51 protein-coding genes (2 of these 51 cut by a window edge) are annotated in these 57671 nt (G+C 61.5%); 27 read left to right on the top strand and 24 right to left on the bottom strand.

The window, feature by feature from the left end; all coding sequences use genetic code 11:
* Positions 1-352, top strand: partial view of an NADP-dependent isocitrate dehydrogenase gene (locus H163_RS0110770; protein ID WP_019964591.1) — the 3' end only. 1880 nt of this gene lie to the left of the window's left edge; the window shows 352 of its 2232 coding nt (coding positions 1881-2232); its start codon lies beyond the left edge, outside the window; it ends in the stop codon at positions 350-352.
* 247 nt (positions 353-599) lie between these two features.
* Here H163_RS0110770 and H163_RS0110765 read toward each other — a convergent pair whose 3' ends face one another.
* The 4 genes from H163_RS0110765 to cutA all read right to left on the bottom strand — a co-directional run bounded on the left by H163_RS0110765 (position 600) and on the right by cutA (position 2492).
* On the bottom strand, positions 600-1472 hold the full coding sequence (locus tag H163_RS0110765; RefSeq protein ID WP_019964590.1) for a bifunctional helix-turn-helix transcriptional regulator/GNAT family N-acetyltransferase: 873 nt from the start codon (positions 1470-1472) through the stop codon (positions 600-602).
* 125 nt (positions 1473-1597) lie between these two features.
* On the bottom strand, positions 1598-1867 hold the full coding sequence (locus H163_RS0110760; protein WP_019964589.1) for a Txe/YoeB family addiction module toxin: 270 nt from the start codon (positions 1865-1867) through the stop codon (positions 1598-1600).
* On the bottom strand, positions 1864-2115 hold the full coding sequence (locus H163_RS0110755) for a type II toxin-antitoxin system Phd/YefM family antitoxin (RefSeq protein ID WP_019964588.1): 252 nt from the start codon (positions 2113-2115) through the stop codon (positions 1864-1866). The genes H163_RS0110760 and H163_RS0110755 overlap by 4 nt, the downstream gene beginning before the upstream one ends.
* A 59-nt stretch (positions 2116-2174) precedes the next feature.
* A complete protein-coding gene (gene cutA, locus H163_RS0110750) occupies positions 2175-2492 on the bottom strand; it encodes a divalent-cation tolerance protein CutA (RefSeq protein WP_019964587.1) in 318 nt (105 codons plus the stop codon).
* Between the two features lie 133 nt (positions 2493-2625).
* Between cutA and H163_RS0110745 the strand changes: the two genes are divergently transcribed.
* The 3 genes from H163_RS0110745 (at position 2626) to H163_RS23680 (ending at position 7023) form a co-directional block, all read left to right on the top strand.
* Positions 2626-3840 carry an NADP-dependent isocitrate dehydrogenase gene (locus H163_RS0110745; RefSeq protein ID WP_019964586.1) on the top strand — a complete coding sequence of 405 codons (1215 nt, stop codon included), beginning with the start codon at positions 2626-2628 and terminating at the stop codon, positions 3838-3840.
* 203 nt (positions 3841-4043) lie between these two features.
* Entirely contained in the window at positions 4044-4544 is a 501-nt protein-coding gene (locus H163_RS0110740) for a hypothetical protein (RefSeq protein ID WP_019964585.1), read from the top strand.
* A gap of 385 nt (positions 4545-4929) precedes the next feature.
* Complete coding sequence (locus H163_RS23680) at positions 4930-7023, top strand: sensor domain-containing protein (protein WP_019964584.1); 2094 nt, start codon at positions 4930-4932, stop codon at positions 7021-7023.
* A gap of 49 nt (positions 7024-7072) precedes the next feature.
* Here the strand turns inward: H163_RS23680 and H163_RS0110730 are convergent, their stop codons facing one another.
* The 3 genes from H163_RS0110730 to recA form a co-directional block, all read right to left on the bottom strand.
* On the bottom strand, positions 7073-8299 hold the full coding sequence (locus H163_RS0110730; RefSeq protein WP_147290432.1) for a GGDEF domain-containing protein: 1227 nt from the start codon (positions 8297-8299) through the stop codon (positions 7073-7075).
* Between the two features lie 266 nt (positions 8300-8565).
* Positions 8566-11223, bottom strand: a complete 2658-nt coding sequence (gene alaS, locus H163_RS0110725; RefSeq protein WP_019964582.1) for an alanine--tRNA ligase — start codon at positions 11221-11223, stop codon at positions 8566-8568.
* Between the two features lie 264 nt (positions 11224-11487).
* Entirely contained in the window at positions 11488-12564 is a 1077-nt protein-coding gene (gene recA / locus H163_RS0110720; RefSeq protein ID WP_026355714.1) for a recombinase RecA, read from the bottom strand.
* A gap of 312 nt (positions 12565-12876) precedes the next feature.
* On the opposite strand from recA, the gene H163_RS0110715 reads away from it, so the two are divergent.
* The 6 genes from H163_RS0110715 (at position 12877) to H163_RS0110690 (ending at position 19501) form a co-directional block, all read left to right on the top strand.
* Positions 12877-13815, top strand: coding sequence for a PfkB family carbohydrate kinase (locus tag H163_RS0110715; RefSeq protein WP_051105366.1), 939 nt, complete (start codon positions 12877-12879; stop codon positions 13813-13815).
* A 138-nt stretch (positions 13816-13953) separates the two neighbouring features.
* Positions 13954-14898, top strand: coding sequence for a pseudouridine-5'-phosphate glycosidase (locus tag H163_RS0110710; protein ID WP_081626005.1), 945 nt, complete (start codon positions 13954-13956; stop codon positions 14896-14898).
* Positions 14899-15072: 174 nt separating this feature from the next.
* On the top strand, positions 15073-16245 hold the full coding sequence (locus H163_RS0110705) for a hypothetical protein (RefSeq protein ID WP_019964578.1): 1173 nt from the start codon (positions 15073-15075) through the stop codon (positions 16243-16245).
* Positions 16246-16321: 76 nt separating this feature from the next.
* Positions 16322-17260 (top strand): DUF6384 family protein, encoded by a 939-nt coding sequence (locus H163_RS0110700; protein ID WP_019964577.1) that lies wholly within the window; start codon positions 16322-16324, stop codon positions 17258-17260.
* A 22-nt stretch (positions 17261-17282) separates the two neighbouring features.
* Positions 17283-18716 carry a coiled-coil domain-containing protein gene (locus H163_RS0110695; protein ID WP_019964576.1) on the top strand — a complete coding sequence of 478 codons (1434 nt, stop codon included), beginning with the start codon at positions 17283-17285 and terminating at the stop codon, positions 18714-18716.
* Between the two features lie 254 nt (positions 18717-18970).
* Positions 18971-19501 (top strand): hypothetical protein, encoded by a 531-nt coding sequence (locus tag H163_RS0110690; protein ID WP_208975375.1) that lies wholly within the window; start codon positions 18971-18973, stop codon positions 19499-19501.
* A 152-nt stretch (positions 19502-19653) separates the two neighbouring features.
* On the opposite strand, the gene cckA is transcribed toward H163_RS0110690, so the two are convergent.
* From cckA to flgB, 7 genes are all read right to left on the bottom strand, one after another.
* Positions 19654-22203 (bottom strand): cell cycle histidine kinase CckA, encoded by a 2550-nt coding sequence (gene cckA / locus H163_RS0110685; protein WP_026355712.1) that lies wholly within the window; start codon positions 22201-22203, stop codon positions 19654-19656.
* Between the two features lie 85 nt (positions 22204-22288).
* Positions 22289-23368 (bottom strand): flagellar biosynthesis protein FlhB, encoded by a 1080-nt coding sequence (gene flhB, locus H163_RS0110680; RefSeq protein ID WP_026355711.1) that lies wholly within the window; start codon positions 23366-23368, stop codon positions 22289-22291.
* 100 nt (positions 23369-23468) lie between these two features.
* Positions 23469-24242 carry a flagellar biosynthetic protein FliR gene (gene fliR, locus H163_RS0110675; RefSeq protein ID WP_019964572.1) on the bottom strand — a complete coding sequence of 258 codons (774 nt, stop codon included), beginning with the start codon at positions 24240-24242 and terminating at the stop codon, positions 23469-23471.
* Between the two features lie 13 nt (positions 24243-24255).
* Positions 24256-24528 (bottom strand): flagellar biosynthesis protein FliQ, encoded by a 273-nt coding sequence (gene fliQ / locus H163_RS0110670; protein WP_019964571.1) that lies wholly within the window; start codon positions 24526-24528, stop codon positions 24256-24258.
* A 36-nt stretch (positions 24529-24564) separates the two neighbouring features.
* Positions 24565-24891 carry a flagellar hook-basal body complex protein FliE gene (gene fliE / locus H163_RS0110665; protein ID WP_019964570.1) on the bottom strand — a complete coding sequence of 109 codons (327 nt, stop codon included), beginning with the start codon at positions 24889-24891 and terminating at the stop codon, positions 24565-24567.
* A 46-nt stretch (positions 24892-24937) separates the two neighbouring features.
* A complete protein-coding gene (gene flgC, locus H163_RS0110660) occupies positions 24938-25348 on the bottom strand; it encodes a flagellar basal body rod protein FlgC (RefSeq protein ID WP_019964569.1) in 411 nt (136 codons plus the stop codon).
* Between the two features lie 33 nt (positions 25349-25381).
* Positions 25382-25786 (bottom strand): flagellar basal body rod protein FlgB, encoded by a 405-nt coding sequence (gene flgB / locus H163_RS0110655; RefSeq protein WP_019964568.1) that lies wholly within the window; start codon positions 25784-25786, stop codon positions 25382-25384.
* Between the two features lie 635 nt (positions 25787-26421).
* Between flgB and H163_RS0110645 the strand changes: the two genes are divergently transcribed.
* A complete protein-coding gene (locus tag H163_RS0110645) occupies positions 26422-28623 on the top strand; it encodes a flagellar biosynthetic protein FliO (protein WP_026355710.1) in 2202 nt (733 codons plus the stop codon).
* The gene (gene fliP / locus H163_RS0110640) at positions 28620-29396 is read left to right on the top strand and encodes a flagellar type III secretion system pore protein FliP (RefSeq protein ID WP_019964566.1); all 777 of its coding nucleotides are present in this window, start codon (positions 28620-28622) and stop codon (positions 29394-29396) included. The genes H163_RS0110645 and fliP overlap by 4 nt, the downstream gene beginning before the upstream one ends.
* A 176-nt stretch (positions 29397-29572) precedes the next feature.
* Here the strand turns inward: fliP and H163_RS0110635 are convergent, their stop codons facing one another.
* The 5 genes from H163_RS0110635 to H163_RS0110615 all read right to left on the bottom strand — a co-directional run bounded on the left by H163_RS0110635 (position 29573) and on the right by H163_RS0110615 (position 36943).
* Positions 29573-33577 carry a tetratricopeptide repeat protein gene (locus tag H163_RS0110635; protein ID WP_051105370.1) on the bottom strand — a complete coding sequence of 1335 codons (4005 nt, stop codon included), beginning with the start codon at positions 33575-33577 and terminating at the stop codon, positions 29573-29575.
* 224 nt (positions 33578-33801) lie between these two features.
* Positions 33802-34527, bottom strand: a complete 726-nt coding sequence (locus tag H163_RS0110630) for a MotE family protein (protein ID WP_019964564.1) — start codon at positions 34525-34527, stop codon at positions 33802-33804.
* Positions 34524-35213 carry a DUF6468 domain-containing protein gene (locus tag H163_RS24790; protein ID WP_019964563.1) on the bottom strand — a complete coding sequence of 230 codons (690 nt, stop codon included), beginning with the start codon at positions 35211-35213 and terminating at the stop codon, positions 34524-34526. The genes H163_RS0110630 and H163_RS24790 overlap by 4 nt, the downstream gene beginning before the upstream one ends.
* The gene (fliM, locus tag H163_RS0110620) at positions 35210-36436 is read right to left on the bottom strand and encodes a flagellar motor switch protein FliM (RefSeq protein ID WP_019964562.1); all 1227 of its coding nucleotides are present in this window, start codon (positions 36434-36436) and stop codon (positions 35210-35212) included. The genes H163_RS24790 and fliM overlap by 4 nt, the downstream gene beginning before the upstream one ends.
* Before the next feature lie 9 nt (positions 36437-36445).
* Positions 36446-36943: a flagellar basal body-associated FliL family protein gene (locus H163_RS0110615; protein WP_019964561.1), complete on the bottom strand. Its 498-nt coding sequence runs from the start codon at positions 36941-36943 to the stop codon at positions 36446-36448.
* A 277-nt stretch (positions 36944-37220) separates the two neighbouring features.
* On the opposite strand from H163_RS0110615, the gene flgF reads away from it, so the two are divergent.
* The 4 genes from flgF to flgH are packed head-to-tail and all read left to right on the top strand — an operon-like array spanning position 37221 to position 40552.
* Positions 37221-37961 carry a flagellar basal-body rod protein FlgF gene (gene flgF, locus H163_RS0110610; protein ID WP_019964560.1) on the top strand — a complete coding sequence of 247 codons (741 nt, stop codon included), beginning with the start codon at positions 37221-37223 and terminating at the stop codon, positions 37959-37961.
* Positions 37962-37981: 20 nt separating this feature from the next.
* Positions 37982-38761 (top strand): flagellar basal-body rod protein FlgG, encoded by a 780-nt coding sequence (flgG, locus tag H163_RS0110605; protein ID WP_019964559.1) that lies wholly within the window; start codon positions 37982-37984, stop codon positions 38759-38761.
* Positions 38762-38774: 13 nt separating this feature from the next.
* Complete coding sequence (gene flgA / locus H163_RS0110600; RefSeq protein ID WP_040678588.1) at positions 38775-39809, top strand: flagellar basal body P-ring formation chaperone FlgA; 1035 nt, start codon at positions 38775-38777, stop codon at positions 39807-39809.
* Positions 39806-40552: a flagellar basal body L-ring protein FlgH gene (gene flgH / locus H163_RS0110595; protein ID WP_019964557.1), complete on the top strand. Its 747-nt coding sequence runs from the start codon at positions 39806-39808 to the stop codon at positions 40550-40552. The genes flgA and flgH overlap by 4 nt, the downstream gene beginning before the upstream one ends.
* A 316-nt stretch (positions 40553-40868) precedes the next feature.
* On the opposite strand, the gene dksA is transcribed toward flgH, so the two are convergent.
* Both dksA and H163_RS0110585 read right to left on the bottom strand, forming a co-directional pair.
* The gene (gene dksA, locus H163_RS0110590) at positions 40869-41285 is read right to left on the bottom strand and encodes an RNA polymerase-binding protein DksA (protein WP_026355707.1); all 417 of its coding nucleotides are present in this window, start codon (positions 41283-41285) and stop codon (positions 40869-40871) included.
* 160 nt (positions 41286-41445) lie between these two features.
* Positions 41446-41862: a flagellar assembly protein FliX gene (locus tag H163_RS0110585; RefSeq protein ID WP_019964555.1), complete on the bottom strand. Its 417-nt coding sequence runs from the start codon at positions 41860-41862 to the stop codon at positions 41446-41448.
* A 338-nt stretch (positions 41863-42200) separates the two neighbouring features.
* On the opposite strand from H163_RS0110585, the gene H163_RS0110580 reads away from it, so the two are divergent.
* The 10 genes from H163_RS0110580 to flaF all read left to right on the top strand — a co-directional run bounded on the left by H163_RS0110580 (position 42201) and on the right by flaF (position 52287).
* Positions 42201-43280 carry a flagellar basal body P-ring protein FlgI gene (locus H163_RS0110580; protein WP_019964554.1) on the top strand — a complete coding sequence of 360 codons (1080 nt, stop codon included), beginning with the start codon at positions 42201-42203 and terminating at the stop codon, positions 43278-43280.
* A gap of 3 nt (positions 43281-43283) precedes the next feature.
* Entirely contained in the window at positions 43284-43592 is a 309-nt protein-coding gene (locus H163_RS0110575) for a rod-binding protein (RefSeq protein ID WP_019964553.1), read from the top strand.
* The gene (locus H163_RS0110570) at positions 43589-44080 is read left to right on the top strand and encodes a hypothetical protein (RefSeq protein ID WP_208975373.1); all 492 of its coding nucleotides are present in this window, start codon (positions 43589-43591) and stop codon (positions 44078-44080) included. The genes H163_RS0110575 and H163_RS0110570 overlap by 4 nt, the downstream gene beginning before the upstream one ends.
* Positions 44081-44210: 130 nt before the next feature.
* The gene (locus H163_RS22650; RefSeq protein ID WP_147290433.1) at positions 44211-44603 is read left to right on the top strand and encodes a hypothetical protein; all 393 of its coding nucleotides are present in this window, start codon (positions 44211-44213) and stop codon (positions 44601-44603) included.
* 426 nt (positions 44604-45029) lie between these two features.
* On the top strand, positions 45030-46193 hold the full coding sequence (locus tag H163_RS0110560; RefSeq protein WP_019964550.1) for a flagellin: 1164 nt from the start codon (positions 45030-45032) through the stop codon (positions 46191-46193).
* A gap of 227 nt (positions 46194-46420) precedes the next feature.
* Positions 46421-47932, top strand: a complete 1512-nt coding sequence (locus H163_RS0110555) for a flagellin N-terminal helical domain-containing protein (protein ID WP_019964549.1) — start codon at positions 46421-46423, stop codon at positions 47930-47932.
* A gap of 243 nt (positions 47933-48175) precedes the next feature.
* Positions 48176-49687: a flagellin N-terminal helical domain-containing protein gene (locus H163_RS0110550; RefSeq protein WP_019964548.1), complete on the top strand. Its 1512-nt coding sequence runs from the start codon at positions 48176-48178 to the stop codon at positions 49685-49687.
* A gap of 265 nt (positions 49688-49952) precedes the next feature.
* Positions 49953-51452 carry a flagellin N-terminal helical domain-containing protein gene (locus tag H163_RS0110545; protein WP_019964547.1) on the top strand — a complete coding sequence of 500 codons (1500 nt, stop codon included), beginning with the start codon at positions 49953-49955 and terminating at the stop codon, positions 51450-51452.
* 84 nt (positions 51453-51536) lie between these two features.
* The gene (gene flbT / locus H163_RS0110540) at positions 51537-51980 is read left to right on the top strand and encodes a flagellar biosynthesis repressor FlbT (RefSeq protein ID WP_019964546.1); all 444 of its coding nucleotides are present in this window, start codon (positions 51537-51539) and stop codon (positions 51978-51980) included.
* Positions 51913-52287 (top strand): flagellar biosynthesis regulator FlaF, encoded by a 375-nt coding sequence (gene flaF, locus H163_RS22645; RefSeq protein ID WP_040678587.1) that lies wholly within the window; start codon positions 51913-51915, stop codon positions 52285-52287. Before flbT ends, flaF begins: the two co-directional genes overlap by 68 nt.
* Positions 52288-52472: 185 nt before the next feature.
* Here the strand turns inward: flaF and H163_RS0110530 are convergent, their stop codons facing one another.
* The 3 genes from H163_RS0110530 to H163_RS0110520 form a co-directional block, all read right to left on the bottom strand.
* Positions 52473-54011, bottom strand: a complete 1539-nt coding sequence (locus H163_RS0110530) for a hypothetical protein (protein ID WP_019964544.1) — start codon at positions 54009-54011, stop codon at positions 52473-52475.
* 10 nt (positions 54012-54021) lie between these two features.
* Positions 54022-55875 carry a flagellar hook-associated protein FlgK gene (flgK, locus tag H163_RS0110525; protein ID WP_019964543.1) on the bottom strand — a complete coding sequence of 618 codons (1854 nt, stop codon included), beginning with the start codon at positions 55873-55875 and terminating at the stop codon, positions 54022-54024.
* A 73-nt stretch (positions 55876-55948) separates the two neighbouring features.
* The gene (locus H163_RS0110520) at positions 55949-57334 is read right to left on the bottom strand and encodes a flagellar hook protein FlgE (protein WP_019964542.1); all 1386 of its coding nucleotides are present in this window, start codon (positions 57332-57334) and stop codon (positions 55949-55951) included.
* A gap of 272 nt (positions 57335-57606) precedes the next feature.
* Here H163_RS0110520 and H163_RS0110515 point away from each other — a divergent pair, with 272 nt between their 5' ends.
* Positions 57607-57671 carry the 5' end (the start) of an AAA family ATPase gene (locus tag H163_RS0110515; protein WP_019964541.1) on the top strand. Its footprint extends 781 nt past the window's final position, so only the first 65 of its 846 coding nucleotides appear in the window; it begins with the start codon at positions 57607-57609; the stop codon falls past the right edge of the window.

Below are 57671 nucleotides of genomic sequence, written 5' to 3'. Positions count from 1 at the left end.
CAACGCCAAGGCGCAGGTTCTGGCCGACGCACTGGACAAGGCCATCGAGAAGCTGCTGGACAACGACAAGTCCCCGCAGCGCAAGGTCGGCCAGCTCGACAACCGCGGCAGCCACTTCTACATCGCCCTCTACTGGGCGCAGGGCCTTGCCGCACAGGACAAGGACGCGGAGCTGAAGGCGTATTTCGCCCCGGTCGCCGAAGCCCTGACGGCCAATGAAGCGAAGATCGTGGCGGAACTCAACGGTGTGCAGGGCAAGGCTGCCGACGTCGGCGGCTACTACCACGCCCCGGCCGACAAGGTTGCCGCCGTCATGCGCCCGAGCGCCACGCTGAACGCCATCATCGGCTGAGGCTGGTCAGCGCTTTGAATGCAGAAGGGGCGGTCCACCGGGCCGCCCCTTTTTTTCGTTATGGCGAGATCCCACCAGACTGTCATCCCGGTTTGCCGCGCAGCGGCAAGACCGGGATCCAGTAGCCCCGGCTAAGCAGCAAGTACCGGGATTACTGGATCCTCGCCTGCGCGAGGATGACAACGGAGAGGGCGGTTGCAGGATCAAGCGGACGCGGGCGCCGCCGCCGCCGCCCACCTTCATCCGCTCAAAGCCGCTTTTCGAAGAAGAAGTCCGGATAGGGATCGTCATTGAAGCGGTCGATTTCGGTCCAGCCTTCCTTGCGGTAGAAGTTGACTGCTTCGGGCAAAGCCTTGTTCGTATCAAGGCGCAGCAGGCTGATGCCGAGTTCCCTTGCAGCCGCTTCGGTCTTTGCCATCAGTTTGCGGGCAAGGCCGAGGCCACGGGCAGCGGGGGATACCCAGAGGCGCTTGATTTCCGCATAGCCCTTGTCCGTGCCCTTGAGCCCGGCGCAGCCCAAAGGCATACCGTCCGAGAGCGTGACGAAGAACGCACCCTTCAGCCGCATCATGCTTTGCGCATCCGGATCGGCAGACAGCGAAACCTGAAAGCCGCCCTCAAACCGCCGGTCCAGCTCGGCGTAATACTGCTCAAGGCAGTAGCGTGCGGTTTCAGAGCGCGGGTCCACTTCCTCGAAGCTCCAGCGCTCGCGCCCCAGCGCCGAGGCAATCAGATCCATCGCCTCCAGCAGCGCCTGAGGGTGAGCATGGCTCTGCAGCAGCCGTTCGGCGCGCTCATCGGACAGGTTCTCATAGATCTCGAACTCCGCCTGCCCGGCGGCAGTCAGGTGAGCGCGGCGCTTGCGGGCATCATCCGGGTCCGGCAAAACCTCGATCATGCCCTCCTCCTCCAGGGAGCGGAGAAGACGGCTCATCAGCCCGGAGTCGAGCCCGAGATAGGTCCGCACGGCCGCAACATCCGTGCGGCCATGCCCGATGGCGTTGAGAACACGGGCCGCACCCAGCGGGCGGCCACGGCCAAGAAACGACGTATCCAGCGCGCCCACCTCGGAAGTGACGGCACGGCTGAAACGGCGGAAACGGGAGATATCGTTCAACATGATTTACCTGACTTAGGTCAGATAAAAAGATATGTCAAAAGGATTTGGCTCAAGACGTACCCGGCCTGGAGCCCGGCCCGGCGATATCTGCAGCGGTCAACTGAGCCTGCACCACACGGTGGGACCTAATAGTGATAGCGCAGCTGCGCGATTTCGAGGCTCTGCGCCCCGGCTTTGCCCGACACACGGTAGACGAAGCGATGATCATCGGCGATCCGGCGGGACCACCATCCCGTCAGGTCGCCCTTCAGTGGCTCAGGCTTGCCTATTCCGCCAAAGGGCTGCCGTCTGGCTTCCTTGATCAGTGAATTGACGCGCTCAAGCCCCTTTTCCCGGCCCGGCTGCTGCCACCAGAGATAATCCTCCCAGGCGTGATCCGAGAAGACGAGCTTCACAGATCGACCTCACGCTCCTCGCCTTCACCTGCCGTCAGCTGCGCAATCGAGGCCTGCAGCCGCCGTGCATTTTCCAGACTCTTCTGCAGATGCAGCGTCTCCTGAATGGAGTTGAACTCTTCCAGAGACATGATCACGACGGCTTCCCGCTTCTTGCGGGTGACGATCACCTCGACCCGGTCATGGATCACCCGGTCCATCACGTCCTTCAGGGACGAACGTGCATCGGTGTAGGTCATGACATCCATGGAAAGGCTCCTTGTTCACGCACTACATATGCACAGAATCCTGTACAATTCAATGAGTGTCACTCCCGAACCGCCACCTGCCCCCGCACCCACTCCATATACGCCGCGCTGCCCTTCACAACCTCGAAGGCATAGACCGCAGGCAGGTCGTAAGTGTGGAGGCGCTGGATGAGGGCTTCGAGGGCGGGATAGGCCTCCGCTGCCGTTTTCATCGTCAGGCGCACCTCTCCGCCCTCATTGACCTCGCCGTCCCACATATAGAGGCTGGTGATCTCCTCTATGTGCACACAGGCTGCCAGCCCCGCCTCTACCGCGGCACGGGCGATCGTCCGCGCTTCCTCTTTCGTCTCCGTTGTCGTGCAAACAGCAAGAAGCATGGCTATGGTTCCTTCAGATATGTGCCTGCAAGTGGCAGGATCAGCAGAAAATCGCTGCTTGCCTGACCGGCATCAAAATCGTATACACGCGAACACAATCCAGTTTCCGCAACCCAGACGAGGCCCAGAACCCATGGCAAAGATCAAGGTAGCGAACCCGGTCGTCGATATCGATGGCGACGAGATGACCCGCATCATCTGGCAGTTCATCAAGGACAAGCTCATCTTCCCCTATCTGGATATCGATCTCGACTATTACGACCTGTCGATCCAGAAGCGCGATGAAACCGGTGACCAGATCACCATTGATGCGGCCAATGCCATCAAGAAGCACGGCGTTGGCGTCAAATGCGCGACGATCACCCCCGATGAAGCCCGCGTTGAGGAATTCAGCCTGAAGAAGATGTGGAAGTCGCCGAACGGCACCATCCGCAACATTCTGGGCGGCGTCATCTTCCGCGAGCCGATCATCATCCGCAATGTGCCGCGCCTGGTGCCGGGCTGGACCCAGCCGATCATCGTCGGCCGCCATGCCTTCGGCGACCAGTACCGCGCCACCGACTTCCGCTTCCCCGGCAAGGGCAAGCTGACAATCACCTTCAAGGGCGAGGACGGCAGCGTCATCGAGCACGAGGTCTATGACGCCCCCTCCGCCGGTGTCGCCATGGCCATGTACAATCTCGATGAAAGCATCATCGATTTTGCCCGCGCCTCCTTCAACTACGCCCTGCAGCGCGGCGTGCCCTGCTATCTCTCCACCAAGAACACGATCCTGAAGGCCTATGACGGCCGCTTCAAGGACCTGTTCCAGGAGGTCTTCGACAAGGAGTTCAAGGACGCCTATGCCGAAAAGAAGATCTGGTACGAGCACCGCCTGATCGATGACATGGTAGCTTCGGCGCTGAAGTGGTCGGGCGGCTATGTCTGGGCCTGCAAAAACTATGACGGCGACGTGCAGTCGGACATCGTGGCGCAGGGCTTCGGCTCGCTGGGCCTGATGACCTCCGTGCTGATGACGCCGGATGGCAAGACGGTGGAAGCGGAAGCCGCCCACGGCACCGTTACCCGCCACTTCCGCCAGCACCAGCGCGGCGAGCAGACCTCCACCAACCCGATTGCCTCGATCTTCGCCTGGACACGCGGCCTTGCCCACCGGGCAAAACTGGATGGCAATGCGGAGCTGGCAAACTTCGCCCAGACGCTGGAAAAGGTCTGCATCGAGACGGTGGAAGCCGGCTTCATGACCAAGGACCTCGCCCTGCTCGTTGGCCCGGACCAGAACTGGCTGACCACCACCGGCTTCCTCGACAAGATCGAGAGCAACCTGCAGAAGGCCATGGCGGCCTGAGCCTTTCCGGTTGCAGGACAGGATGATGAACGGCCCGGAGCGTGATCCGGGCCGTTTGCGTTTCTGCCGCAACCACTCAGGTACAAACGCAGCAGGAGGTGGCGCAGGAAGACTGGAAATTTCCATGCCGATCGTGCACGGATAGTCACGGCCCTGCCAGAGTGGCAGGGTCATGCACTCCGTTTGCAGAGAGTTTTTTTTCGATGCGATCCTTTCAGAGCCCCGGCGCGAAGCTGCGGCACGTTCTGGCAGCCACCCTGTTTCAGGCTGTCCTGCCCCTCTCCCTCGCTTCCAGCGCCCTTCTCCCAACCCTGATGACCGCCCCCGCCATGGCGGAAAAGGCCTATGAGCCCGGCCGTGGCAGCGATGAGCGCACGGCCATTCTCGATTCTGCCCGCCCGATCATGGAAGTGCGCGTTGGCGCACCGGTCGAGTTCTCCGTCCGCCACATGCGCGTTGCCGATGGCTGGGCTTTCGCCATCCTCGACCCTCAGCGCCCCGGCGGGAAGGAGATCGACCTCAGCAAGACATTGATTGCCGACGAGATGGAATACCGCGACGGCCCCGGGCTTTTCGTCCTGCAGCGGGAGATCGACGGCTATTGGTACGTGGTAGATTTCGCCATCGGGCCGACGGATGTCTATTGGCTGGGACAGCCGCTCTACGACCAGCTGCCGAAGGGCGTCCTGCCCGTCATCAACTGAGGGGCGGCGCAAAACGCCGGAACCTCTTCCGGCCGGAGCACATGAGGCTCCGGCTGGAAGAGTAATATCCGGTGCGGACCGGCCCTGACAAAAAAATATTCCAGCTCCATGTAATTTCTATCAATTGCGGCTCTGGCCAGTCTTAATACGCGGCCTCCCAAAAGAGCCATAGTTCACCGGATACAGACCGGCTGACACCGGCCCCAAATAAGCCGGCAAACGGAAACATCCATATGGCTTTACTCGGCATAGCTTCAGGCTGTCAAAGTAAGTAGCTCATTTTTCTGACCTTTCATGAAATAGCAATTCATCCGTTTAACGAAACGTTTTCAAAGCGCACGCATGCTGATCCCGGCACCTCACAAAGGCGGCACGAGAGCAAGACATGCAGGTGATGGATCCCGGTACTGCAGATATAGACCTATGCCAGCTCCTCGAAGCCCTGCCCTATGGCGCGTGGATCCTGAATGCCAAAGGTGCCTACATCTTTCAGAACAGCGTGGATATTGCCACTTATGGTGATCTGGCGGGCAAGCAGGCCGTGGAGACCTGGGTGCCTGAGGATCAGGCGGACGATTGGCGCCAGTATCATGAGCGCGCCCTCAAGGGAGAGCGGGTCCGCTGCAGCCGCCACGTCACGACGCGGGAGGGAAAACAGTATATCGAGACCGTCCTCGTGCCGCTGCTGCAAGGGGGCAAGGTAACCGGCGCGGTCGGACTGGCGATCAACAACACGCCCTGGATGACGGCTCAAAACGAGGCCGATCAGGCCCGGGCGCTTCTCGATGACGTGCTGGAAGCCATTCCGGACGCGCTTGCAGCCTATAACAGCGAAGACCGGCTCATCCTCTTCAATGCCGCCTACAAGGACCTTTACAGCTATTCGGCTCCGGCCATCCGGCTTGGCGAGAAATTCGAGACCATTCTGCGCTACGGGCTGGAGGCCGGACAGTATCTGGATGCCGGTACGGCGCCGGAGGAGAAGGAAAAGTGGCTGCGCACACGCCTTGCCAGCCACCGCAACCCGCCCGGCAAGGCCCTGATCCAGAAGCTGCCGAACGGGCGCTGGCTGCATGTGCGCGAGCGCAAATCCGCCTCCGGAAACATTGTCGGCGTCAGAACCGATGTAACCGCGCTGAAGGCCGCAGAGGTGGCCGTGCGTCAGACCGCAGAGACGGATTCCCTGACCGGCATTGCCAACCGCAGCGTCCTCATTGCCGCGCTCCAGCGCACGCTCAAGGGCTTCCGGACCTCTGACCGCCTGGGCGCCCTCATTCTGCTGGATGTGGACCACTTCAAGTCCATCAACGACACCCTCGGCCATGATGCCGGAGACCAGGTGCTCAAGACGGTGGCCAAACGCCTGCGCCAGACCCTGCGCGGCGAGGATACCGTTGCCCGGCTTGGCGGAGATGAATTCGCGGTGCTTGTCACCGGCTTCGAGCGCGAAGAGGCCTGCGAGGTGGTCGCAAACGCCCTGCACAAGGCGCTGACGAAGGAAATGCCGGCCGGGAACCGGATGCTCCGCCCCGGCATTTCAATGGGCATTGCCCTCTTCCCCCGCGATGGCACCACGGTGGACGAGCTGTTCAAGAACGCCGACAGTGCCCTCTACAAGACCAAGGAAAACGGCCGCAACGGCTGGACCCTGTTCGACGAGCAGCTCGGGCGCAGGCTGCACCGGGTGGCCGAGGTGAAGACCGCCCTTGCCGAGGCGCTTCTGGCCGGGAGCATCACCGTGGCCCTGCAGCCCATCGTCAACATCGAGACCGGCCGCCACCATGGTTTTGAAAGCCTTGCCCGCTGGAACCGGCACGGTGAAGACATGCCGCCCCTCGAGTTCGTCGCCATTGCGGAAGACGCGGGAATGGGGCTGGCTCTCGGACAGGAGATTTTCGAGAGAAGCTGCCAGAGCTTTGCCGCCCTCGAACACGCAGGCCTTTGTGCCGGCACCCTTTCGGTCAATCTGGGCCTTGCCCAGCTCAAGAGCGACAACCTGCCCGCCATGCTGCGCGAGAGCCTGACACGGCACGGCCTGACGCCGGACCGGCTTGTGCTCGAAATCACTGAAACCGTGCTGATCGACCGTTCCGCCTGTCAGATCGGCAGGACCCTTGAGCGCCTGCATGACATGGGCTTCCAGCTGTCGCTCGACGACTTCGGCACCGGCTTTGCCTCACTGACGCATCTGCGGCAGTTTCCGGTCACCGGCGTGAAGATCGACCGGTCTTTCACCACACGTGTCACCACCTCGCATCAGGATGCCGTGATTGTGGACACGATGATCCATCTGGCGAGGGGCCTCGGGATCAGCATCGTGGCGGAAGGGGTTGAGGATGAGCGGCAGCTGGCCTTCCTGAGAGACGCCGGCTGCACCTATGCGCAGGGCTATTTCCTGGCCCCGCCCCTGCGGAACGCAGCCAGCCAGCACGCCTGGCTGGAAGCCCGTCCTGCAAAAATGAAAGCCCTGCAAAAATGAAAGCCAAGTAAAACTGGCAAGGCTCACGCCGAGCCGCTCAGCCGCCACGTCAGGCGAGCTGACGCTCTCCATCGCTCGTCTCTCCGCTTTCCCCCGAACCGGCCTCATGCACGAGACGGATCTGCGGCAGGCGGCGGAAGCAGTTCCGGCCCGACCGCTTGGCGAGATAAAGCGCCCGGTCCGCCTCGGCAAACAGCTGTTCATAGGACACGTTGGAGCCAGAGGTATCGGCCACACCCGTGCTGATCGTGACCGGAATGACCTTGCCGCCATGCTCCATCTGCAACACGGCAGCTGCGCGGCAAAGCTGGGCAGCCAGCAAATCCAGATGCGGGCCGGTCAGACCGGGCAGGAAAATGCCGAATTCCTCACCGCCGATGCGGGCCGCAAACAGCCGCTCTCCGGCAAGCTGCTCCAGCATGGCCGCAAAACTCTTCAACACCGCATCGCCGCACTGATGGCCATACCGGTCATTGATCTGTTTGAAATGATCGACGTCAGCAATCAGCAGCGTGCCACCGGCCCCCGATGCCAGTGACTGCTCGACGCGGCGCAGGAAGGCACGCCGGTTTGGCAGTCCTGTCAGTTCATCCGTGTCCGCCAGATACCGCATGGCCTTGGCCATGCGCTCGTTCGACAGGACAATGCCCAGAAACACCGCCGCAACAGTGTGCATCAACGAGAGGAAAAGCAGCCCGAACAGCCAGTCGGAGCTGGGAATGAGTCCGTCAAACCGGACTGGGAAGAGGAACGGCAGCGGCAGAGCCGCCAGGTGAACGAAGGAAAAGCTGCTATAGACCCCAGCGGCCGCCCGCGCCGAAGGCAGGCCCTCCTCACGGATGCTGCGCCGCAGTTCAGACGCCGTCAGCAGAAAGAAAAAACCTGCGAATGCAAGGGCATAGACTATGCGCCAGAGCGCTGCCAGATCCTGACTTTCATCAAAGAAATGGCTGAGCGGAACAACACCGAGGGCAGCCATGATGGGAAGCAAATAGGGCACATACCGGCCGAAGAAGGACCGCATGCCGAGCCAGACAAAGCCCAGAGCAGTGATGAAGAGGCCAAAGCCAACGTTATCGCTCACGGCAAGGGGCACTGTGCCCCGCAATCCGATGCAGGTGCTGCCGGCCGATGCCAGCAGGAAGACAGCAAACCAGAGACGCAGATATGTGGAGCCCGGATAGCGCACGACAGCTGCCGCCAGCGTCAGCGTAAACACCGCATAGACGCCAGAAAGACCAAGCAGCATCGCGGGCACAGAAAAAAGCAGCTCCAACGGCACCTCCAGAAACGCAACCCGGCACGTCCAATGCGCAATGAGCACGGCCAAATGCACGTTGATCAGGCCCGCGTGGCGCCTGAGCAATTTCAAGGCATGATGCGCCTGCACCGACAGCCTTGGGACAGAATCCAGTCAAAGCTACAGGCAAAAAATCAATTATTTCAAAACAAACGGACACCGGCAGTGCGGTGAAGGCCTCTGAAGAGGCACCTTGCCGCACTGCCGGGTTCCAACTCACTCCGGCTGGCTGAAACGGCCGGTCAGCCTGCGATGGCAGCCTCGATGGCCGCCAGAGCTTCCACAGCCTTGCTGCCATCCGGGCCACCGGCCTGCGCCATGTCCGGACGGCCGCCGCCGCCCTTGCCGCCAAGGGCTTCGGAGGCAACACGCACCAGATCCACGGCGCTGAAGCGGGAGGTCAGGTCTTCGCTGACGCCAACCACGGCACTGCCCTTGCCGTCTTCGGAAACCGAAATCAGCACAACGATGCCGGAGCCGAGCGCGGTGCGGCTTTCGTCCACCATGCCCTTCAGATCCTTGGCCGGAATGCCTTCCAGCGCGCGGCCAAGGAACTTGACGCCGTTGATCTCACGCGGCTGGTCTGCACCACCGGAAGCCCCACCGCCCATGGCGAGCTTCTTGCGCGCTTCGGAGAGTTCCTTTTCCATGCGCCTGCGCTCGTCCAGCAGCTGGGCAACGCGGGCCGTGATCTCGCCCGCGCCAACCTTCAGGATGGACGCGATCTCGCGGACGCGGGTGTCCTGCTCATCGAGATAGGCACGGGCAGCTTCGCCGGTCAGCGCTTCCAGACGGCGCACGCCGGCTGCCACTGCACCTTCGGAAACAAGGCGCACGAGGCCGATGTCACCGGTGCGCTTCACATGTGTGCCGCCGCAAAGCTCGACCGAATAGGTCTTGCCCGCCTTCGGCCCATGCAGGGCCGTGCCCATGGACACTACACGCACCTCTTCGCCGTATTTCTCGCCGAAGAGCGCCATGGCGCCGCTTTCGATCGCCTCATCCACCGCCATCAGGCGGGTGTCGACCGGGGCGTTCTGCAGGATGATCTCGTTGGCAATCGCCTCGACCTGCTTCAGCTCCGCATCGTCAATCGGTTTGGGATGGGAGAAGTCGAAGCGCAGGCGGTCCGGTGAGACCAGCGAGCCCTTCTGCGCCACATGCGAGCCCAGCACTTCGCGCAGGGCCTCGTGGAGCAGGTGGGTGGCCGAGTGGTTGGAGCGGATGTGGCTGCGGCGGGAATGGTCCACCACCAGCTCGACACCAAGACCAACCGTCACCGTGCCCTCTTCCACCGTCACCGCGTGGATGAAGAGGCCATCGGCCTTCTTCTGGGTTTCGGTGACCTTGAGATGCACGCCAGCGGCCTTCATGACGCCGGTGTCGCCAACTTGACCACCGGATTCGCCATAGAAGGGCGTCTGGTTGAGGATGACGAAGCCCGTCTGTCCGGCCGTCAGCTTGTCCGTTTCCTTGCCGTCGGCGACCAGCGCCAGAACGGCACCTTCCGCCTGCTCCGTCTCGTAGCCCAGGAATTCGGTCGCGCCGCATTTTTCCTTGAGCGCAAACCAGACAGTGTCCGTGGCGCTTTCGCCGGAACCGGCCCAGGCCGCACGAGCCTCGGCCTTCTGGCGCTCCATGGCGGCGGAGAACCCGTCCGTGTCAACGGTGATGCCACGGGCACGCAGGGCGTCCTGCGTCAGGTCCAGCGGGAAGCCGTAGGTGTCGTAGAGCTTGAAGGCTGTCTCGCCGTCCAGTTCACCGCCCTGGGACAGGTCCAGAGTGGCCGTGTCGAGGAGACCAAGGCCGCGCTCCAGCGTCTTGCGGAACCGGGCTTCCTCAAGCTTCAGCGTCTCGGTGATCAGAGCTTCAGCGCGCACCAGTTCCGGATAGGCACGGCCCATCTCACGGATCAGCGCAGGCACCAGCTTCCACATCAGCGGCTCACGTGCGCCCAGCAGATGCGCATGGCGCATGCCGCGGCGCATGATGCGGCGCAGGACATAGCCACGGCCTTCATTCGACGGCAGAACGCCATCGGCAATCAGGAAGCAGGAGGAGCGCAGGTGGTCGGCAATGACGCGGTGGCTCGACCGGGCAGCCCCATCCGCCTCAACGCCGGTCGCATTGACCGAGGCCGAAATCAGGGCGCGGAACAGGTCGATGTCATAGTTGTCATGAACGCCCTGCAGAACGGCAGCAACACGCTCCAGTCCCATGCCGGTGTCGATCGACGGGCGCGGCAGGTTGAAGCGGCCTTCCGGCGTCTGCTCATACTGCATGAACACGAGATTCCAGATCTCGATGAAGCGGTCGCCATCTTCCTCGGCCGAGCCCGGAGGGCCGCCCCAGATATGGTCACCGTGATCATAGAAGATTTCCGAGCAGGGGCCGCAGGGGCCGGTGTCGCCCATGGTCCAGAAGTTGTCCGAGGTCGGGATGCGGATGATCTTGCTGTCCGAAAGACCGGCCACCTTCTTCCACAGAGCGTGCGCCTCGTCGTCTTCCGAATAGACGGTGACGATCAGGCGCTCCTTCGGCAGGCCGTATTCCTTGGTGATCAGGTTCCAGGCCAGTTCGATGGCCCGCTCCTTGAAATAATCACCGAAGGAGAAGTTGCCCAGCATCTCGAAGAAAGTGTGATGCCGGGCGGTGTAGCCCACATTGTCGAGATCGTTGTGCTTGCCGCCGGCACGCACCACCTTCTGCGCGGTCACGGCGCGGTCATAGTCGCGCTTTTCCAGGCCGGTGAACACGTTCTTGAACTGGTTCATGCCCGCATTGGTGAACATGAGCGTCGGGTCGTTGCGCGGCACCAGGGGACTTGATTCCACGACCTGATGGCCATTCTTGGCAAAGTATTCCAGAAACGCTGATCTGATCTCGTTTACGCCGCTCATCTAGGTCTCGCTCTCGATCCATCGGCAGCGCGGGATTTCTCCGGCGGGTGCACTCTCCTGCCCCCTGCCCCGGCCTTTCCCGCGCAAGCAGTTCAAAGCCTTTTATCTTTCACCCTTCGGCCTGTCCAGAAGCGAGGCGGCTGCGGCGCCCGCATTTGCCGCACGCCTCCGCGCCAGAGGACCAGCCACCCCGGACAGGGTCCTCCAGACAGCAGAAGACCCGCGAAACGCGGGCCTTCGACAGTCACTTGCAGATCGGCCGGCTCATTCGTCCGCGTCGCCGCTGTCGCTATCGCTGTCACCGATGGTGATGGCTTCGGCCAGAAGGCCAGCATTCTGACGGATGGCAAGCTCGATCTCGTCGGCAACCGCCGGATTCTCCCGCAGAAACTGCTTGGCGTTCTCGCGGCCCTGACCAAGGCGCTGGCTGTTGTAGGAGAACCAGGCGCCGGACTTCTCGACGATATTCGCCTTGACGCCCAGATCGACGAGTTCCCCCACCTTGGACACGCCTTCGCCGTAGATGATGTCGAACTCGACCTGGCGGAAGGGCGGCGCCAGCTTGTTCTTCACCACCTTGACGCGGGTCTGGTTGCCGACAACCTCTTCCCGGTCCTTGATGGAGCCGATGCGGCGGATGTCGAGACGGACGGAGGCATAGAACTTCAGCGCGTTGCCGCCCGTGGTCGTTTCGGGCGAGCCAAACATGACGCCGATCTTCATGCGGATCTGGTTGATGAAGATCACCATGCAGTTCGACTTGGAGATGGAGGCTGTGAGCTTGCGCAGCGCCTGGCTCATCAGGCGGGCCTGCATGCCCGGCAGGCTGTCGCCCATTTCGCCTTCCAGTTCCGCCTTCGGCGTCAGGGCAGCAACCGAGTCCACCACCAGAATGTCGATGGCGCCGGAGCGCACCAGCGTGTCGGCGATTTCCAGCGCCTGCTCGCCGGCATCCGGCTGGGAGATCAGCAGATCATCCAGATTGACGCCCAGCTTGCGGGCATAGATCGGGTCCAGCGCATGCTCGGCATCAATGAAGGCGCAGATACCGCCAGACTTCTGAGCCTCGGCAATCACGTGCAGGGCCAGCGTGGTCTTGCCCGAGGATTCCGGGCCGTAAATCTCGACGATGCGGCCCTTCGGCAGGCCGCCGATGCCCAGCGCAATATCAAGGCCGAGGGAGCCGGTGGAGACCGTCTGGACCTCGACCACCTGCCCCTGGCCCATGCGCATGATGGAGCCTTTACCGAAGGCCCGTTCAATCTGCGAGAGCGCTGCATCCAGCGCTTTGGTCTTGTCCATCTGGCTGCTCTCTACAAGGCGAAGTGAACTCTGAGACATGTGCGAGGCTCCTTATTCCACGATGGACCCGCTGTTTCAAACTGAGCTTTTGTACCCTCTTTGTTCCAATTTGCCAAGATTTTTTACAAGATTGTTTTTTCACGTTTTTCATCAATGAGTTCCGTGTATGTTCACGCCATTCCGGCACCATGGGTGCACTGAATTTTCACGCCGCCCGGCAAGCAGGCTGGCGGGTTTGGAGAATCGCTGGCATATGGTCTGCGGCAAGGCATGGCCGCCTGCCTTCATAACGGCAAGGGGCCTGCCTTCCTGCCTCAAGGCGGTGAGACGGCCCGGCAAGGAGAGATGTCAATGAGTGGAACCGGACACACGGCAGCTCCGGCAGCGTGCTTCGGGGCCATCCACCTCGACCTGATTGCCCATGCCAGAGAGCCCATCCATAGGGAAACCTCGACCCCTTCCACCATGCGCGGCATGCCCGGCGGCGTTGCCACCAACGTGGCGCGGGGGCTGGCGAAGCTCGGCGTGCCGGTGGCCCTGAGCGGGGCGCTGGGAGACGACGGCGACGGCGCCGCACTGCGCAGCTTTTTGGGGCGCGAACAGCTGAACCTTTATGGCGTGCGCACCCTGCCCTTGCCAACGGGCCGTTACGTGGCCCTGCATGACCCGGATGGCTCCCTGGCCGCCGCTGTGGCCGATACGGATATCACCGAAAGCCTTGATGCGTCGCTCGCACGCGATCTGTCGCCTGCGGCACGGGCAGCCGGCCTCTGGTTCATCGAGGCAAACCTGCCCCAGACCGTGCTCGAAGCGCTGGCACAGGCCTCCGGAAGCAGGCTGCTGGCGGCCGATGCGGTGTCGAATGCCAAGGCAGCACGCATTCGCCCCATCCTGCCGCGGCTTGATATACTCTTCGTCAACCGGGGCGAGGCCGCACGTCTTACCGGGCTCAGCTCCGATGCCCCGCAGGAAGAACTCGGCTCCGCCCTGCGGGCCCTTGGCCCGGGGGCCGTGGTGATCACTGCAGGGGCAAAGCCGCTCTTCTGGTCCAAAGGTGAGGCTCATGGATTCCTGAGCCCGCCTCCCGCCATGGTCCATGACGTGACCGGTGCGGGCGATGCGCTGATGGCCGGAACGCTTGCAGGCATCGCCCGCAACCTGCCACTCTCCGAGAGCCTCGAGAAAGGCCTTGCCGCAGCCGCCATGACGCTTGCCGTCACCGGCGCAGTCGCTGCGGGCCTGAGCTGGGCGGCGCTTGAGGCACTGCCTTCAGCCTCTGCCCCACGTTGAACCTCCGGCACCCGCAGGTCTATAAGAACACCAACCGGCCAGCACGCCCCTGAGGCGTGACCAAAGCCATCCCACCCTTTCAGCGCCGTGCCGCCCCGCAATGGTCCGGCAAAGGCCGCAAGCCTTGAGGAAAGAACCATGCCCACCTCCGCCCCGCTGCCCGCAAGCCTTGCGGATCTTCTCGTCTATTCCGCCGAGGTTCAGGCCGCACGCGCTGCCGGCAAGCCCATCGTGGCGCTGGAATCGACCATCATCACCCACGGCATGCCATTCCCGCAGAATGTGGAGACGGCACGCCAGGTGGAAGCGGACATCCGCGCGGCGGGTGCCGTGCCGGCCACCATCGCCGTGCTCGACGGGCACATCCGCATCGGCCTTGATGCCGCCGGCCTTGACCGGCTGGGGCAGGAAAAGAACGTGATGAAGTGCTCGCGCGCCGATCTGGCCATTGCGGTGGCGACGGGCCGTCCGGGCTCCACCACGGTGGCGGCAACCATGATGGCGGCAGAAGCTGCCGGAATCAGCGTCTTTGCCACGGGCGGCATCGGCGGCGTGCACAAGGGGGCTGAAACCAGCTTCGACATCTCCGCCGATCTGGACGAACTCTCCCGCACGCCGGTTTGCGTTGTCTGCGCCGGGGCCAAGGCCCTGCTCGATATTCCGAAGACGCTGGAAGTGCTGGAGACGCGCGGCGTGCCGGTTATCGCCTATGGCACCGACGAAGTGCCCGCCTTCTGGTCGCGCGAGAGCGGCCTGCCCGCCCCGTACCGCATGGACAGCGCCGGGGAGATCGCCCGCCTGATCGAGGCGCGCAAGCTGTTCGGCGGCCACGGCGGCGTGCTGATCGCCAATCCGGTTCCGGCAGAGAGCGAGATCAGCCGCGGCGAGATGGGCCAGTACATTGACGCGGCCATTGCCGAGGCTGCCCGGCGCGACGTGCGGGGCAAGGCCGTCACGCCCTTCGTGCTGGGCCATATCTTCGAACTGACAAAGGGCCGCAGCCTCGTCACCAACATTGCGCTCGTGCGCAACAATGCCCGCCTTGCTGCCGGGATTGCCGTGGCTCTGACGGCAGCGAAGTAACGAAGCGTCACATGCCCCTGCCCGCCCTGTCGCCTTCATGTGACAGGGCGGGCGGATTATCATGGTACCGCAGGTCTTTGCGTTGACTTGCTGTCATCAGCCTGACCTATTTGCTTGCAACAAGCGGAAGGCCTGCCGGATCCCCCGGCGGGGCGCAGATGCAGGAGGAAGACGATGACCGAGGCACAGAGCAAGAGCCCGCTGCAGTATCTCGACCGGGCCGTCGGCGCTCTCAGGGATCTGGGCCTCATGCCCGAAACGCAAGCCGATGCGCCGATCAACGCGCTTCTGGAGCAAATTTCCGATCTGTCGCCCGACAAGATTGCCGTCATCACCCGCACGCTCGGCCAGGCCTCCGCCTTCAACGAGATCGTCCGCACGCAGATCGCCGCCATGACCATCGGCGAGCGCTACGAGGCAATCACGGAAGCCTTCAACTCGATCCGCGACGACGCCAAGGCCATGGTCGACCAGCTGGCCGACGGCAAGATCTCTATGATGGAAAGCCTTGCCAACAAGTGGCGCGACATGCGCCGCGGCACGATTTCAGACCGCTTCGACGATATCCGCAAGACCTATCTTGAGGTTGCAAAGGACACGAAGGAGCAGATCCAGCGCGAACAGACGATCCTCAACGCCTACCGCGACTATCGCGGCGCGCTGAAGCAGGCTGAGGTTCTGGCGCTGGAAGTGCTCAACACCGCCACCACAAAGCTGAACACGGCCAAAGCCGCGCTGGAAGCAGCGACGGCGGAAGTCACGGCATTTACCGGCGAAGATCCGGCGGCCAAGGCGCGGCTGGAGCTTGCCCGCGACGAGCGCATGCGCGAGATGCAGGACGAGGAAAAGCGCTACCAGGTGGCCAAGGACCTCTCCGACAATCTGACCATCGGCTACAACACCTCCGAAGTGATCATGGTGCGGCTGATGCAGACGACCAATGCCAAGGAGCGGGTCTATGCCCAGTCGGTCAGCTTCTTCTCCACCAATGAATCGGTGCTGACGGCGCTCAACGCGTCCTTCACCGGCCTGCAGGGCCTGCATGAATCGACAGCGACGCTGAATGCCATGAAGGACGGCGTCAACAAGAGCCTCGAGACGCTGGCCGAAATCGGCGATGCCGTGCAGGAGGCCGCGCTGAAAGCCGGTTACGGCCCCACCGTGCAGGCAGCGTCGGTCAAGAAGCTGGTGGACAGCGTGGTCAACTTCCAGGTCAATTCGCGCAATATCATCAACGAGATGCGCGAGATGTCGACGAAAAACTCCGAAGAAATCCGCCTTGCCGTCGAAGATGGCAAGCGCCGTCTGGCAAAGCTTGCTGCCGGTGAGGCCCTGATCAAGGGCTGAGCCCATCCGGGCGGCTTGACAGGCCGGCCGGCGCACACGACTTGATGAACCAGCCCCAGCGGGCCGGAGGATTGGAATGGCCGCAACACAGAAGGCCGCAGGACAGCCGCTCGACGAGCTGATGATGGCGATGGATGTGGTCGACACATTGCGCCATGATGACGCGCTGGTGCAGCGCGAGCTGAGCGGAGTGGACCGGGATGCGCAGTTGATCACCCGTTTGCGGGACATCTATGCCTCACAGGGCATTGACGTGCCCGATCACATCCTGCAGCAGGGTGTTGCCAGCCTTAAGGAAGACCGTTTCGTCTATGTCCCGCCAAAGGCCGGGCTGCAACGGTTGCTGGCCCTGCTTTACATCCGGCGCATGCGCTATGCCCGCGTGGCGGCAATTGCCCTTGCGGCGCTTGTGATTTCCGTGTCCGCTTGGCATTTCCTCGTCACGGCCCCGCGTGAAAGGGCAGCGGAGGCTCTTCAAGCCGAACTGAGCCAGACTTTGCCTCAGGACATTGCGCGGCTGACCACAGCCATCAATGCCGCAGCTCTTGACGATGCGGTCAAGGTGCAGGCCGCAGGGCTTGCGGCTGACGGCGAACGGGCTCTGGCGCGCGGTGATGCGGCCGATGCACGGCTGATTCGCGACCAGCTGGCCGCACTCAACAGCGAGCTGGCAGCCATCTTCACGGTTCGCATCGTCTCCCGTCCCGATGTGCCCACGGGGGTGACACGCATTCCCGATGTAAACCAGTCGGCCGAGAACTATTATCTTGTGGTGGAGGCGATCGGTGCTGATGGCAAGCCTCTGCCACGGCGGATCATCTCGGAGGAAGACGGTAAGGAAAAGACAGTGACCATCTGGGCGCAGCGGGTACCCGTCAGCGTTTTCAATGCGGTACGCGACGACAAGGCGCAAGATGGCATCGTCCAGGATGCCGAACTGGGCGTGAAGCTGCGCGGCAAGCTCGGCATCGAATGGGGCAAGCCGGTGGAACAGGGAGCCATTACCGAATGGTGACACCGGAACGGGGGCGTGAGCCATGCTGAGCGGACGTCAGACACTCTCGGCCATCGAACAGGCCCTTGCGGATCTGCGCCGCGAGGAGACTGAACTTGCCCACCGTATCGAACGGGCAACGCGGGCCATTTCGGCGCTATCGGAGAAGATGAGCGAGGGCTTCCGGGACCTTGCAAAATTCCGCATGGAGACAGAGGAAGCCGAGCATCTTGGCACCGATCTGGAAGGCGCGGCACGGACAGCGCGCCGGTTGCTGGAGCGGCGCAATGCCGATCTGGCACGCCTTGCCGAAGAGGTTCGCCTCAAGGAAAGCCAGCGGGCAGAGCATATGCGCGAGCGTGACAGGCTCTCCGCCGCCCGGTCCTCCATTCTTGAGCAGATCGACGCTCTGGAAGGCTCTCTTGTCCAGGCCCTTGCCGCAGATGAAGCCCACAAGGGACTGAAGACTGCGGCAGAACAGGCCGCCCGCACTGCCGCTGCCGCTTCGGAAAAGGCCCTCCAGGCAGAAGCGGACCGGGAGGAAAAGGGCAACGCCTACGAAAACGACCCGCTGTTCATGTATCTGTGGCAGCGCGGCTTCGGCACCACGGGCTACAGCCACTCAGGTCTGGTGCGTTCGCTCGACCGCTGGGTCGCCGGTCTGGTCCGGTTTGATGCGGCCCGTCCGAACTATGCCATGCTGACCGAGATCCCCCCGCGCCTGACGGCTCATGCGGCCCGCTGCAATGAGCTGGCAGATGAAGCAGCGGACGCGGTTGCAGCGTCCGAACGCCAGACGCTGACACGGCTCGCCGGGCGGGACCTTGAGGGAGAGGCCATCGAGTTGCAGGACGCCCTCCTGCAATTGGACACCCAGCTTGAGGCGCAGGACGCGGAGCTTTCCGCCCTGCAGGCCCGGCTCCAGACCTTCACCGATGGTGAGGACGAAGGCTATCAGGCCGCAGCCGCAGAGCTCGCCAAGGCGCTGCAGCGGGAGGATCTGCACTCGCTTCTGCGCAAGGCCATCGACACCCCCTCGCGCGAGGATGATGCCATCGTGCGCGCCCTGCAGAATGTCGAGGCGCAGATCGAGGATCTGACCCGCGAGATCCGCCAGGACAAGGAATTGCAACGCGACATTTCCCGCCGCCGCGAAGAACTGACCAAGGTGACCCAGCAGTTCCGGCAGAACGGCTATGACGATTACGGTTCCTCGTTCAAGGACGACAACCTGACCACGATCCTGCTGGGCGAGCTCGTCAAGGGCGCCATCAGCGGTGCGGACTACTGGGCCCGCGCCCGCAAGTCACATGTGCGCCAGAATACCGGCAGCCGGAGCAGCAGCTCGTTTGGCGGCGGCTTTTCGGGTCAGGGGCTTGGCGGCGGCAGCTCGCGCGGAAGCGGTGGCTTCAGAACCGGCTCTTCCGGCAGCACCATGGGCAAGGGCGGCGGCTTCCGCACCGGGAAGACGTTCTGAAACAAGTGCATCCGGCATGCCGGAGTATCGGCCCTGATGGACGCGAACTCTGCACGGGTCTCACCTGCGCCCGGCTGCCCAGTCTCATCGGGCGCAGGTCTGAGACAAAAAGACATCAAGCGGCAAATTTCCGCGTGGATTGTGACGTAGCCAGCTTTCAAAGCCTCCTTTCCGATCTATGAGTGACGGAACCAGATGTGTTCTAACTTTGTTAACCGGACTGGTGGCCTGTTTAGGCTTGCCGGAGCCTGAACATGATTACCTTGAGGATCGCAGCCATGCGCCAGATGATCATCGTCCCTGCCCTCGCCGCGGCACTTACGGCCTGCCAGTCGAGCGGCCCCCAGCAGCCTATGCAGACCACACTTGCACCACAGCCGCAGCTGACGGTGCCGCAGGGCGCACAGTCCCTGTCCATCGCCGGCAGCCCGGAGCAGGTGCGCATGGCTTTGATCGCCAGCGCCACCGAGCGCGGCACGCCCGTTGTGCAGGATGAAGCCAACATGGTGGTGATCGAGCGCAAGATGACGGAGGCCAACCCGGCGCTTGACGCCGAATTCGGCCCCTCCGACAACGGCGACCGCCTGATCCGCGTGCGTGTGCGCTTCACCGGCGAGGCCTGCCGCACGCTGGCCGTTCAGGACGTCGCCATCGTCAACAATGCCCGCACCGCCCTTGCCCAGAGTTTCGTGCTGCCCGGCAACCCGAACACCATGCAGAGCCTGCAGGGGCTGAAGACCCGCGTTGAGCGGACCTCCGGCTGCCCGGCCCTGCCCGTCAGCTGACGGCCGGGACGGCACATTCCTTTGCCTCCCGAGGCATGAAATAAAAAAGCGCGCTGCTTCCGCACCGCGCTTTTTTATGTGCCTTGCATTCGCAGCCAGCCAGACGGGACCATGATGCACGGCGTCTCCGCCAGATCATGGCCCCCGCCGCCTCAGCTTGACAGCACGTCCTTCACTGTCGTTGCCAGCTGCTTGAGAGTGAAGGGCTTGGGCAGGAAGAAGAAGGTCTCGCCCTCCGGCAGGTTCTCCTCGAAGGCGTCTTCCGCATAGCCCGAAACGAAGATGATCTTGAGATCGGGCCGTGTCTTGCGCAATTCGCGCAGGAGCGAGGGGCCATCCATTTCCGGCATGACCACATCCGACACCACCAGATCGATGCTGCCGCCGGTTTCCTCCATCACCTCCAGCGCTTCCGTGCCGGACCCTGCCTCGTGGACGGTGTAACCGCGTGAGGCAAGCGCACGGGCAGCGAAGGCGCGCACGGCCTCCTCGTCTTCCACCAGCAGGATCGAGGCCGAGCCGGTGAGGTCCTTCACCTTGTCGCTGTCCTCGATGATCTTCTTCTCGATGACCGGCTGTTCCTTGGGGATGTGCCGCGGGAAGAAGATGCGGAAGACCGTTCCCACGCCCACCTCGGACGAGCAGAAGATATAGCCGCCGGTCTGCTTGACGATGCCATACACAGTGGAGAGGCCAAGACCGGTGCCCTTGCCCACTTCCTTGGTGGAGAAGAAGGGCTCAAAGATCTTTTCCATGATCTCCGGTGTCATGCCGTGTCCGGTGTCTTCCACCTCGATCAGCGTATATTCGCCGGGGGGCATACCGCGCGTGTTGTCGAAGCGGATGGACTCCTGCTCGCCGACATTGGATGTGCGGATGGTCAGGCGGCCGCCATCGGACATGGCATCGCCGGCATTGACTGCGAGGTTGACGATCACCTGCTCCAGCTGGTTCACGTCCGCCATCACCGGCCACAGGTCGCGGCCATGCACCACCTTCAGCTCCACCTTTTCGCCCAGCAGGCGGTCCAGCAGGTTGGCGAGATCCGCCAGCACATCATTGAGCGCCAGCTGCTGCGGGCGCAGGGTCTGGCGGCGCGAGAAGGCCAGCAGCTGGCGGACAAGGCCCGCCGCGCGGTTGGCATTCTGCTTGATGTTCATGATGTCCTGGAAGGACGGATCGGTCGGCCTGTGGCTCGCCAGCAGCAGGTCGGAGAAGCCGATGATGGCGGTGAGCACGTTGTTGAAGTCATGCGCCACGCCGCCCGCCAGCTGGCCGATGGCCTGCATCTTCTGGCTCTGGGCGAACTGGGCCTCCAGCGCCCGCTGCTGCGTTGTCTCCAGCGCGTAGACGATGGCCATCTCGCCATCCCCTTCCCCGTCCTGCACGGCAGAGACATAGAAGGTGGCAGAGCGTCCGTCAGAGGCATTGGCCAGCGGCAGGTCAACCGGCGCGATTTCGCCGATGCCCTTGGCGGCAGCAGAGAGTGCCCGCGACAACTCTTCCCGGCCATGCTCGCCGACGAAATCCTGCATGCGGGTACCGGCGCCGGAAATATCGACCGGACCAAAGAGCCGGAGGAAAGGCGCGTTGGTGCGCAGCACACGCCCCTCCGCATCCAGCGAGGCGATGGCAATCGGCGTGTTGTTGAAGAAGCGCGCAAAGCGCACTTCGGCCGCCCGCAGCGCCTCGGCCACCTCTTCCCCGCGCGAACGGTTGAGCACCAGCGTGCGGCTGTCACCGGCAACACCTTCCGCGCCAAAGGGAACCCGGTGCAGCAGGCGCACAGGCAGGCCCCGGCCATTGCGGGTGACGAGATCCAGATCGAAGGTTTCGCTCTTCACCTCACCGGCAGAGCCGCGCACCGACCGCACCAGTTCAGCACCATCCCCCCGGATGATGTCTGCCAGAAGCACTTCACCGGCCTGGAACTGGGCCAGGTCATAGCCCAGCCAGTCGGCCAGCGTGGCGTTGAGATAGACGATCCGTCCGCGCGCATCACAGGAGAAGAAGCCTGCCGGGGCATGATCAAGGAAATTGATGACGCGCTGCAGTTCCTGGAAGGAGCTTTCCTGATCACTGCGGTCGCGGGTGATGTCGGCCAGCTGCCAGACCATCAGCGGCCGGCCGGAGCCGCCTTCCTTGCGCGGGATCTGCAAGGGCCGCACGGACACCCTATACCAGCGGGCGCCGCTGTCGTCGCCGTCCAATGCTGTCGGAAGCCGCACTTCCTCCTGCGCCTTGCGCCCGTCGCGCATGGCCTGGGACAGGCGGAACATCACATCGGCCGCATCCGGATCGCTGGAGAACACCCGTTCGATGGTGCGCACCTCAGCGGGTGTCTCTGCGCCCGTCAGCACGGCATAGGCCTGGTTCGCGTAGATCAGACGGCCTTCAACGTCGGTGACGACCGCGCCTTCTTCCAATGTGTCGAGAAAGGCTCCGCCCAGCGGGCTGGCACGGCCGCGCGTGGAAAAGCGCAACAGGCCGATGGCCGCCGCGAACAGCGAAAAAACCCCGACCACAGCCAGAATGCCAAGCAGGGCCAGGACATAGGGCTCTGCAGCCTCGCGGCCCATGACCGCAAAGGCCGTGGCCGCGCCCAGAAGGGCCAAGGCCAGAAGCAGCAGCGCGGCAATGCTTCCCGACCGCTCCGCGCGGTCGACAACCGGCTCTGCCATGTGTGAGTCCCTGTCGCTCATTACCACTCTTCTCCCTCCCGCCCTGCGGGATTCGGTCTTTCATGCAGCATTCTGCCCCGCGCAGCTAAATTCAACCGATCTGGTGTCAATTATCGCGCCAGCTCCGGGTTTTCCGCATTCTGTAGACAAAGCCGATGACCTCGGCCGCTGCCTTGAAGTGTTCTTCGGGGATGAACTGATCGATTTCCGTCGCTGCGTAAAGTGCACGCGCCAGCGGCGGGTTCTCAACGATGGGCACCTTGTTCTCTTTCGCAATTTCCCGGATGCGCAAGGCGACTGCGTCAATACCCTTGGCGACAACCTGAGGCGCGCCCATCCCGTCCTCATACTTGAGCGCAACAGAGTAGTGCGTCGGGTTGGTGACAACCACTGTTGCCTGCGGCACGGCGCTCATCATGCGGCGGCGGCTGCGTTCCATGCGCAGCTGGCGGATCTTGCCCTTGACCGCCGGATCACCTTCCGTCTGCTTGTATTCTTCCTTGATCTCCCGGAGGCTCATCTTCTGTTTCTTGAACCATTTGGTCTTCTGCCAAAGGAAATCGCCAGCAGCGACGATGGTCATGACGGCCAGAATAGCGCCGATGAGCTTGAGGGAGAGAATCCGGGTCTCCTCCATCATCATCAGTTCGTCCATGAACATGACGGCTTCCGCCATGTCCCGCTCCGGCCAGAGCACGGCCACCATCAGCACCGAGACGATCGTGATCTTGATAAGGCCCTTGACGAAGTTCATCAGGCTGTCGGCGGAAAACAGCCGCTTGAAGCCGGACATCGGCGAAACCTTGGAGAATTTCGGCTTCAGGGACTCCGCCGAAAAGACCAGCTGGTGCTGCACCATATTGCCGATAACCGCCATGAGCAGCAGCGCCAGCATCGGCAGCGCAACGGCGGCAGCAACTGCGTAGCCGGTGCTGGTCCACAGATCGACAAGCCCTCCGCGGTCTGCCGGGATAGCGTCAGCATGCTCCACATACCATTTCAGCTTGCCGCCGAGATCGCGGACAATTCCGGGCGACAGAAATGCAATGACCATCGCGGTTCCGGCAAGCGTGAACCACGTGCTGACTTCCTGAGATTTTGCGACATCCCCTCGATCCAACGCTTCTTGCAAGCGTTTTTGCGTGGGGTCCTCGGTTTTCTCCGAATCGTCGGTCTCGTCAGACATTGTTTCCCCTGAAGCCTACGCCCCCAGAAACAGGGACGGGATGCCCGGACGTGTTGCATGTGATCAGCCAGCCGGCAGAAGCCGCCGCCGCCAGGCCGGTCTATCCCCCTGTGAACTTGCCGATCGCCTCGGTGAAATGCGCCAGGTACTTGTTCATGATGGCGATCAGAAGCGCGTAAAGAAGCAGGATGCCGATGGCAATGCCAACCGGTGCCGAGATGAAGAAGATCTGCATCTGCGGCATCAGCTTGTTGAGAAGGCCAAGGCCGAAATAGAAGACCAGCCCCACCACAATGAAGGGCGCACTCAAGCGCATGGCGATGGAAAACACCCCGGAGACTGTCTCCTGCGCCATTCGGGCAAAGTCGCCCACCGGCAGCACGACGCCCGGCGGAAACAGGCTGAAGCTGTCATGCAGTGCGGCAATCACCAGATAGTGGGTATCGGTGGTGAAGATCAGCGTGACAGCGAGAATGGACAGGTAGTTGCCGATCAAGGCCCCTTGCTGGCCGGAGTTGGTCACGTCAGACCCAAGCGCGAAGGACAGGCCCGTCTGGTTGGCGATGATGACGCCTGCCGTTGTCAGGGCCGAGGTGATCATGCGCCCGCACAGGCCAACGGCAAAACCGATGATGAACTCCCCCACGAGCATCACCCCGAAACGGCTGATGTTTTCGGTCAGGCCAGCCGGATAGAGCCGGGATGCCATGGGATACAGCAGCAATGTGAGAGACAGGGCCAGCGTCAGGCGCAAGCGCATCGGGATCGAGCGCTCGCTGAACGATGGCAACAGCATCATCAGTGTGCCGAGCCGGGCAAACATGAGCATGAAGATGGCCGCCATTTCGGGCAGGAAAGAGAGCTGGATGGTCACATCCCCCTCCCGTCTAACCCGGACCGGTCATCAGGATCATCTCGGAAATACGCGTCATGAAGGCGTTCAGCGTACTGCCCATGAAGGGAAAGGCGACGATCATCGTCACGAAGATCGCCAGGATCTTCGGAACGAACACCAGCGTCATTTCCTGAATCTGGGTCAGCGCCTGAAACAGCGCGACGACGACGCCCACGAAAAGGCCAACAACCATCACCGGAGCTGCGACCAGCACCAGAGTCCAGATGCCCTCACGGGCAATATCCATGACCTCAGGTCCGGTCATCTGGCTGTCAGCCCCTTGTCCCGCCGCGATCCGGCATCAGATCGACATGCGCATGATTTCCTCGTAGGCCGCAATCACGCGGTCACGCACGGACACCATCGTTTCCAGCGCGACTTCCGTTTCCGCAATGGCCGTTACCACATCAACCACATCTGCCTTGCCCTGGACAAGGCCAAGGGCCATGCCCTCGGACTTCTGCCCGGCATCGGTGACGGAACTGACAGCGTCGCGAACCATGCCGCCGAAATCCGGAGTCTGGGTAAGGGCACCGGCAGCTCCTTCGCCGCCGCCAAGCCCCTGCCCCTGCTGTCCGAGGCGGGCCATCGTCTGATAGGCATTCGCGGCAACGGATGGAATAGCCATGATGGATTATCCTCTGGGTTCAGGTTCGAATGCGCCAGCCGAAGGGTCAGCCGCGCAGGATGTCGATGGTCCGCTGCAGCATGCTGCGGGTTGTTTCGATGACGTTCAGGTTCGCTTCGTAAGAGCGCTGCGCCTCACGCATGTCGACGCTTTCCACCAGCGAATTCACGTTGGGCATGCGCACGTTGCCTTCCGCATCGGCGGCCGGATGGCCGGGCTCGTAGCGGGTCGGAAACTGCGACTGGTCTTCCTGGATCCGGCCCAGGGCGACGACTTCCGCGTCGAGCGCCTTCTCGAAGCGGTTGGTGAACGTCGGGATCTTGCGGCGGTAAGGGTCTTCCTGCGGCGTGCGGCCCGTTGAATCCGCGTTGGCAATGTTCTCCGCGATCACACGGATGCGGCCCGTCTGGGCCTTGAGCCCGGAAGCCGATACGAACAGCGTCTTGGTCAGATCCATGGCACTCTCCTTTGCAAGTGTTCAAAGCCCGCCTCAGGCAGACTTGCCAATGGCTGTCTTGAGAAGCTTCATGCTGCGGCTGTAGAGCGTCGCTGCCGCCTGAAACTCCATCTGGTTCTGCGTGACTTTCATCATCTGCTCTTCGAGAACCACATTGTTGCCATCCGGCGTCGTCTCGAAGGTGCTGGGAGAAATCTGACCGCCTCCGGAGGATGCACGCATCACACCCGAAAGATGCCCAGCCTGGGTTCGCACCGTCTCGAGCCCCGGCTTGGCCAGCTTCAGATCCTCATCGACCTTAAAGGCCTTGAGTTCTCGCGCCCGGTATCCCGGCGTATCCGCGTTGGCGACATTTTCGGCCAGCACGCCCTGCCGGGCCTGATGCCACTGCATTTTGGACTTGATCGCCCGGAACATCGGCAGGTCGGTCAGAGACATGCGAGTCACCATTCGTTAACACTTCGGCAAACACTGCCGCTCAAAGGGTTAACGGAAAGTTAATGGCACGTTAATGATTTTTGCGAAAAGGGCGCGGTTTTCCGTGGAAACTCGTAAACAACCTGATCAAACATGGCCGCAAATACCGAAATCACCCGGCACTTTTTGCCTGCCCCTGTTAATATTTGAGGGGTGCAGCCGATTCGACAGGTCCGAATTGCAGCCTTGTGGCATTTGTCCAGTCAGAATCATGCAGGGAAGAACTGGGCGGCGCAAGCTTCCGCCGCTAAAGTCCCCTGCCATGGATGCTGGACAGGAAAGCCGGCCGGGAGCAGAAGCACCGGCCCAGGAAACTGGTCAGCGACTGGGCCAGCAATTGGGCAGAGCCGGAGTTCAGGGCAGTGGCGGCTGCGCAGGGGGCAGGCTCGCAAGTCTGGCGAGGCGCAAGTGAAGCGCTGTAACGGGCTCGCGTGTAACTGGGATGTATACCTAAGCGCCTGCAGATGCTATTTGCAGCACTGATCTATCACGCAGGCGGGGCAGAGGTCCGCTCCGCAGCTTGAATGCAAGGGAGATCTGGCGCCTGACCCGGCAAGGAGGCGGCCGCCAGTCCGGCGCAGAGTAATGAGGTTGGTATGTACGAGTGGATCGCGGATACTTTCGGCGTCGGAGACGGCATCGCACGGGCGATGTCTTTCATCATTGCGCTGGCCATTGTCTTCGCATTGATCGGCCTGATGGTCCATTTCCTGCGGCAGTTCACCGGCAACCGCATCAACGCGGGCCGCAACCGCCAGCCGCGCATTGCGGTGATGGATGCCATGAACATTGACACCCGCCGCCGCCTGCTGCTCGTGCGCCGTGACAATGTGGAGCATCTGATCCTCGTCGGCGGCCCGACCGATGTGGTGGTCGAGCAGACGATCATCCGCGGCACGCCGGTTGCAACAAACTACCAGCGCCAGATGGCAGCGTATGGAGTGGCGGATTATGACACGGGCGAGATGCCGGTTCCCGCCCCTGCACCCGTTGCGGCTCCTGTTGCAGCCCCGGCAGCAACCCCTGCTGCAGCCATGACGGCATCGCCCGCTGCCTCCTCCTTCGGATCTGCCCCTTCCGCTCCGGCCACCCCGCCATTGCGCGCCCAGGCGCCTGCAGCCGAAAAGCCGCAGACCGCAGCCTCCGGGCCGCAGCGCCTTGCCGCAAATCTTGCGGCCCGTGCAGCTGCCGCTGCAGGCAGCCTTGCGGCCAGCGCGCGTGCGCGCGGACAAAGCGAGCCTCAGCTCGACGCCGCACCGGCACTGCAAGCCTCCGCTCCTTCTGCCCCGCGCCCCCTTGCACCGGCGCCGGCACCTGAAGCGCTGGCGGCCAAGGCCCAGACCTTCCAGTCATCCGCGCCGCACGCCGCCCAGGCGCCCTCCGTACAGCCGGCAAGCAGCGCAGGTCCGGAGCTCAAGCCGGTGACCTCACCGCTCGACACGATCAAGACCCTGCGCGCCCGCGCGGCGGAGGCCATGTCGGGCGGAGCTTCCCCAACTCCTGCACCAGTGGCACCGTCAGTGACGGCACCTGCTGCTCCGGCCAGCCCGGCCCTGCGGGCTTCCGAACCTGCCATGCGCGCACCGGAGGTCACTGCTCCTGCGGTCAGAGCCGCAACCCAGACGCCAGTTCAGGCTCCAGTTCAGCCCGCTGGACAAACCGCTCCGGGGACGCCTGCAGCTGCCGAAACGGTTCAGTCGGCCGCCTCGGCCCTTACCCAGAAAGCTGGTGCCTCGGTTGCTGCAGCAGGCGCTGCCGTTGCAGGTCTTGCACGTACCTTTGCCCGGCCCGCACCGGCAGATGTTCAGGCTCCGGCACCCGAGCCCGAGCCGCGCCGTCAGGTCACCCCGCCGTCTTCAGGCCCGGCAGCGCGTGCGCGCACTGCGTTCCAGAATCCTCTGACTGCCGGCCAGACCCCGGCGCAGGGTGAGGCACCGGCGGCAGACGCCGTCCGGGCGCAGCCTGCAGCTCAAAACACCACTGCATCTGCAGGCACATCACCCGCTGCCCCGGCAGCTTCGGCCGAAGTTCGCAGCCTCGCAGAGCGCAGCGGCGAAGGCCTGGGTTCCCTGGCCACCAATCCGTATCTCCGGCTGGATCCAGCCCGTGCGGCAAGCTACCGCGGCAACTCAGGCGCGCCCGGCGGCTCACAGACGGCAGTACAGGCGAACACGACAGACGCAGGCCCGGCACCGGCCGGCACCTCCACTGACGCACCTGCAGCCGCCGAAACGCAGAGCGAAGCAGCAACAGAGGTTGCACCGGTACAGGCATCGGCAAAGACCGCAAGCCCCGCAGCTCCGCAGGACGATACGGCGCAGACGCCCCGGCAGACCGAAAGCTCTGCAAGCCCTGCCCAGGCAGACGACAGGAGCGGCGGCACCACGGAGGCTGCAGCAGACGAAGAGGACCTGTTCGCCCCGCTCGCCCCTGCACGTCCCTCTGCAGAACCGGCAAAGGCAGCACAGGGTGACATGACAGACGACCTGTTGGCCGATGCTCTGGCAGATGTTCTCGACGGTCATCTGCAGAGCAAATCCCCGGCTTCCGCACCGGCTGCAGCCCAAGCTCCGGTTCAGGCTCCAGTTGAGGTTCCAGTTCAGGCCGCAGCACAAGAGGCAGAAGCTCCCAACGCCCCCGCACCGGAACCTGACGCATCTCAGGACAGCGAGGCAGAGCAGCCGGGCGCGGCACCGGAGATCAAGGTCCAGTCCGTCCGCGACAATCCCGGCGTGACAGCCATTGAAGAAGAGATGGCCCGACTCCTGTCTGAAATCGGCACGCAAGAGCGCAAATGAGCGGTCGCAAGGGCGCAACCAGATCCGCCAGATATGTGCGCCTGACAGCATTCGCTCTGGCCGGGGCAGCAGCAGTGATGCTTGCCGTTCCGGCACTGGCGCAGGACATAACCATCGGCTTCGGCGAGGGCACGGGCGTCACACAGCGCGCCCTGCAGCTTGTCGCGCTGATGACGGTCCTCAGCCTGGCACCTTCGATCCTCGTCATGGTGACCAGCTTCACCCGCATTGTCGTGGTTCTGTCGCTGCTGCGTTCGGCCATCGGCCTGCAGACCGCACCACCCAATACGGTGATGGTGTCGCTTGCCCTCTTCCTCACGGCCTTCATCATGGCACCCGTCCTGCAGACGGCCTATAATGAGGGCATCCAGCCGCTGGTGGAAGGTACCATTGAGTTCGATCAGGCGTTTGAACGGGCCTCAGAACCTTTTCATGGCTTCATGCTGACCCAGGTGCGGGAAAAGGATCTCGCCCTGTTTCAGGAGCTCTCCGGTCAGGCCCCGCCGGAAACCCCGCAGGACCTGAGCTTTCAGGTCCTGATCCCCGCCTTCATGATCAGCGAGTTGCGCCGCGCCTTCGAGATCGGCTTCCTGCTCTATCTGCCCTTCCTGATCATCGACCTGGTGATCGCCTCCATCCTCATGTCCATGGGCATGATGATGCTGCCGCCAGTGGTCATCTCCCTGCCCTTCAAGCTGATTTTCTTCGTGCTTGTGGATGGCTGGTATCTCGTGGCCGGAAGTCTGGTCAGAAGCTTTGGCGCCGCCGGTTAGCGGCGCAAAAAGATATACAGGTCAAAGGACTAGAACATTTTCCGGAATCAATCCCGGCAGTTCTTGAATCAATCTCTCCAGCAGCTGAATCAGTTTCTGCGGAAGCTTCAGCAGAGGTTCAAGCCGCTGCTGCCCCTATGCGGCTGGAGCCACTGCCCCTGGTGCCGGATACGGGCTCAGCCATTGGCCGGCATGGCATTGGCCAATGAGCTGCTGCCACTGTCGGCTGAAGGCGACATGTACTGGCGCCGGTATTCCTGAAGGAAAGTGTCGAGTGTATCCGTTGCAGCGATGCCCTTGACCACATCGAGAAACTCGACGCCCTGCGCCGCGATAGGCCGGGTCACCACCTCGAACGACGCAGACTGAGGACTGTCCGCCATCTTCTTCGCATATTTGGTCCGCAGGCGGTCAAGGCTGAGCTGGTCGCCGGCGAGCGAGTAGCCGATCGCTGCCTTCAGAATGTCGTCCCGCTCGATCTGCTCCAGGGGAATGTTGTCTGACCAGCGCGAGCCATACATGGCCTCCAACTGCTCACCGGCCTCACGCCAGCTCTGCGCTTTCCAGAAGGTATCGGCGCGCAACCGGTCCACATCGGCGCCGCGCATGTTGCGCACCAGTTCCAGCGCCAGATCCGGACGCCCGCTCTCGGTCATGGCGCGCGCTTCGATGATGTTGCGCTGACGCTCCAGGGACGAAGGCAGGTTTGCCTGACGGGTGCGGTTGAGCACCGCAAGCGCACGCTCCGGCTTGCGGTCCATCAGATAGATGGCTCCAAGGTCAGCCGCAATCTGGGCGCGGGCAGCGCCCTTCAGGCGGTTGTCCACCTGATGCTGCAACAGACCGGCAGCCTGATCCAGAAGGTCCACCTCAACCAGCCGCTTGGCGAGCTTGCGGACCATTTCGTCCCCCTGCCGCCCCACCGGCATCAGTTCGCGGAAGTCGTAGAACAGCGCCAGAGACTTCACCGCCGGCATTTCTTCCGCCTTGCCATGCAGGAAGAGGCTGGCAAAGAGTGCAGACATCTCCTCCTGCAGCAGGCGTGTCGTCTCCGAGTCCGGCTGTGCCTGAAGCGCAGATTTCATCGCTTCGAAGGCCTCGCGGTAATTGCCCTTCTCCGCATGAAGCTGGGCAAGCAGCCGCAGCGTCTTCAGTTCCGTTTCATCGCCGCGCCAGGCGGCGGCAAGGCCGCCGAGCTCGTTGATCGCATTGTCGATCCCGATTTCCCCGTCCCGGTAGCGGATACGCAGCGCCCGGTATTGCGCCTCGGCCGCGCGCGGCCGGTCAAAACTGCGGGCGACGAGATCAAAGGCTGTCAGAGCCTCCAGCGAGCGGCCCGACGCATCGGCAACGCGGCCACGCAGAAGGTCATAGCGGGTCGCCTGCTGCGGGGTGATGAGCGCGGGTTCGATCTCGGCAAGAATGACATTGGCCATGCCGAAATCATTCAGCTCCACCATGGCCTGCGCGGCCGCCAGATTGAACTCGGCCTGAATGTTGACCGGGTAGTTGCCGATGACAGAACGGCCACGACCAAGTGCGGCGCGCGCCGGAGCCCACTGGCCAAGGGCGACTTCGACAATGGTCTGCCAGACAGCCGCATCCGGATTGTTCTTGAGATCATGACGGCTCAGAAAGGGCAAAGCCTCCCGCGGCCGGCCGGCAAGCGTCTGCGCGGCGCCCATCATGAGATTGAACATTGGGTCCTGCGCCAGGGCCGGCTCCTCTTCCAGCGCCAGTTCCATCAGACCAAGGGATTCATGAGGGAACACGTGAGCCAGATAGAACCGGGCCAAATCGAGCCTCGGCCCCTGCCGCCGCCCTTCCGGAGCAGCTGCCATGGCCGCTTCAAGCTCGCTGCGGCGGCGGATGAAATCTTCCGGCGCAGAGGTCGTCAGGTTGGAGAACTCAATGGAGGCTACATTGTCAGCCGCGACGATGGAGTTAAAGGAGCCGGACCCCTGCCGCAGGTGGCTGCTGGAAAGCGTCAGGCCATCAGTCTTCTCGAGGATGACATCATCCCCCACCAGTTGCACGCGGACACCGTCCGACTTGGGCACAATCGCAACGCCATGCGCCGAGGACAGGGCATCCAGATCGACAAACCCCTGCGGCTTGAGCAGGCCACGCGCAGGGCCAAAGCCGGTCACTGCGTGGATTTCGTCTCCCACGTCCGGATCAATAAACTTGCGGACATAACGCGGGTTCTGGAAGGACACCCGCAGCACCGACCCTCCGTCCAGCCGCACGGTACGCTCCAGCAGCAGCGGGCGCGAGGGTTCGACGATCATGTCACCGATGACAAGATTCCACGCGTTGCCATCAGCACCGAGGGTGGCCAGCGTCGCAGAGCTGACGTTCACCCGCAGCACCGAAAAATCACCGTAACTCTGGATATCGACCGCACTGGCGATATCGCCGAGAGCAGAACGCATGCCGCGCACGTCAATCGCCGAGCTGGTGTCGAACACCATCCAGACGCTGTTGTTCCGCCGGAACAGGGCGGTCGAAACCTGCTCCCGGAAAGGAAACACAACACGCACGGAATTGCCGATGCGCCGGGCTTCGGCTGCTACGAAGTTCAGGGTCGCTTCCGCCGCATCAGGCGGAAGGCTTTCGGGAGAACGGGCCGGTCCGCCGAAGATGCTGGGCGGAATTGCCTGCGCCTGTTCGCCCGCAGCATCATTGCCGCCAGTGGCCCGCCAGGGTTCATTGGCCTGCGGCCGGGCCGCGCCGGTCACATCAATGACTGCTGGCAGATCAGCCGGCACAGGATCCTGGGCAGCAGGCGCCGCTGAGCTCCTTGCAGGCTGTGGCATGGGATCAAGCGGCACCACATCAATCAGACGGTCACCTGCATCCTGAGCAGGCCCAGCTGCGACGGGAGCCGTTTGCGGAACATCCCCTGTGGCATGTGGGGCGGCGGGTGCCGCCTGCTGGGCAGGCGGAACAAATGCGACCGAAGCCACCGTCTCCGGCTCTCCGGCCAGTGGCGGAATGACGACCGGCTGGCTGAGCTGCGCAACGTCTGTCACAGGCCCCTGCAAAGCCAGCTCCGTTGCGGGCCCTGGTTTTGCCCTCGGCAGAGGAAAAGCAGGCTCTCCGGCTGCAGGCTCCGCGAGAGCCACGTCAACCTGAGCCTCAACGGTTTCAGTTGCCGGCGCCGGATTACTCTGCGCAACCGGCGTTTCGGGTACAACACGCGGGCCGATGGCTCCCGGCCTCGGGCGGCTGACACCACCGCCCTCGACCCCGTCGAAAACAGGATCCCGGCCCGGCTGCGTGCCGCCGGAGGCAGGGGCACCTTCAGGCTGGCGGGGCGTATAATCCCGGTTCCCCGGCGCGATGATCATGCCGGATGCTCCGGAAGGCTCCCCGGCACCCATGGCATCGTTTATGGCTGCGTTGGCCGGATCCGCCGGCACCTTCGCCTCTTGCGGACTGATATCGATCACATAGGTTTGCTCTTCACGAAAAGCCCGGATATCGACGCCCGGCTCAAGGCGCATCAGAAACTTGAGTTTGCCCTCATCAATGAAGGCCGTCGCATCGACGACGCCGCGCGGCAGACGGGCACGCAGATCCCCCACATCCAGCTGCGCGGGATGATTGAAGGTGATGCGAACGATATCGTCCTCGCGCACGAAGGCCGTATCAAACTGGATGGACCAGTCGAAGACGAGACGTGTGAAGGTCGGGTGATCCCCGACATGGAGCGTGACCTTGGGCCCCTCCTGCGCCTTCAGACGCGCCTGTTCAAGCGCGCGCACCTGGCGCATGGCCTCTTCGGCGCGCCGGGCAAGCTCGCGCACCACTTCATCCGGCAACCCCGGGGGCAGGCCCTGCCAGTTGGACGGCAGAATGTCGATGAAGAGCTTTTCGCCCGCCTCAAGCGTATTGATCCGGAACTTGTCCTTGAGGGCAAAGCGGATGGCGCTGCCGTCCGGATCGCGGCGGGCGATGGCAACATAGTCGCTCAGCTGCAGCGGGACATCATCGACGCTGATCTGGATCGGCGCCTCAAAGGCAACACGCAGCACATTGTTGGTGACGGCAGCATCATAGTGCGGCAGCAGGGTCCTGTCCTTGAAGGTCAGGATCATGCGGCCATAGCCCTCTTCGGCCCGCGCTTCCATGTCCACGGCTTCTGCCGTCTGGCCATGGGCCTGGGTCAAGGGCATCAGCGGCAAGGACACGGCAAGCAAAACGGCAAGGCTGCGGCACAGAACGGCCGCTCCCGGAATAGTCCGGGACGCTGCGTGGACCCTGGCTGAGGCCCACTGGCGTGCATGCCTCACAACGTTCAACAAGGTCAGGGTTATCCTCTGGAACAAGCTCCGGTCTGACTCTAGGGGAGCGGCCTTAACGCCCTGTTACGCCACATCCCGAAACTTGCCGCTTTCCCTCAGTTTGAGCCAATCTTCGGAAGCGCAGCCGGGGCCTGGACAGACGCACCCTGCGGCTGGTTCGGCTCCCCTCCCGCGATGGCAACGGTCAGCTTTTCCGCCGCCTCGGGGGACATGCGCGCAAGGATGTCAGCCATCTTTCTCGGCTTCATCTGACGCACGACCTTGAGCAGCACGTCGAGTTCAAGACGGTCGAAGATGCGCGCTGCATCCTTGGGTTTCATGTTTTCATACATGACCACAAGTGCAGCGATCTCACCCTCTTCCTGCCTCTTCTTTTCCTCGACACCTTGCTGGATCTGCTGCTCGAGCGACTTCAGTTCATCAACCCGCTTTTGCAAGCGCTCCTCGGTCGCCTGCAGCAGCTTTTCACGCAGATCAAGCTGACCTTCCTGATCCTGCAAGGCTCTGCGCCGCTCCCCCAGGCTCTCCAGAACGGCACGCTCCGCGCTCGACCCGCCGATTTCCAGAGCATCGGGAACAGGCGGCATTGCGTCAGCAGACCCTTCCGCAGGAGCTTGAGTTCCCTCTGCAGCCGGGGCTGGCTCTCCTGTCCCGCCTGCCGGCGGGGCAGCAGGTTCGCCGGCAGCCGGCTGCTGGGCCTGCGCCCGTGCTTCCATGACCGGTCCCACGGCCGTGTGCCCACCGAGCACAAGGCCGAGCAGCTTCAGCGCCAGAAGGGCGCTGGCAGCAATGCCGACAACTGGAAGCAGGCGAAGGTTCAAGCAGCGGCCTCCCCTGACTTCTTGCGGAAGCGCTCGAGCCGTGCCGTTGCTTCGGCAGCGGCGGCGCGGATGTCACGCGCACTCACGGAAGGGGCTGCGGCGGGTGCAGGCTGAGCTGCCGGAGCATAGGCCTGAGCCGGCTGGCGGTAAGGCGCAGCGTAAGACGATGGAGCGGCGGGGCGCGGCGCAGGCTGGGGCGCCACATAACCTTGCTGCGCCTGCTGATAGGACGGGGCTGCGGCCTGCTGCGCGGCAGCAAGACGGCGGGCTTCCGCCTCGGCCTGCGCCTGTGCCTGCGCACGCTGGCGTGCTTCTTCCTCGGCAGCGCGTCTTGCGTCTTCCGCCGTATGCGCGGTCCTTGCAGCTTCGGCAATCTGGCTGATGCGCGTCAGAACGGCTTCGCCTTCACCCAGTTGTCCGGCCAGAAGCTTGGACAGATGCTCAGCCTGTGTCAGACGGGTTCCGAGTGTCTTGTCCGCATCATTTGCAGTGGCTTTCAGGCCGAGAATGGCGCGCTCGGCAATCTCGGTGGCTGTAATCAGCTCCGAAATCGTCGCACGCAGCGTCTCTTCATCGGCACGCAGACGCTGCAACCGGCGGTTCAGGATCCAGCAATAGCCGATGGTGACCAGGAGAAGGACAGCCACCAGAGCCTCGATCAACATTCCAAGCGGCAGGGACGTCATGACGTTTCCATTTCCTTCTGCATGGCCCGTTCAAATGCGGCCAGAGTCATCTTCGGCTTGCGCAATCCGCGGGTGACACGAATCGCGATCGAATCCTCGACCTTGCCGAGTGTACCCTCACTGAGCTCCACGTTGCCGCACTTGATTGTCACCGGATCATCAGGTTCCACGTCAAAAATCAGTGTCTGACCCACATCGAGGCTCAGGACGCGGCTGAGCGGCAGGAAGGTCTCGTAGAGAACCGCATCCACCTCCACCATGGCAGCGTGAATCTCGCTCGCAAGATGCCCTTCCCAGATCGGGTCACGGCCGAATTTTTCACCCATGAACATCTGCAGCAGCAGGTCACGGATAGGCTCCAGCGTGGCATAGGGCATCATGATCTCGATGGTGCCGCCACGGTCCTCCATGTCGATGCGCAGCTCGACAAGAATGGCCGCATTGGCCGGGCGCGAGATCGCCGCAAAACGCGGATTGGTTTCCATGCGCTCCAGGCTGAAATGCACCGGGGAAAGCGGCGCAAAAGCCTGCTCCGCATCCGCCAGGATGATTTCCAGCATGCGCCGGACAAGGTTGGTTTCGATGGTCGTATAGGGCCGGCCTTCGACGCGGATACCGGTCGTGCCGCGCCCGCCGCCCAGCAGCACGTCGATGATCGAATAGATCAGGCTCGATTCCACCGTGACAAGTCCGAAGCCGTCCCATTCCTCGGCCTTGAACACGCCAAGAATCGCCGGAAGGGGAATGGAGTTCAGATAGTCACCGAAGCGGACGGAGCTGATCGAATCCAGAGACACTTCCACGTTGTCGGACGTGAAATTGCGCAAGGACGTCGTGGTCAGGCGGACAAGCCGGTCGAACACGATTTCCAGCATCGGCAGGCGTTCATAGGACACCATGGCCGAGTTGATCAGCGCACGGATGCCGCTCTGATCGCGCGAGATCGTGTCCTCGATATTGAAACCGAGGAGGTTGTCGATTTCTTCCTGGTTCAGGACGCGGTCGGCACCGCGCGAGGCGTTCTCAAGCTCCGGCTCGCTGTCATCAATCATCGCCGCCCACTGGGCCGCCATGTCGTCCGCGTTGCCGACGCCCTGTTCTTCCAGAGCCGCGCCCCAGGCAGCGGCCAGATCATCGTCGTCGTCGCCAGCCCCCTGCTCGGCGAGCGCGGCACCCCAGGCATCAGCCAGGTCGGCATCACTCAGATCGTCGTCGTCAGCCATGTATCACCGTCACTGAATCAGGATTTCCTTGAACAGCACTCCATCAACCTTCGCAGGATGAACCGCCAGATTGATGCGCCGGAGCAGCTCTTCCTTGAGCCTGAACAAACCGGCCGACCCTTCGAGGTCAGCGGGACGCAACTCACGCAGGTAAATCTGGAACGCATCCAGAATACGCGGCAGATACGGACTGATCCGGTCCACCATGGCCTGATCCGACACCTCAAGCGCAATGCGGACCCTGAGGTAGGTCGCCCGCCCTTCGGTGGACAGGTTCACAGTCATTTCCGGCAGGTCATAGAAGACGACCGGCTTCTGCTGCACGACCGGCGGAGCCATCGGGTCTACCGGCTCTTCGCCTCCGGAGAGGAAAAAGAACCAGACCGCTCCGCCAATGGCCAGCAGTCCAACAAGCCCGGCTGCCCCGAAGATGATCAGCTTCTTTTTGCCGCCCTTCTTCGCACCGCCTTCTTCGCCGTTCTCGGCGTCGGTATCCGTATCGGCCATTGCCGCCCCGCCAGCTTGCCGCACATGCCTGCGCGTGAATAGTTTCTAAAGGGTTAATCGTTAACGAGTGGTTACCAACTCCTTAACCCATCGCCCGGCAACTGTTGCCCACTGGTTCGTTTTTTCCTCACCTATTTGTGCCCTGCACCGTGACGGAATGAAAAATACCCAATGATTCCAACAAAATAAAAACTGGCACGCTCCCTGCTTAGGGAGTGGCGGCACGCTGACCTGGGGAGGCTGGCGTGCCCTCGGGGAGCAAAAAGGAATCGTTAACATGGAGAATGCGCAGCTCATTAACCTGTCCCGGCAGGTTGCCTTGCGCAGGCAGCTGGATGTGACCGCCAACAACCTGGCGAACATGACCACGTCTGGCTACAAGGCCAAGCATATGAAATTCGAGGAATATCTGATGCCGGTGGCGCAGGCGACTGCCTTCAACCGCGGTGACAGAACCCTCTCCTACGTGCAGGACGCCAGGACCTTCACGGACTTTCAGGCCGGTGGAATCATCATGACCGGCAATCCGCTCGATCTGGCTGTCGATGGCGACGGCTGGTTTGCGGTGCAGATGGAAGACGGCAGCGAAGCCTACACGCGCAACGGGTCGTTCCATCTCGACAGCACCGGCCAGCTGGTCACGCCGGATGGCCGCGCGGTCCTGACGGAAGGTGGCCCGATCACCTTCACCACGCAGGATGGGCAGATCGACATTTCTGCTGACGGAACGATTTCCTCGGAGCTCGGTGTGCGCGGGCGCGTCCGCCTTGTCGCCTTCCAGGAACCGCGCAACGCGGTTTCCATCGGCAACAACCTGATGACCTACACGGATCCGCAGCCTGTCACGCGCACACGGGTGATCCAGGGCGCCGTCGAGCAGTCGAACGTCCATGGCATCACGGCCGTAACAGAGCTGATCGAAATCACCCGCAAGTACGAGAGCGTGACCAAGCTGATGAAGGACACCTATGACCTGTCCCGCTCGGCCGTTGAACGCCTCGGCAAGTCGCAGGCCTGAGACGGACAGGAGAGACCACCATGAAAGCACTCCATATCGCCGCCACAGGCATGAAGGCGCAGGAACTCAACGTTGAAGTCATTTCGAACAACGTTGCCAACATGCGCACCACCGGCTTCAAGCGCCAGCGGGCCGATTTCCAGGATCTGCTCTACCAGAACCTGCGCCGCATGGGCACGGACACATCGAACGCGGGCACCATTGTGCCGACCGGCGTGCAGATCGGTTCGGGTGTGAAGACCGCTTCCACCACACGCATCATGAGCCAGGGCAACCTGGAGCAGACCAACAAGGAAACCGACGTCGCCATCCGCGGTGAAGGCTTCTTCCAGATCCAGATGCCCGATGGCACCACGGCCTATTCGCGGGATGGCTCATTCGAGCGCGATGCCAACGGCACGCTGGTCACCGTCGACGGCTTCACCATCGAGCCCGGCATTGTCATCCCCGAAAATGGCCGTGACCTGACGATCGCGTCCGACGGCACGGTGCAGGTCATCGTCGATGGAGCGGCGGTGAACCTTGGCCAGATCCAGCTCGCCCGCTTCGTCAACAAGGCTGGTCTTGAAGCCATTGGCGACAACCTCTTCCTCCAGACAGATGCCAGCGGTGCAGCGCAGGTCGGCAATCCCGGTGAGAACAGCTTCGGCAGCCTGCAGCAGAATTTTCTCGAAATGGCGAATGTCGACGCCGTGACGGAGATCGCAGATCTCATTTCCGCCCAGCGCGCCTACGAGATGAATTCCCGCATCATCAAGGCCGCTGACGACATGTACTCGACCACGACCAACCTGCGGTAAAGGGAGGCTGGCGATGAGACCCCTGTTTCTTGCACTCCTTGGAGCGGCGCTCGCAGGCCTGATGCCTGGCAGCACCGCAAGTCTTGCGGCCGGCAGCAGCGAGCCGGTCTGGCAGCGCGGCAGCGAAGCTCCCGTTCTGCGGCCGGAGGTCGTGACCTCTTCGGATATCGTCACCGTTGGCGATTTCTACCTCAACGCGGGTGCGGCCGGTTTCGAGCCGCTGTTCCGCTCGCCGGATCTGGGCACTTCGGGCCGGGTCAGCGCGGCACTTGTTGCCGAGCGCGCCCGTGCGGCGGGCCTCAAGTCGGCGGGAACGGACGGGCTTGCAGAAGTCACCGTCCGCCGTGACTCCATTTCTTTCGATGCCCAGCGCCTGTCCGGCATGATTGCCGAGCGGCTGGCACGGCAGGAAGGCCAGATTTCCGCGGATGATCTTGAAATCGTCTTCGCCCGCACACCGCAGATCATTCACGCCGATCCACGCTCTGCCGATCCCCTGCGGATCGAGCAGGCCCTCTGGTCACGCGCGGATGGGCGGTTCGATATCGTGATGTCCTACGCAGGTGAACACGGCTACCGCCGCGTCAGCCTCACCGGTGTTGCCCGGGAAATGACGGCCATCGTCGCGCTGGCAAACCCGCTCGACAAGGGTGGGATCGTCCGCGAGCAGGACCTCATAACAATGCGTCTGCCGCGTGAGCGGGTGCAGGGACGTGCCGTGACCGATCCGCAGGAGATCCTCGGACTGGCCGCACGCATCCAGCAGCGCCCGGGCCGCCAGCTCAGCAAGGCGGACTTCGAGCGCCCGATGCTGATCCAGCGCGGCGACAAGGTTACGCTCATATATGAGATTTCCGGAATGAAACTGACCACACAAGGCCAGGCAGCAACCGCAGGCGCAGATGGAGACATGATCGACGTGGTCAATCTGCAGTCCCGCCGCACCGTCAGGGGGACAGTCAGCGCCCGCGGAGAAGTCCGTCTCGGCAGCGCCCCCCGCACACTTGCCGCCAACACCAGCCTGCCAGCCCAGGAGAGCGCACAATGATCCGTCCGATTCACAAGGCTGTTGCCCTGACCCTTCTGGCCCTGCCGCTGGCTGCCTGCGGCTCTGCGGACCGCCTCTCGCAGGTTGGCAAGGCCCCGGCCCTGAATGCCATTCAGGACCCGACAACCATGCCCGGCTACCGTCCCGTGCAGATGCCCATGCCGACGCCCCAGCCCGCGCATTACAATGCCAACTCGCTGTGGAAGTCCGGCAACCGCGCCTTCTTCGAGGACCAGCGCGCCAAGCAGGTCGGCGACCTGATGACCATTCTGGTGACGATCTCTGACCGTGCCCAGTTCGACAACGAGACCGAACGGTCACGCGCAGGAACGGACCGCTCCGGCGTGAGCGGCGCGCTTGGAACTGCCGTTGAAAAATATGTGCTGCCGGGCAACACCAGCGCCGACGCACTGGCGACAGTCAATGGAACCTCGACCTTCAAGGGCAAAGGATCGGTCGATCGCAAGGAGACCTTGCGCACCTCCGTTGCTGCTGTCGTGACGCAGGTTCTGCCGAACGGCAATCTGGTGATCGAGGGCCGTCAGGAAGTGCGGGTGAACTTCGAGGTCCGCGAACTGATCATTGGCGGCATCGTCCGGCCGCAGGATATCCGGTCGGACAACACCATCCTGAGCGAGAAGATCGCAGAGGCCCGGATCGGCTATGGCGGACGCGGCCAGATCACCGATGTTCAGCAGCCGCGCTATGGCCAGCAGGTGCTGGATATCGTTCTGCCCTTCTGACCTGACAGGAAGCTGACCGGCTGCGCTCCCCGGCGGCCGGCCAGCGCGCACTCCCCTCCCTTGCGCCCTTTCCCGGGCCCATCCCTTCTGCCCCCGAATTGCTCCCCCCGCCAGTCCGGCGTCCCGGATGCCGGACTGGCTGAATGACGGGCACGGCGTCTCGCTCCCCGAGCGCCGTGCCCGTTCCCCCCTGGCCCTGCCTCCCCATACAAACGGGGCCGACTGTGAGCTGGTGTTCAAAGAGCCGGCCCGCACAAACAAAAGCCCCCGGCAGCGCAGCTGACGGGGGCTGAAATTTTAGTGAGGAACCGGGATCTCAGTCGTCCCTGTACACCTTCTCACGGCGCTCATGCGCTTCCTGAGCCTCGATGGACAGGGTTGCAATCGGGCGGGCTTCCAGGCGCTTGACGGAGATCGGCTCGCCGGTCTCTTCGCAATAGCCGTAGCTGCCGTCTTCAATCCGCTCCAGCGCCGCATCGATCTTTGAGATCAGCTTGCGCTGCCGGTCACGTGCACGCAGTTCGATGGAACGGTCCGTTTCCGAAGAAGCTCTGTCAGCGAAGTCAGGGTGATTGGTGCTTTCTTCCTGCAGGTTCGCCAGCGTCTCGCGGCTTTCACGCAGGATGTCCTCTTTCCAGGCGAGCAGCTTGTTGCGGAAGTACTCGCGCTGCCGTTCATTCATGAACGGCTCGTCCTCGGAAGGTCGATAGTCAGACTCAAGTTCAACCGTCATCGGAAACTCCGGTTACCGTTAGGACGGGGGGAATATATAGTCACTGGAGGTCAGCGACAACGGGCAAACCCGAAAAAAATGTTGAGCTTTATTCCTTCTTTTTCAATGAGTTATCCATTGCGCCTGAAGTTTGCGCAGCCCCGCAGCCAGCAAGTGTGCATCAACTTGTAAACCGGCCCTGCTTAGCCAGCTCAACCTTCACGCGCAATTCGATCTCGTCGATGACCGATTCCAGTCCCGGATCGCTGCTGACAGGGCGGTCCGCCAGAGCCGTCATCATCTCCTCCAGCCGGGCAGGTTCAATCACGCCCGCAAGAAGGTCAGCCTTCAGCGCATCGAGCAAATCCAGCATGGAGTGCCCGCGCGCAGTGGCAGCATCGCGGTCATCCGGCTGGACCTGCATCTCCTGCAGCGAAAGCAGGGCATCGATACCCGACAGTGACGACGAAGAGGACGTCGACACGGCTGCATGCGCATCACCGTCGCCCCCGATCAGGAAACCGCCGCCGCCACCGGCTTTCTTCTTGCTGCCCTTGCCCTGAACAGAGGAAACGGGCGTGTTGTTGGTGATCCGCATTGATGCCTCGCTTCCCGTGTCTCATGAGCCAGCCCTGCAAAGGGATGGCCGGTCTGACCTTGCCGGGCTCACGGTCAGATTCTTCCAACTCCAAAGGTAGGGAAAACCGGCCTCCCCGGCAAGAATTGCCCGGCAGACTTCCGGCAGAACGTGGTCAAAACACCGGATGAACGGCCACATCCAGATTTAATTCATTTATTTACAGTCACTTATAACGAATCCGGGAGGCGTGGATAATCTGGCACGGACTTCGCATAAGCAGGTGCAAACCACTCATGCGCCGGGTCCCACCCATGCCATTTGCACGTCTGCTCCGTTTCTGCCTCCTTCTCGCGGCCATGGCCGTTACGCTGACGGCCCTTGCGCCGGCCGCCATGTCTGCCTCGCGGGTCAAGGATATCTCGGACTTCGAGGGCATTCGCGAGAACCAGCTGATCGGATATGGTCTTGTGGTCGGCCTTCAGGGGACGGGCGACGGCCTTCGCAACTCGCCCTTCACCCGGCAAAGTCTGCAGGCCATGCTGGAGCGCCTGGGCGTCAACACCACGGCTGCTGACCTCAATACAAACAATGTGGCGGCGGTGATGGTGACGGCCAACCTGCCCCCCTTTGCAACGCAGGGCACTCGCATTGATGTCTCCGTCAGCGCTCTGGGCAATGCGGGCAGCCTGCAGGGCGGAACGCTGCTGGTCACTCCGCTGATGGGTGCCGACGGCGAGACCTATGCCATTGCACAGGGCGCCGTAGCCATTTCCGGTTTTGCCGCCCAAGGGGATGCAGCTTCCGTCGTCCGCGGTGTTCCGACTTCCGGCCGCATTGCCAATGGCGCACTGGTTGAGCGGGAGGTCGGCTTCAAGCTGGCCAGCATGACCACCGTGCGCATCGCCTTGCGCAACCCGGACCTGACCACCTCGCGCCGCGTTGCCCTGGCCATCAACGAACTGATCGGCTTCCCCACCGCCGAACCTCTCGATCCCGGCACTGTGCAGCTCACCGTACCGCGCGACTACAACGGCAACGTGGTGGACCTGCTCACCGATATCGAGCAGCTGATCATCGAGCCGGACCAGCCTGCACGCGTCGTCATTGATGAAAGCGCCGGCATCATCGTCATGGGCCAGAACGTCAAGGTTTCGACCGTGGCGGTTGCCCAAGGGAATCTCACTGTCACCATCGCGGAAAATCCGCAGGTGAGCCAACCCCTGCCGCTGGCAAACGGCCAGACGGCAGTCACGCCGCAAACCGATGTGACGGTGAACGAAAGCGGCAGCAAGCTGGCAATCGTCAGCGAGAGCGTGACCCTGCAGCAGCTGGTCGACGGGCTGAACACGCTCGGCATCGGCCCGCGCGACATGATTTCCATCCTTCAGGCCATCAAGGCAGCCGGTGCGCTGCAGGCCGAAATCGAGGCCATGTAAGCCATGACGCCATCAGATCTCAATCTCACCGGCACCACTGCCCTGCCCCGTCTGGGAGGCACCCGCGTGATTGCTCCGGATTCGATCCGCAAGCAGGCCGAGAATTTCGAGGCCGTCTTCCTCAATACCATGATGCAGTCGATGTTCACCGGCCTGGAAGAGGGCGGAGCCTGGGGCGGCGGAGAAGGCTCCGACACCTGGCAGAAAATGCTCATCGACGAAATGTCCAAGACCATCGCTTCGGCCGGAGGAATCGGCCTGGCCAACACGATCGAGCGCGAATTACTCGCCCTTCAGGAGGCAAACCAGTGAACGCCCACACCCCGGAAACAGCAGCCCTGCCCTTTTCCACCGCAAGGCCAACAAGCAGATCCGAGGCAGAGAGCTTTTGCCTTGCGGTCTGTCACACCATGGAAAAGCTTCTCGAACTGATCGAGAAGGAGACGGATATGGTGCGGGAGGGCCAGCTGCGCGCGGCTGGCGAACTGCAGCCGGAAAAAGCCGTGCTGGTGCACCACTACACGCAAGGCGTTCTCTTCGCCAAGGAACACTCTGTGGCTCTAGGCAATCTGGCTCCGGCTGCGGTACAATCCCTGCGGCGGCAGCATGCGGAATTCCAACCCGTCCTGCGCATCAATCTGGCGGTACTGTCTACGGCAAGAGAAGTGGCCTCGACCGTGGTGACGGCCGTCGCCCAGGCCGTTGGCGCCCGGCAGCGGACAACGACCTATGGCCCCGGCGGGGCTTCACCGCAGTCGCCCCGGATCGCAGAAGGGATCGCTGTCAACAGATCGCTTTAACGCAACGGCGCGAATCACTTGTCAGCACCCGCGAAAAGTCTAACCTTTTCGTTAACGGAGGATTCATATCCCCGTTGTATTTTGTGGGTGATACCATCGGGTCAAGGAGTGTTACCCGAAGGAGGCAGGCATGGATACAGGAGCAATCCGGCCGTCACTGACCGCCTATGCGGCAGTAACCCCGGCTACGCGGGCTCCGGAACAGAACGAGCCCGCAGCTAGAACTGAATTGCCAGGTTCCCAGACGGTGAAGCCGTCAGGGAACACTGAAGAGCAGCGCCAGCTTGCCGAGAACGGCAATCAGCAGAGCGCAACCACATCCGTTGTCTCGCGTGACATCGTTCGCAAGAACACGCTGGATCCGGAAAGCCAGTCGTTCATCTATGTCGCCATGGACCGGGAGACCGGCGAGGTTGTGCAGCAAGTCCCGAGCGAGACGCTGCGCAAGCTTCGGGCCTATGCCAAGGCAGGCGACGAGCCGGCCCTCCCCCAGACATCCGGCACGGTTCAGCGCACAGCCTGATACGATCAGGACCCAATACACCGGACAAGCCTCATGACCCAGGTCATGGGGCTTTTTCCGTTTGGCCCTCCGGCAGGCATGCAGCCGGACCACCTGCCGCCGCGCGCCTCACCATCCTGCCAAGCCCAGCCTCATACCAAAATCCCAGGGCTCTGACGCTTCACATTCTGAAATTGCTCACGCCCCACCCCGGCCAGACAGCCCCTCTGCGCGGCCAGCACATCAGGAGCTGGCGGATGGCATGCTGCAAGCCATTGTTCCGGCATTAAAATCAAATTAACCATAAAGTAAAGTTCACACTGCGTTAAGGTTAAATTTCGATAACCATAACGCTTAACTTGTCATTACAGATTAAAGCTGACTTTGTTGCTTGCGGGATCCAGAACGGATCCATGTATTGTGTTTTCCCAGGAAGGAAAAACCGTGATGGCAAACAATGTCAGCCTGTCGAGCGCCGTGCGCTCGAACCTCAACGCCCTTCAGTCGACCGCTCAGATGATGAGCTCGGTTCAGGAGAAACTCTCCACCGGCAAGAAGGTCAACTCGGCTCTCGACAATCCGAACTCCTTCTTCACTGCAAAGGGCCTTGAGAACCGCGCCGGCGACCTTGGCTCCCTGCTCGATGACATGGGTCAGGCAGTCCAGACCCTGAAGGCAGCCGACAAGGGTATCAACTCGATCTCCGGTCTTGTTGACGCCGCCAAGGCAAAGGCGAACCAGGCTTCGCAGACCTCCAACCAGGTCGAACGTGCGAAGTACGCCAAGGAATACAACGAACTCCTCACCCAGATCGAAGATGTCGCCAAGGATTCCGGCTACAAGGGCAAGAACCTGCTCGCCGGCGACGGTAACGACCTGAAGGTGACCTTCAACGAAAGCGGCAAGTCGTCCCTGTCGATTTCGGCAATCGACTACACGGATGCATCCGGCTCGACCGGCCTCAACCTGACCGATATCGCCTCGGGCACGAGTGGTGCCGCTACGATAACGCTGACCAACGGCACTGCATCGGCAGCACTTACCGCTGGTAGCTTGCTGTCTGCAGACAGCGAGTTCAACGTTGGCGACGTCATCACCTTGACCGACACCAACGGTTCGGAGCTGGGCAAACTGGAGATCAAGGCCGGAACCACCGTCAAGGATCTGCAGAACCTCATTGACGACGTTGACGGCGCCTCTTCCAGCCTTACCGGTGGCTCCCTTGCTGTCACCGCTGACTTCAAGTTGAACATCAACTCCAAGTCGTCACAAAGCGGCGCGTTTGCCGGAGCAACCACGAACAACACGGCGGAAGGCGGCTTCGCCAAGGACAGCGACATCGACGCTGCCATGAGCAAGCTGAAGAAGGCTCAGGACACTCTGCGGTCGCAGGCCTCGACCTTCGGTACCAACCTGTCGATCGTGCAGAACCGTCAGGACTTCACGAATGCGATGGTGAACACACTGCAGGAAGGTGCTGGCAAACTGACCCTCGCCGACACCAACAAGGAAGGTGCAAACCTTCTGGCCCTGCAGACCCAGCAGTCCCTCGCCTCCACTGCCCTGTCGCTGGCAGCTCAGGCGGACCAGAACGTGCTGCGTCTGTTCTAAGACAAGAATACCCCCGCGAAACAAGGCGGCAGGCTCAGGCCTGCCGCTTTTTTTTATTTTTTGGTAACTTGTAAGAACAAATGCATAAAGACCACTTAATCCGGTAACAAAGTATTAACTCTATTTCTGAAAGCAATTAACCATGCATTAGGGTTACCAAATCATGATGAAGCCATCCCGCTCAGGACGAGCGGCAACGAATACTGAACCCAGGAAAGGGATACTAGATGGCTGATATCACCCTGTCCGCCGCCGTACGGCAGAACCTGCTCACCCTGCAGCAGACTGCCGATTTCATGTCGGGCGTGCAGAACAAGCTCGCGACCGGCAAGAAGGTCAACTCGGCACTCGACAATCCGAACTCATTCTTCACCGCTTCCGGCCTCAACAACCGCGCCAAGGACCTTGGCACTCTGCTCGATGACATGGGCCAGGTTGTTCAGACGATGAAGGCTGCCGACCAGGGCATCACCAACATCACCAAGCTGACGGAAAGCGCAAAGGCCAAGGCCAACCAGGCCCTGCAGACCCAGAGCCAGTACGAGCGCGCCCAGTACGCCAAGCAGTACAACGACCTGCTCAAGCAGATCGAAGACATGGCCAAGGACAGCTCCTACAAGGGCAAGAACCTGCTGGCCGGCGATGGCAACGACCTCACCGCCATCTTCAACGAAGACAACACCTCGAAGCTGACCGTCAAGGCTGTCGACTACACCGACACAACTCTTTCCACGGGCCTGAACCTGCAGGATCTGGCCCAGGCCAAGGGTGGCGCAGCATCGTTGCAGCTGGAAGGCGGCAAGTCTTCCGCGACTTTCGTGAACTCCAGCGGCAATGCCCTTTCCTCCGGTTCGCTCCTGTCTGATGCCACCAATCTGGCCGTTGGCGATGTGCTGCAGCTGCGCACGGCCTCTAGCGGCGGCGGCGCCGGCGTTTCCGGCTATACCAACATCACCATTGGCGCCAATACGACGATGCAGAACCTGGTGGACCAGATCAACGGTGTTGCTGGCGTACGCGCCGAGTTCGACGAAAAGACAGGCTCCCTGTCGATCACCTCGAACGACAACGTCTATCTGCACAACACGGGCGGCAGCGGTGGCAACACCGGCGATATCATCGGCGTTTCCGCCGCGAACTTCACGTCAGGGTCGCAGCTGCTGAAGAACTCGGGCTCGTTCAAGGTTGAAGACATTCTGACCCTGACCGACGGCAACGGCTACGAACTGGGCTCGCTGGAAGTGACGGACAAGACCTCGGTCAAGGATCTGACCGATTTCATCAAGCGCTTCAACGGCGTCAATGCCTCGTTCAACACCGGCACCGGCAAGCTCACCATCGAGAGCGACGTATCGCTCAATCTGAAGAGCACCAACGCTGACTTTGGCGCGGCTGCCTTCACCGCAGATGATGATGGTGTCAACGTAGCAGCCGCTGTCGAATCCGGCTTTGCGACAGACGAGAACATCAATCAGACCATCGAACGGCTGAACAATGCCCTCTCCACCCTGCGGTCGCAGGCCTCGGAGTTCGGCACCAACCTGTCGACCGTGCAGATCCGTCAGGACTACACCAAGTCCATGATCAACAATCTGCAGGAAGGCGCAGGAAGGCTGACCCTCGCCGACACCAACGAGGAAGGCGCGAACCTTCTCGCCCTGCAGACCCGCCAGCAGCTTGCGTCGACCTCGCTGTCCTTCGCATCCCAGGCGGACCAGACCGTGCTGCGTCTGTTCTAAGAATCAGTTCACGCACGACTCACAACCTGACAACCAGAAAAAGGCCGGGCCAATCGCCCGGCCTTTTGCGTGGCCGCAACCGGAAACTTGCCGCAGCGGCCGCCTGCCATTTCTGACCGGCCCGTAAACATTAACGGGCATCCTGCAATTTTTAACCATCTGTTAAGGTTACCAAATCATGATGAAGCCACCCCGCTCAGGACGAGCGGATGAACTTGATGGACCCAGGAAAGGGACACATAAATGGCTGATATTACTCTGTCCGCCGCCGTACGGCAGAACCTGCTCACCCTGCAGCAGACTGCTGATTTCATGTCGGGCGTGCAGAACAAGCTCGCGACCGGCAAGAAGGTCAACTCGGCACTCGACAACCCGAACTCCTTCTTCACCGCTTCCGGCCTCAACAACCGCGCCAAGGACCTTGGCACCCTGCTCGATGACATGGGCCAGGTTGTTCAGACGATGAAGGCTGCCGACCAGGGCATCACCAACATCACCAAGCTGACGGAAACGGCAAAGGCCAAGGCCAACCAGGCGCTTCAGACCCAGAGCCAGTACGAGCGCGCCCAGTACGCCAAGCAGTACAACGACCTGCTCAAGCAGATCGAAGACATGGCCAAGGACAGCTCCTACAAGGGCAAGAACCTGCTGGCCGGCGATGGCAACGACCTGACCGCCATCTTCAACGAGGACAACACCTCGAAGCTGACCGTCAAGGCTGTCGACTACACCGACACAACCCTGTCCACGGGCCTGAACCTGCAGGATCTGGCACAGGCCAAGGGTGGCGCAACTTCGTTGCAGCTGGAAGGCGGCAAGTCTTCCGCGACTTTCGTGAACGCCAGCGGCAATGCCCTCTCCTCCGGTTCGCTCCTGTCTGACGCCACCAACATGGCAGTTGGCGATGTGCTGCAGCTGCGCACGGCCTCTAGCGGCGGCGGCGCCGGCGTGACCGGCTATACCAACATCACCATTGGCGCCAATACGACGATGCAGAACCTGGTGGACCAGATCAACGGTGTTGCTGGCGTACGCGCCGAGTTCGACGAAAAGACAGGCTCCCTGTCGATCACCTCGAACGACAACGTCTATCTGCACAACACGGGCGGCAGCGGTGGCAACACCGGCGATATCATCGGCGTTTCCGCCGCGAACTTCACGTCAGGGTCGCAGCTGCTGAAGAACTCGGGCTCGTTCAACGTTGAAGACATCCTGACCCTGACCGACGGCAACGGCTACGAGCTGGGCTCGCTGGAAGTGACGGACAAGACCTCGGTCAAGGATCTGACCGATTTCGTCAAGCGCTTCAACGGCGTCAATGCCTCGTTCAACACCGGCACCGGCAAGCTCACCATCGAGAGCGACGTATCGCTCAATCTGAAGAGCACCAACGTTGACTTTGCCGCTACATCCTTCACCGCGGATGCGGACGGCGTCAACGTTACGGCCGCCATCGAATCCGGCTTTGCGACAGATGAGGCGATCAACCAGACGATCGACCGCCTCAACAACACCCTCTCCGTGCTGCGGTCGCAGGCCTCGGAGTTCGGCACCAACCTGTCGACCGTGCAGATCCGTCAGGACTACACCAAGACCATGATCAATACCCTGCAGGAAGGCGCCGGCAAGCTGACCCTCGCCGACACCAACGAGGAAGGTGCAAACCTTCTCGCCCTGCAGACCCGCCAGCAGCTTGCGTCGACCTCGCTGTCCTTCGCATCCCAGGCGGACCAGACCGTGCTGTCCCTGTTCTAAGAATCAGTTCACGCACGACTCACAACCTGACAATCAGAAAAAGGCCGGGCCAATCGCCCGGCCTTTTTTGCTTTCCCATTCTCCCGCAGCGCGCCGGCCTCAATTTTCCTATTTCAATTCAATTGGTTAAAAGAAATCATTTGGTAACCTTCGTGACCAAAATCTTAACAGGTGCAAATTGGTTTTACTTTTCGTTAATGATTAAGGTCAGATCATGTGAGCGGGATGTTAAGTGGCATCCCATCTAGAGACCGGTGAGCAAGCCATGAGCGACATTGTCCTTTCCAGCCCCGTCAGGGATAACCTGCTCTCGCTCAAGAACACTGCGGACCTTATGTCGAGGACGCAGAACCGTCTGGCGACTGGCCTGAAGGTTAACTCTGCCCTCGACAATCCGAACTCCTTCTTTACTGCGGCCGGCCTGAATGACCGCGCAAAGGACCTGAACAACCTGCTCGACAATATGGGGCAGTCGGTTCAGACGCTGAAGGCGGCCGATAACGGCATTACGTCGATCACCAAGCTGGTGGAATCCGCCAAGGCAATCGCGAACCAGGCGCTTCAGACCCAGAGCGAGTACGAACGTAAGATCTACGCCGAGCGTTACAACGCCGTTCTCGGCCAGATCGAACAGATGGCGAAGGATTCGAGCTACAAGGGCAAGAATCTTCTGGCGGGACCGGGCAACGAGCTTTCTGTTCTTTTCAATGAGGACAGCACTTCGAACTTGAAGGTACTGCCCGTCGATTTCACAGACACAGAGCTGGAGGATGGCCTTGCGCTGAAGGACCTGGCCACCGGGGCAGGCGCGACATCTTCGTTTGCTCTCGCCAGCGGAACCGGTTCTCTGAACCTGGCGGGGCTTCAGGCATCATCGCAACTGACCGAACTTGCGGCCTGGAGTGCAGGTGACGTCGTGTCTGTCTCGGACGGCACCACCACAAGGACCTTTACCGTCGGCACAGGCGCGGGCCAGATCAACACGGTGCAGGACTATGTGAATGCCCTGAACAGCCTCGGAGGGATCAAGGCAACCTTTGACGAAGGAACGGACAGGATCAACCTCACCTCAGGTCTCGGATCGGCCCTGACAATCAGCAAGAACGCGGCAGGCGGCGGCACAGCGACGAACGGTGGCGTATCAGCAGGCACAACGACACTGGCCACAAGTCCGATGACACCATCTGCCAAGCTGGTCGACTCCGGCACTTATGCTGTTGGCGATGTTCTGAGAATTGTGGACGGCAACGGCTACGAGGCAGCGGCACTTGAGGTTTCTGCGAATACGACGACTGATGACCTTGTAAGGCTCATCAACAGCGTGAAGGGTCTGAAGGCTGGTTTCTCTACTGGCACCATCAGCCTCGTCGGCGATATTTCGTTCGACATCAAGAGCACAAACAAGGACTTCAATGTCACGGCGCTTGGGACGACCGATGGGACTGTGAAACTCACGGCAACCGACTCCGATTTCAAGGACGACACGGACATCGAACGCACCTTGCAGGCGATCAATGGTGCCCTTGCTACCTTGCGCTCTACGGCATCGTCTTTCGGAACGACGCTGTCGACCGTGGAAGTGCGCCAGAAGTTCACGACGCAGCTCGTTAACACCCTCGAAGTCGGTGCAGGCGCCCTTACGATCGCCGATATGAACCAGGAAGGAGCGAACATGCTGGCCCTCCAGACCCGGCAGCAGCTGTCCTCCACCGCCCTGTCTCTTGCAAACCAGGCGGATCAGAGCGTTCTCAGCCTTTTTGGTTAAGACTGACCCGAATTAAGGTTTTGTCAGCAATCGTTAACTCTTTAGTGAGTGTTTCTGAACGATGCTGCTTTGTGGAGGTTGCGCATGGCTCTCAAGGTTGAGCTGAAGCCGGGTGAACGGATTATCGTTGGCGATAGCATCATCACCAATGACAATCAGCGCACACGCCTCTTCATAGAGGGCCAGGCACCAATTCTCCGGGAAAAGGATATTCTGACGCCAGCCACCGCAGATTCGCCGGCAAAACGGATCTATCTGGCTGTGCAGCTGATGTACCTGTCCAAGGATATCGAGAAGATCGAGGATAACTATTTCAGCCTGGTGAATGACATAATACTAGCAGCACCAAGCACGATACCTTATATTACTAAGATCAGTAACTCGATTTTGGCAGGTGCCTTCTATAAGGCTCTGAAAGACGCAAAGAAGCTCATCGAGTACGAGAGGACGCTCATCGGTCATGTACAAGCAGGCAGCGCAAGCGTACCAGAAGACGAGCCAGGTAGCGGTTTCCCCGAGGGAGCTTGAAGCTACGCTGCTGATGAAGGCGGCTGCGCGCCTTCAGCTGATCAAGGATGAGTGGGAAAACTCATCGCTTGCTGAGACCGATGACGCTCTTACCTACAATCGCAAGCTCTGGACCATTCTGGTCACATCGGTGACCAATCCGGAGAACCCCCTGCCCGACCAGATCAAGAACAACATCGCCACGCTCGGTGTGTTCATTTTCAAGCATACGATGGGCATTCTCGCGGAGCCGCATCCTGACAAGCTGGACACGCTGATCTCCATCAACAGGAGCATCGCGGAAGGTCTGCGCGCACGGCCAGAGTGAGACGTCACAGCAAGCGCCCGGCCCTCTAAACCTCTTACGTGACTGTTGCCGTTCAAGCCGCCTCCAAGGCGGCTTTTTCGTATCAGGCAGCGAGAGGACAGGAGGTCGCACCCAACCATAACAAGAAAGGCCGCAGCCGGTTGACCCGGTCAGCGGCCTTGCTTGTTGATCGCAACGATGTGCCGTCAGATATAGTCGGCCAGCGACAGTCCCAGGACAATGGACGAGGCGCGGTAGGACGCCTCGATATTGGTCTTCAGCTGCAAGATCTCCACCGCCAGAAGCTCCTTGTCCACGCCCTCGATCTGATCCACCGTAGTGTTATAGCCCGATTTGCGGATCTGATGCCTTTCGGCCGTATTCTCGATCGACTTGTAGGCCACGGCAATCTCGGTGGTAATATCGACGATGCCCGAGCGGTCCGTGTCAGGCGGCTGCAGAATTGCTTTCAATCCGTCAGCAAGCGCACCGTAGTACTTCTTGTCCGTTGCAGAGTTTGACGAGAAATCAGCAGAGACGAACGTCGCAAGGGTCTTTACCACATCTGCAAGGCCTTGCTCGTTTGCCCGTACGCCATAGCCAAGACTGAGATTGTCGTCCACCGCAGCCACCTTGTCCTGGCGCGGATCGAGCGTCGGCAGATTTTCGCCCACATACCAGGATGTGGTCGTGGCAGCCCCGGAGACGACACCCGTAGCCGTGTCGAATGGAGGTCCATCGACGCGGTTCGGGATCTGTCCGTTGAATGTGTTGAAGAACTCGTTAGCAGCCCACTCGTCCGAAGCTGCCCGCAAGCCGATCCCGGCCTCCTGCTGAATCGCGCTCTGAATGGCTGTCCTCAGGTTGGCCGCCGTTTCAGCAAGGTCTGCACCAATGAGGAACTTGCCCTCACCCGCGCTTCCAACTGTCGCCGTCAGCTCGATCTTGGTGGTCTTGCTGCCATCGGGCGGGAGACCAAGTTCAATCGTGATTACCTCGCCTGACTGCGGCTGACCGGTGAACTCGATTCCGAAGCTGTCAGGATCCGTACCCGCCGGAGGCGTCAGGTTCATGTTGCTAAGGCCGGATGTCACGGCGCTGATGTCAAAGCCGAAATTATGCGCCCCATCCTCAGCTATCGAAAAGTCCGAACTGACGGGAACGCCAGCTGCCAGAACCGTGTTGAGAGGCGAAACCGTGAGCCGCCCTTCACTGCCTGCCGGACCCTTGTTGGCCTGCCAGTACTCATCCATCACCTGCTTCAGCCCGGCTTTACCATCAACACCATTCAGGATCTGGGACATCTCCAGAACAGGATTGGTATTTGCATCACTGCCACCAAAAAGATAGTGGCCGCCGACTTCTGCATTCAGGAGGCTGATGGCTTCTGTGAGCAGAATTTCAGCTGTCGCCTGGGTGCTTGTCTGGCCATCGGCCTGGAGCTGAAAGTTGTTCAGATCCATGGTCGATTTACTCTCGATCCTCAGGGCCTCAAGCCGCTGAAGATTGAGGTTGAGGGTCTTGATATGCAGACGGCTCATGGTGATCGTTTCCTCATAGGATTCGATCCGTTCAACCTTCTGCTTCAGCTCCATGCTCAACAGCCTCTGATTGCCAACCCCGCCATAGGTCGTCGAAACCTTGCCGGTCGCCATCTGGGATGTCTTTTCAGAAAGCGTACCGCTGAGCTTGTTGAGCTGCTGTGTCAGGTAGCCCCGTGACGTGGTGATCGAACTGATACCCATTGCCAGCCCCTTACATCGAGTTCAACAGCGTTTCGAACATCTCACGGGCCGCCTGCATGACGCGGGCGTTGGACGTGTAGGCATTCTGAAGCTGAATGAGAAAACCAAGCTCGGCATCCACATCGACAGAGTATTCCTGCTCATGACGGATGGCGAGGTTCTGCGTCAACGCCGTATAAGAGGCGGCTGACTGCTTGTCGGTCTGGGCTTGCTCCCCCTGATAGGCAACCACCTGGTTCACGAAATCCATGACGGATCCACGGAATGGATCCCCCTCCGTTCCCAACCCAGTGGATGCCGAGAAAGAGAAATTCGTCTTGCTCATGGCATTCACGAGAAACTGCGGCCGGCTGCTGTCCTTGTCCGAGTTTGAGACAGGCGCCGTCTGATAGATAACCAGCTTCGAGCTGTCTTTCGGCAGGGTAGAATTCAGCATGATCGACCGGGCATAGCCGGCCTTCTGTCCGCCGGCCTCCAGGGCTCCAGTGTAGAGCGCCTCTCCGGCCCGCCCGTCTGTGAAGACAGCAAGACCAAGCCCCTGGTTCGAGCTGCCGGTCGCGGTAACGTTTGCCTTAAGTGCCGTCACGGAGGTGTTTGTCGCCGTGTCGCCCAGAATACGCAGCTGGTCCGAGCCATTGTTGGCAACATCCAGATCCGTGGCGCCAAGCGCTGCGATCATCTGGGTGATGTAGGTTGCCGGATTGCCGCTGGAGATATCAATTCCGAAAACCGTATCTGCCGGATCCGCCGTGGTGTTGGCGGCAAGAGGCAGCAGGGCAGGATCCTTCACAGCAACAAAAGTCACTTCGCGCTGAACACCGCCAGAGTCCTTGTAGCTGAGTGAGACGGTGTTACCGGACTGAAGTCCCGAGACATCCAGTGTAAAACCGGTTTCAGCAGCGACGGTGGTTGCAGTGCCGGCAACATCCACATTGGAAAAGGCCAGCGAAAGCTGCGAGGCAATCTCGTCCAGCTGCGCCAGCGCCTCAACGAGCGTCTCATCCCGCAGATCGACAAGTGCCATCAGTGAACCGGAGCTGGACGTCCTGCCAAGTTCATGACTCAAGCCACCCGGCGTTGTCAACGTCACCTGATTGCCATTCTGACCTGGCAGAAGCGTGCTCGCAGGCGTAAAGCTGAGAGTTGACGCCTTGCCGTCACTGAAAAGGCTTTCGCCGTTGTTTGTGGTGATACTGACCGTATTGTTGTCACCGCGAGTGATACGAACATCCAGATAGCCGGTCAGTTGCTCCAGATAACGGTCGCGCTCGTCCAGAAGGTCAGCTTCGGAAACGCCTGCCGTCTGGGCTTTATAAATCTTGGACTCAACGGACTCAATCTGCTTGAGGAGCTGATTGACCTCACCAACCTGAGTTCCAATCGTCCGGTCGGCTTCCTTGCGCAGATCTTCAAAGGCGCGGTACGCCGAATTCAGTTCCTTGGCCACAAGATTGGCAGTGCTCAGCACGTCCTGACGGGCTGCATAGCTGTCCGGGGAGCTGACAAGTGTCGCAAGGGACGTGTTGAGCTTGGACATCAGCGAGGGCAGAGACCCAGCATCTGCGAGCGTGCCGAGAGTGGCGTCCATCCGCTCCGTGTAGCTGGCCTTGGTGGTGGAATAGGCCGTGTCTGCACGGCTGTTCCAGTAGGCCATCTGGATGGATTCATTGACCTGGCGCTTGATGTCACTCGACAGAATGCCGGAGACATTGCCATCCTTGTCGAAATAGACCTTGGCCTCAATCCGCTTGGCCGTATAGCCTTCGGTCTTGGCATTGGCCACGTTAGCCGCAGTCAGATCGATCTGCTTCTGATTGTAAGACAGACCGAACAATGCCGTATTGAGTGCCGATGTCAGACCCATTTTGTGCCCCCGAAATCCTTTGGAAGCGGCGGCGCGCCTTCCTGGGCGCCGCCTGAAAGATCAGCCAGCCAGATCAGCGGATCATGTTGAGCGCATCACTCAGCATCTGGTCCGAGGACGTGATGACCTTGGAGTTTGCCGAATAGGCCTGCTGGGTGATGATCAGCTTGGAAAACTCGGTCGCAATATCCGAGTTCGAAGATTCCAGGTTGTTGGCGAGAACCGCCCCGCCTTCACCAAACTCAGGCTCACCGGAAGTTGGAGTCGCAGCAAAGGCAGCGCCATCCACACGGCGCAGGTTCTGTTCCGCCTTGAAGGTGGCAATCGGGATCTCGTAGACCGCGCGCTGCTGGTTGTTCGAATAAGAAGCCGTAACACGTCCAGCCTCGTCGATGGAGAGGCTGACAACCTGACCAGCCGGATAGCCGTTCTGCTGGATATCAAGGCTGCTGACGATACCGGCATCGTCATTGAACTGGGTCAGCGAGCCATTGTCGAAGGACAGTTCGACGTTGCCGGCATTCACGCCGCCAACGGTCAGGCTGTCGATCGTGAAGCTGGTGGCAGAGGCCGTATTGGGCGCATCAGGCGTCAAGGTATTCATGACACCCGACGCGGTAAAGCTCACCTCGCCGACGCGGCTCCAGGAAACGGCGGTCGCGGGGGTTGTCGCACCAGTGTTGTAATAAAGGTTCCAGGTATTGGCCGAGGTCTGCGCCCAGCGCAGCGACACGCTCACCGGAGCACCATTGGCATCATAAACGGTCTTTGAGCCGCCGGAGATGGACGAGTCCACAAAGGCCTGATCATCGGCAACGGTGATGTCGGATGTGTTGGTGATGGACGTGGAACCGCCCGTCTGCAGGAACTGGCTGCCCGGCGTATTACCGGCAGCAACCGCACGGTTTGTCTTGGGGAAGGTCGGCAGGTTGGCCTGATAGGTCATCTCCGTCGTTGCCTTCGACGGCATCGGCTTGTCATCAATCTGAATCACGCCGGGAGCATCGCCAATGGCGTTGCCCGTCAGCGGATCCAGCGGAAAGCCCTTCAGGAAGTAGCCCGAGCTGTTAACGAGGTAGCCAGACTGATCGCGCTCGAAGTCGCCGGCGCGGGTATAGAACTGGGTATCAGCAAAGGTGGTCTTGCCATCCACAACATCGGCTGCCTGGGTAACAACGAAATAGCCGGGCCCGTTGATCGCCATATAGGTGTCAACCTGCGACTGCGTGATGGGGCCGGCAATCGTGTTGGTCGCGCGCGAGGTGGCCGCGGTGGTGCCGCTCTGCTGCTTGGCCTGAGTGCCGCCACCGCCACCGGCAACCATTTCCGAGAACGTGGTGTCAAGGCGCTTGAAGCCCACGGTCTGAGAGTTGGCAACGTTGCCGGAGATGTTCTCCAGCGCTCTGGACTGAGCCGAGAGTCCCGAAATCGCTGCGTTGATAGCCCCGTAAATACCCATTTTGAATCCTCGTGAGCACTAGAACCCGAAGGTTTTTCCTGCCCACTCATCGCAAAGGGTGTGCCACATTATGGTCACGGGCTCATCCATTTGATTTATTTGCTCTTTTTCGATCAACCGAAAACAATGCGGCGGAAGAGTGCCGGAACTTTCCTGCCGGGAAGGGAAGAAACTGCCGGGCGCAACCGGCAATTCCGTCCCTGCCCGGCAAAGCTTGCATGGGAACGGGCACGCCCCTACTCTGCCCGCAACAGTCAGTTTGCGAGGCACGCATGCGCTTTGAGGGAACACAGGACTATATCGCCACGGACGACCTGCGGGTCGCGGTCAATGCAGC

Origin of the sequence: Pannonibacter phragmitetus DSM 14782, assembly GCF_000382365.1 — a bacterium.
In the GTDB taxonomy this organism is placed as follows: domain Bacteria; phylum Pseudomonadota; class Alphaproteobacteria; order Rhizobiales; family Stappiaceae; genus Pannonibacter; species Pannonibacter phragmitetus.
This window is presented reverse-complemented; position numbering and strand designations above follow the sequence as displayed.

Excerpts from the sequence above, each read along its gene's own strand:
- H163_RS0110765 (WP_019964590.1), bottom strand. The coding sequence starts at position 1,472 with ATGTTGAACGATATCTCCCGTTTCCGCCGTTTCAGCCGTGCCGTCACT.
- H163_RS0110755 (WP_019964588.1), bottom strand. The coding sequence starts at position 2,115 with ATGGATGTCATGACCTACACCGATGCACGTTCGTCCCTGAAGGACGTG.
- cutA (WP_019964587.1), bottom strand. The coding sequence starts at position 2,492 with ATGCTTCTTGCTGTTTGCACGACAACGGAGACGAAAGAGGAAGCGCGG.
- H163_RS0110745 (WP_019964586.1), top strand. The coding sequence starts at position 2,626 with ATGGCAAAGATCAAGGTAGCGAACCCGGTCGTCGATATCGATGGCGAC.
- H163_RS0110740 (WP_019964585.1), top strand. The coding sequence starts at position 4,044 with ATGCGATCCTTTCAGAGCCCCGGCGCGAAGCTGCGGCACGTTCTGGCA.
- H163_RS23680 (WP_019964584.1), top strand. The coding sequence starts at position 4,930 with ATGCAGGTGATGGATCCCGGTACTGCAGATATAGACCTATGCCAGCTC.
- alaS (WP_019964582.1), bottom strand. The coding sequence starts at position 11,223 with ATGAGCGGCGTAAACGAGATCAGATCAGCGTTTCTGGAATACTTTGCC.
- recA (WP_026355714.1), bottom strand. The coding sequence starts at position 12,564 with ATGTCTCAGAGTTCACTTCGCCTTGTAGAGAGCAGCCAGATGGACAAG.
- H163_RS0110715 (WP_051105366.1), top strand. The coding sequence starts at position 12,877 with ATGAGTGGAACCGGACACACGGCAGCTCCGGCAGCGTGCTTCGGGGCC.
- H163_RS0110710 (WP_081626005.1), top strand. The coding sequence starts at position 13,954 with ATGCCCACCTCCGCCCCGCTGCCCGCAAGCCTTGCGGATCTTCTCGTC.
- H163_RS0110705 (WP_019964578.1), top strand. The coding sequence starts at position 15,073 with ATGACCGAGGCACAGAGCAAGAGCCCGCTGCAGTATCTCGACCGGGCC.
- H163_RS0110700 (WP_019964577.1), top strand. The coding sequence starts at position 16,322 with ATGGCCGCAACACAGAAGGCCGCAGGACAGCCGCTCGACGAGCTGATG.
- H163_RS0110695 (WP_019964576.1), top strand. The coding sequence starts at position 17,283 with ATGCTGAGCGGACGTCAGACACTCTCGGCCATCGAACAGGCCCTTGCG.
- H163_RS0110690 (WP_208975375.1), top strand. The coding sequence starts at position 18,971 with ATGATTACCTTGAGGATCGCAGCCATGCGCCAGATGATCATCGTCCCT.
- cckA (WP_026355712.1), bottom strand. The coding sequence starts at position 22,203 with ATGAGCGACAGGGACTCACACATGGCAGAGCCGGTTGTCGACCGCGCG.
- flhB (WP_026355711.1), bottom strand. The coding sequence starts at position 23,368 with ATGTCTGACGAGACCGACGATTCGGAGAAAACCGAGGACCCCACGCAA.
- fliQ (WP_019964571.1), bottom strand. The coding sequence starts at position 24,528 with ATGACCGGACCTGAGGTCATGGATATTGCCCGTGAGGGCATCTGGACT.
- fliE (WP_019964570.1), bottom strand. The coding sequence starts at position 24,891 with ATGGCTATTCCATCCGTTGCCGCGAATGCCTATCAGACGATGGCCCGC.
- flgC (WP_019964569.1), bottom strand. The coding sequence starts at position 25,348 with ATGGATCTGACCAAGACGCTGTTCGTATCGGCTTCCGGGCTCAAGGCC.
- flgB (WP_019964568.1), bottom strand. The coding sequence starts at position 25,786 with ATGTCTCTGACCGACCTGCCGATGTTCCGGGCGATCAAGTCCAAAATG.
- H163_RS0110645 (WP_026355710.1), top strand. The coding sequence starts at position 26,422 with ATGTACGAGTGGATCGCGGATACTTTCGGCGTCGGAGACGGCATCGCA.
- fliP (WP_019964566.1), top strand. The coding sequence starts at position 28,620 with ATGAGCGGTCGCAAGGGCGCAACCAGATCCGCCAGATATGTGCGCCTG.
- H163_RS0110635 (WP_051105370.1), bottom strand. The coding sequence starts at position 33,577 with ATGCCCTTGACCCAGGCCCATGGCCAGACGGCAGAAGCCGTGGACATG.
- H163_RS24790 (WP_019964563.1), bottom strand. The coding sequence starts at position 35,213 with ATGACGTCCCTGCCGCTTGGAATGTTGATCGAGGCTCTGGTGGCTGTC.
- fliM (WP_019964562.1), bottom strand. The coding sequence starts at position 36,436 with ATGGCTGACGACGACGATCTGAGTGATGCCGACCTGGCTGATGCCTGG.
- H163_RS0110615 (WP_019964561.1), bottom strand. The coding sequence starts at position 36,943 with ATGGCCGATACGGATACCGACGCCGAGAACGGCGAAGAAGGCGGTGCG.
- flgF (WP_019964560.1), top strand. The coding sequence starts at position 37,221 with ATGGAGAATGCGCAGCTCATTAACCTGTCCCGGCAGGTTGCCTTGCGC.
- flgG (WP_019964559.1), top strand. The coding sequence starts at position 37,982 with ATGAAAGCACTCCATATCGCCGCCACAGGCATGAAGGCGCAGGAACTC.
- flgA (WP_040678588.1), top strand. The coding sequence starts at position 38,775 with ATGAGACCCCTGTTTCTTGCACTCCTTGGAGCGGCGCTCGCAGGCCTG.
- flgH (WP_019964557.1), top strand. The coding sequence starts at position 39,806 with ATGATCCGTCCGATTCACAAGGCTGTTGCCCTGACCCTTCTGGCCCTG.
- dksA (WP_026355707.1), bottom strand. The coding sequence starts at position 41,285 with ATGACGGTTGAACTTGAGTCTGACTATCGACCTTCCGAGGACGAGCCG.
- H163_RS0110585 (WP_019964555.1), bottom strand. The coding sequence starts at position 41,862 with ATGCGGATCACCAACAACACGCCCGTTTCCTCTGTTCAGGGCAAGGGC.
- H163_RS0110580 (WP_019964554.1), top strand. The coding sequence starts at position 42,201 with ATGGCCGTTACGCTGACGGCCCTTGCGCCGGCCGCCATGTCTGCCTCG.
- H163_RS0110575 (WP_019964553.1), top strand. The coding sequence starts at position 43,284 with ATGACGCCATCAGATCTCAATCTCACCGGCACCACTGCCCTGCCCCGT.
- H163_RS22650 (WP_147290433.1), top strand. The coding sequence starts at position 44,211 with ATGGATACAGGAGCAATCCGGCCGTCACTGACCGCCTATGCGGCAGTA.
- H163_RS0110560 (WP_019964550.1), top strand. The coding sequence starts at position 45,030 with ATGGCAAACAATGTCAGCCTGTCGAGCGCCGTGCGCTCGAACCTCAAC.
- H163_RS0110555 (WP_019964549.1), top strand. The coding sequence starts at position 46,421 with ATGGCTGATATCACCCTGTCCGCCGCCGTACGGCAGAACCTGCTCACC.
- H163_RS0110550 (WP_019964548.1), top strand. The coding sequence starts at position 48,176 with ATGGCTGATATTACTCTGTCCGCCGCCGTACGGCAGAACCTGCTCACC.
- H163_RS0110545 (WP_019964547.1), top strand. The coding sequence starts at position 49,953 with ATGAGCGACATTGTCCTTTCCAGCCCCGTCAGGGATAACCTGCTCTCG.
- flbT (WP_019964546.1), top strand. The coding sequence starts at position 51,537 with ATGGCTCTCAAGGTTGAGCTGAAGCCGGGTGAACGGATTATCGTTGGC.
- flaF (WP_040678587.1), top strand. The coding sequence starts at position 51,913 with ATGTACAAGCAGGCAGCGCAAGCGTACCAGAAGACGAGCCAGGTAGCG.
- H163_RS0110530 (WP_019964544.1), bottom strand. The coding sequence starts at position 54,011 with ATGGGTATCAGTTCGATCACCACGTCACGGGGCTACCTGACACAGCAG.
- flgK (WP_019964543.1), bottom strand. The coding sequence starts at position 55,875 with ATGGGTCTGACATCGGCACTCAATACGGCATTGTTCGGTCTGTCTTAC.
- H163_RS0110520 (WP_019964542.1), bottom strand. The coding sequence starts at position 57,334 with ATGGGTATTTACGGGGCTATCAACGCAGCGATTTCGGGACTCTCGGCT.